This window comes from Actinopolymorpha sp. B11F2 (assembly GCF_040195635.1).
Taxonomy (GTDB): Bacteria; Actinomycetota; Actinomycetes; order Propionibacteriales; family Actinopolymorphaceae; genus Thermasporomyces.
The window spans coordinates 229747-285759 of sequence record NZ_JBEFTX010000006.1; the positions used below are offsets into that span (position 1 = coordinate 229747).

At 68.4% G+C, this 56013-nt stretch carries 58 protein-coding genes, 2 tRNA genes and 1 riboswitch (1 of these 61 only partly in view); of the genes, 23 read left to right on the forward strand and 37 right to left on the reverse strand.

The annotated features are described in order from the left end of the window. Positions 1-293: 293 nt before the first annotated feature. The gene (locus ABN034_RS13840) at positions 294-605 is read right to left on the reverse strand and encodes a hypothetical protein (RefSeq protein WP_349691395.1); all 312 of its coding nucleotides are present in this window, start codon (positions 603-605) and stop codon (positions 294-296) included. Positions 606-831: 226 nt separating this feature from the next. Between ABN034_RS13840 and ABN034_RS13845 the strand changes: the two genes are divergently transcribed. Both ABN034_RS13845 and ABN034_RS13850 read left to right on the forward strand, forming a co-directional pair. Next, entirely contained in the window at positions 832-1266 is a 435-nt protein-coding gene (locus tag ABN034_RS13845; RefSeq protein WP_349691513.1) for a hypothetical protein, read from the forward strand. Positions 1267-1397: 131 nt separating this feature from the next. Further along, positions 1398-1520 (forward strand): hypothetical protein, encoded by a 123-nt coding sequence (locus ABN034_RS13850; protein WP_349691396.1) that lies wholly within the window; start codon positions 1398-1400, stop codon positions 1518-1520. Positions 1521-1814: 294 nt separating this feature from the next. Here the strand turns inward: ABN034_RS13850 and ABN034_RS13855 are convergent. Next, positions 1815-1885, reverse strand: a tRNA-Gln gene (locus ABN034_RS13855). A gap of 215 nt (positions 1886-2100) precedes the next feature. Between ABN034_RS13855 and ABN034_RS13860 the strand changes: the two genes are divergently transcribed. Both ABN034_RS13860 and ABN034_RS13865 read left to right on the forward strand, forming a co-directional pair. After that, positions 2101-2595, forward strand: coding sequence for a GNAT family N-acetyltransferase (locus ABN034_RS13860; RefSeq protein ID WP_349691397.1), 495 nt, complete (start codon positions 2101-2103; stop codon positions 2593-2595). A 102-nt stretch (positions 2596-2697) separates the two neighbouring features. Further along, complete coding sequence (locus ABN034_RS13865) at positions 2698-3138, forward strand: hypothetical protein (protein ID WP_349691398.1); 441 nt, start codon at positions 2698-2700, stop codon at positions 3136-3138. Positions 3139-3166: 28 nt separating this feature from the next. Here ABN034_RS13865 and ABN034_RS13870 read toward each other — a convergent pair whose 3' ends face one another. The 5 genes from ABN034_RS13870 to ABN034_RS13890 all read right to left on the reverse strand — a co-directional run bounded on the left by ABN034_RS13870 (position 3167) and on the right by ABN034_RS13890 (position 6970). Next, positions 3167-3979: a CPBP family intramembrane glutamic endopeptidase gene (locus ABN034_RS13870; protein WP_349691399.1), complete on the reverse strand. Its 813-nt coding sequence runs from the start codon at positions 3977-3979 to the stop codon at positions 3167-3169. Between the two features lie 72 nt (positions 3980-4051). Continuing rightward, on the reverse strand, positions 4052-4882 hold the full coding sequence (locus ABN034_RS13875; protein WP_349691400.1) for an NAD-dependent epimerase/dehydratase family protein: 831 nt from the start codon (positions 4880-4882) through the stop codon (positions 4052-4054). A 5-nt stretch (positions 4883-4887) separates the two neighbouring features. Beyond that, positions 4888-5349 carry a VOC family protein gene (locus ABN034_RS13880; RefSeq protein ID WP_349691401.1) on the reverse strand — a complete coding sequence of 154 codons (462 nt, stop codon included), beginning with the start codon at positions 5347-5349 and terminating at the stop codon, positions 4888-4890. Beyond that, on the reverse strand, positions 5346-5966 hold the full coding sequence (locus tag ABN034_RS13885) for a GNAT family N-acetyltransferase (protein ID WP_349691402.1): 621 nt from the start codon (positions 5964-5966) through the stop codon (positions 5346-5348). The genes ABN034_RS13880 and ABN034_RS13885 overlap by 4 nt, the downstream gene beginning before the upstream one ends. Beyond that, entirely contained in the window at positions 5966-6970 is a 1005-nt protein-coding gene (locus ABN034_RS13890; RefSeq protein ID WP_349691403.1) for a trans-aconitate 2-methyltransferase, read from the reverse strand. Before ABN034_RS13890 ends, ABN034_RS13885 begins: the two co-directional genes overlap by 1 nt. A gap of 163 nt (positions 6971-7133) precedes the next feature. Here ABN034_RS13890 and ABN034_RS13895 point away from each other — a divergent pair, with 163 nt between their 5' ends. Continuing rightward, entirely contained in the window at positions 7134-7655 is a 522-nt protein-coding gene (locus ABN034_RS13895; protein WP_349691404.1) for a MarR family winged helix-turn-helix transcriptional regulator, read from the forward strand. Positions 7656-7760: 105 nt separating this feature from the next. After that, complete coding sequence (locus ABN034_RS13900; protein WP_349331847.1) at positions 7761-8213, forward strand: RrF2 family transcriptional regulator; 453 nt, start codon at positions 7761-7763, stop codon at positions 8211-8213. Positions 8214-8763: 550 nt separating this feature from the next. Here the strand turns inward: ABN034_RS13900 and ABN034_RS13905 are convergent. Then, on the reverse strand, positions 8764-10752 hold the full coding sequence (locus tag ABN034_RS13905; RefSeq protein WP_349691405.1) for an ABC-F family ATP-binding cassette domain-containing protein: 1989 nt from the start codon (positions 10750-10752) through the stop codon (positions 8764-8766). A gap of 180 nt (positions 10753-10932) precedes the next feature. On the opposite strand from ABN034_RS13905, the gene ABN034_RS13910 reads away from it, so the two are divergent. Further along, positions 10933-12198, forward strand: a complete 1266-nt coding sequence (locus ABN034_RS13910; RefSeq protein WP_349691406.1) for a mandelate racemase/muconate lactonizing enzyme family protein — start codon at positions 10933-10935, stop codon at positions 12196-12198. A gap of 229 nt (positions 12199-12427) precedes the next feature. Here ABN034_RS13910 and ABN034_RS13915 read toward each other — a convergent pair whose 3' ends face one another. Then, positions 12428-12631, reverse strand: coding sequence for a DUF397 domain-containing protein (locus ABN034_RS13915; protein WP_349691407.1), 204 nt, complete (start codon positions 12629-12631; stop codon positions 12428-12430). After that, on the reverse strand, positions 12621-13505 hold the full coding sequence (locus ABN034_RS13920; protein ID WP_349691408.1) for a helix-turn-helix domain-containing protein: 885 nt from the start codon (positions 13503-13505) through the stop codon (positions 12621-12623). The genes ABN034_RS13915 and ABN034_RS13920 overlap by 11 nt, the downstream gene beginning before the upstream one ends. Positions 13506-13775: 270 nt before the next feature. On the opposite strand from ABN034_RS13920, the gene ABN034_RS13925 reads away from it, so the two are divergent. Next, on the forward strand, positions 13776-14054 hold the full coding sequence (locus ABN034_RS13925; RefSeq protein WP_349331852.1) for a hypothetical protein: 279 nt from the start codon (positions 13776-13778) through the stop codon (positions 14052-14054). A 16-nt stretch (positions 14055-14070) separates the two neighbouring features. Here the strand turns inward: ABN034_RS13925 and ABN034_RS13930 are convergent, their stop codons facing one another. From ABN034_RS13930 to rsmI, 10 genes are all read right to left on the reverse strand, one after another. Further along, on the reverse strand, positions 14071-14793 hold the full coding sequence (locus tag ABN034_RS13930) for a pentapeptide repeat-containing protein (RefSeq protein ID WP_349691409.1): 723 nt from the start codon (positions 14791-14793) through the stop codon (positions 14071-14073). A 151-nt stretch (positions 14794-14944) separates the two neighbouring features. Further along, positions 14945-16135 carry a serine protein kinase RIO gene (locus tag ABN034_RS13935; protein WP_349691410.1) on the reverse strand — a complete coding sequence of 397 codons (1191 nt, stop codon included), beginning with the start codon at positions 16133-16135 and terminating at the stop codon, positions 14945-14947. Positions 16136-16497: 362 nt separating this feature from the next. Further along, positions 16498-17439 carry a 4-(cytidine 5'-diphospho)-2-C-methyl-D-erythritol kinase gene (locus ABN034_RS13940; RefSeq protein WP_502879041.1) on the reverse strand — a complete coding sequence of 314 codons (942 nt, stop codon included), beginning with the start codon at positions 17437-17439 and terminating at the stop codon, positions 16498-16500. Further along, complete coding sequence (rsmA, locus tag ABN034_RS13945; RefSeq protein WP_349691411.1) at positions 17436-18395, reverse strand: 16S rRNA (adenine(1518)-N(6)/adenine(1519)-N(6))-dimethyltransferase RsmA; 960 nt, start codon at positions 18393-18395, stop codon at positions 17436-17438. The genes ABN034_RS13940 and rsmA overlap by 4 nt, the downstream gene beginning before the upstream one ends. A gap of 75 nt (positions 18396-18470) precedes the next feature. After that, positions 18471-19574, reverse strand: coding sequence for a resuscitation-promoting factor (locus ABN034_RS13950; RefSeq protein ID WP_349691412.1), 1104 nt, complete (start codon positions 19572-19574; stop codon positions 18471-18473). Between the two features lie 615 nt (positions 19575-20189). Then, the gene (locus tag ABN034_RS13955) at positions 20190-20723 is read right to left on the reverse strand and encodes a DUF488 domain-containing protein (RefSeq protein WP_349691413.1); all 534 of its coding nucleotides are present in this window, start codon (positions 20721-20723) and stop codon (positions 20190-20192) included. A gap of 97 nt (positions 20724-20820) precedes the next feature. Beyond that, positions 20821-21828 (reverse strand): aldo/keto reductase, encoded by a 1008-nt coding sequence (locus tag ABN034_RS13960; protein ID WP_349691414.1) that lies wholly within the window; start codon positions 21826-21828, stop codon positions 20821-20823. Between the two features lie 107 nt (positions 21829-21935). Then, positions 21936-22832 (reverse strand): TatD family hydrolase, encoded by an 897-nt coding sequence (locus ABN034_RS13965; protein ID WP_349691415.1) that lies wholly within the window; start codon positions 22830-22832, stop codon positions 21936-21938. Between the two features lie 41 nt (positions 22833-22873). After that, the gene (gene metG, locus ABN034_RS13970; protein WP_349691416.1) at positions 22874-24490 is read right to left on the reverse strand and encodes a methionine--tRNA ligase; all 1617 of its coding nucleotides are present in this window, start codon (positions 24488-24490) and stop codon (positions 22874-22876) included. A 45-nt stretch (positions 24491-24535) separates the two neighbouring features. Continuing rightward, a complete protein-coding gene (gene rsmI, locus ABN034_RS13975; RefSeq protein ID WP_349691417.1) occupies positions 24536-25423 on the reverse strand; it encodes a 16S rRNA (cytidine(1402)-2'-O)-methyltransferase in 888 nt (295 codons plus the stop codon). Positions 25424-25497: 74 nt separating this feature from the next. Here rsmI and ABN034_RS13980 point away from each other — a divergent pair, with 74 nt between their 5' ends. The 4 genes from ABN034_RS13980 (at position 25498) to ABN034_RS13995 (ending at position 29001) form a co-directional block, all read left to right on the forward strand. Further along, positions 25498-27144 (forward strand): dolichyl-phosphate-mannose--protein mannosyltransferase, encoded by a 1647-nt coding sequence (locus ABN034_RS13980; RefSeq protein WP_349691418.1) that lies wholly within the window; start codon positions 25498-25500, stop codon positions 27142-27144. A 137-nt stretch (positions 27145-27281) separates the two neighbouring features. Then, positions 27282-27836, forward strand: coding sequence for a DinB family protein (locus tag ABN034_RS13985; RefSeq protein ID WP_349691419.1), 555 nt, complete (start codon positions 27282-27284; stop codon positions 27834-27836). A 243-nt stretch (positions 27837-28079) separates the two neighbouring features. Next, complete coding sequence (locus tag ABN034_RS13990; protein WP_349331864.1) at positions 28080-28283, forward strand: dodecin family protein; 204 nt, start codon at positions 28080-28082, stop codon at positions 28281-28283. Positions 28284-28380: 97 nt separating this feature from the next. After that, positions 28381-29001: a CBS domain-containing protein gene (locus ABN034_RS13995; protein WP_349691420.1), complete on the forward strand. Its 621-nt coding sequence runs from the start codon at positions 28381-28383 to the stop codon at positions 28999-29001. Between the two features lie 300 nt (positions 29002-29301). Here the strand turns inward: ABN034_RS13995 and ABN034_RS14000 are convergent, their stop codons facing one another. Continuing rightward, a complete protein-coding gene (locus ABN034_RS14000) occupies positions 29302-30738 on the reverse strand; it encodes a GuaB1 family IMP dehydrogenase-related protein (RefSeq protein WP_349691421.1) in 1437 nt (478 codons plus the stop codon). 239 nt (positions 30739-30977) lie between these two features. On the opposite strand from ABN034_RS14000, the gene ABN034_RS14005 reads away from it, so the two are divergent. Continuing rightward, a complete protein-coding gene (locus ABN034_RS14005; RefSeq protein ID WP_349331867.1) occupies positions 30978-31181 on the forward strand; it encodes a tautomerase family protein in 204 nt (67 codons plus the stop codon). Positions 31182-31277: 96 nt separating this feature from the next. Here ABN034_RS14005 and ABN034_RS14010 read toward each other — a convergent pair whose 3' ends face one another. Continuing rightward, a complete protein-coding gene (locus tag ABN034_RS14010; RefSeq protein ID WP_349691422.1) occupies positions 31278-31709 on the reverse strand; it encodes a hypothetical protein in 432 nt (143 codons plus the stop codon). An 820-nt stretch (positions 31710-32529) separates the two neighbouring features. Then, positions 32530-32691: riboswitch (cyclic di-AMP (ydaO/yuaA leader) on the forward strand. Positions 32692-32699: 8 nt separating this feature from the next. On the opposite strand from ABN034_RS14010, the gene ABN034_RS14015 reads away from it, so the two are divergent. Next, positions 32700-33917: a transglycosylase family protein gene (locus ABN034_RS14015; protein WP_349691423.1), complete on the forward strand. Its 1218-nt coding sequence runs from the start codon at positions 32700-32702 to the stop codon at positions 33915-33917. A 659-nt stretch (positions 33918-34576) separates the two neighbouring features. Continuing rightward, positions 34577-35128 carry an HdeD family acid-resistance protein gene (locus ABN034_RS14020; protein ID WP_349691424.1) on the forward strand — a complete coding sequence of 184 codons (552 nt, stop codon included), beginning with the start codon at positions 34577-34579 and terminating at the stop codon, positions 35126-35128. Between the two features lie 51 nt (positions 35129-35179). Here ABN034_RS14020 and ABN034_RS14025 read toward each other — a convergent pair whose 3' ends face one another. Next, the gene (locus ABN034_RS14025) at positions 35180-35752 is read right to left on the reverse strand and encodes a TetR/AcrR family transcriptional regulator (RefSeq protein WP_349691425.1); all 573 of its coding nucleotides are present in this window, start codon (positions 35750-35752) and stop codon (positions 35180-35182) included. A gap of 217 nt (positions 35753-35969) precedes the next feature. Between ABN034_RS14025 and ABN034_RS14030 the strand changes: the two genes are divergently transcribed. Beyond that, positions 35970-38102, forward strand: coding sequence for a beta-galactosidase (locus ABN034_RS14030; protein WP_349691426.1), 2133 nt, complete (start codon positions 35970-35972; stop codon positions 38100-38102). 88 nt (positions 38103-38190) lie between these two features. Here the strand turns inward: ABN034_RS14030 and ABN034_RS14035 are convergent, their stop codons facing one another. Continuing rightward, positions 38191-38355 (reverse strand): hypothetical protein, encoded by a 165-nt coding sequence (locus tag ABN034_RS14035; protein ID WP_349331873.1) that lies wholly within the window; start codon positions 38353-38355, stop codon positions 38191-38193. A gap of 71 nt (positions 38356-38426) precedes the next feature. On the opposite strand from ABN034_RS14035, the gene ABN034_RS14040 reads away from it, so the two are divergent. Further along, complete coding sequence (locus ABN034_RS14040) at positions 38427-39431, forward strand: GlxA family transcriptional regulator (RefSeq protein ID WP_349691427.1); 1005 nt, start codon at positions 38427-38429, stop codon at positions 39429-39431. 346 nt (positions 39432-39777) lie between these two features. Beyond that, positions 39778-40284 carry a cupin domain-containing protein gene (locus ABN034_RS14045; RefSeq protein WP_349691428.1) on the forward strand — a complete coding sequence of 169 codons (507 nt, stop codon included), beginning with the start codon at positions 39778-39780 and terminating at the stop codon, positions 40282-40284. Positions 40285-40371: 87 nt separating this feature from the next. Here the strand turns inward: ABN034_RS14045 and ABN034_RS14050 are convergent, their stop codons facing one another. Both ABN034_RS14050 and ABN034_RS14055 read right to left on the reverse strand, forming a co-directional pair. Then, complete coding sequence (locus ABN034_RS14050) at positions 40372-41226, reverse strand: hypothetical protein (protein WP_349691429.1); 855 nt, start codon at positions 41224-41226, stop codon at positions 40372-40374. 115 nt (positions 41227-41341) lie between these two features. Beyond that, entirely contained in the window at positions 41342-41719 is a 378-nt protein-coding gene (locus tag ABN034_RS14055) for a helix-turn-helix domain-containing protein (RefSeq protein WP_349331877.1), read from the reverse strand. 690 nt (positions 41720-42409) lie between these two features. Between ABN034_RS14055 and ABN034_RS14060 the strand changes: the two genes are divergently transcribed. Both ABN034_RS14060 and ABN034_RS14065 read left to right on the forward strand, forming a co-directional pair. After that, positions 42410-42895 (forward strand): hypothetical protein, encoded by a 486-nt coding sequence (locus tag ABN034_RS14060; protein ID WP_349691430.1) that lies wholly within the window; start codon positions 42410-42412, stop codon positions 42893-42895. A gap of 189 nt (positions 42896-43084) precedes the next feature. After that, positions 43085-43747, forward strand: coding sequence for a class I SAM-dependent methyltransferase (locus ABN034_RS14065; protein ID WP_349691431.1), 663 nt, complete (start codon positions 43085-43087; stop codon positions 43745-43747). Between the two features lie 135 nt (positions 43748-43882). On the opposite strand, the gene ABN034_RS14070 is transcribed toward ABN034_RS14065, so the two are convergent. After that, positions 43883-44029, reverse strand: a complete 147-nt coding sequence (locus tag ABN034_RS14070; RefSeq protein ID WP_349691432.1) for a hypothetical protein — start codon at positions 44027-44029, stop codon at positions 43883-43885. Positions 44030-44241: 212 nt separating this feature from the next. On the opposite strand from ABN034_RS14070, the gene ABN034_RS14075 reads away from it, so the two are divergent. After that, positions 44242-45039 (forward strand): GAF and ANTAR domain-containing protein, encoded by a 798-nt coding sequence (locus ABN034_RS14075; protein WP_349691433.1) that lies wholly within the window; start codon positions 44242-44244, stop codon positions 45037-45039. 95 nt (positions 45040-45134) lie between these two features. Here the strand turns inward: ABN034_RS14075 and ABN034_RS14080 are convergent, their stop codons facing one another. Further along, positions 45135-46175, reverse strand: a complete 1041-nt coding sequence (locus tag ABN034_RS14080; RefSeq protein WP_349691434.1) for an MASE1 domain-containing protein — start codon at positions 46173-46175, stop codon at positions 45135-45137. 218 nt (positions 46176-46393) lie between these two features. Here ABN034_RS14080 and ABN034_RS14085 point away from each other — a divergent pair, with 218 nt between their 5' ends. Further along, positions 46394-46609 (forward strand): hypothetical protein, encoded by a 216-nt coding sequence (locus tag ABN034_RS14085; protein ID WP_349691435.1) that lies wholly within the window; start codon positions 46394-46396, stop codon positions 46607-46609. Positions 46610-46845: 236 nt separating this feature from the next. On the opposite strand, the gene ABN034_RS14090 is transcribed toward ABN034_RS14085, so the two are convergent. The 8 genes from ABN034_RS14090 to galU all read right to left on the reverse strand — a co-directional run bounded on the left by ABN034_RS14090 (position 46846) and on the right by galU (position 53086). Then, a complete protein-coding gene (locus ABN034_RS14090) occupies positions 46846-47349 on the reverse strand; it encodes a GNAT family N-acetyltransferase (RefSeq protein WP_349691436.1) in 504 nt (167 codons plus the stop codon). A 299-nt stretch (positions 47350-47648) separates the two neighbouring features. Continuing rightward, positions 47649-47722: transfer RNA gene (locus ABN034_RS14095), tRNA-Ala, on the reverse strand. Positions 47723-47879: 157 nt separating this feature from the next. Further along, complete coding sequence (sepX, locus tag ABN034_RS14100) at positions 47880-48827, reverse strand: divisome protein SepX/GlpR (protein ID WP_349691437.1); 948 nt, start codon at positions 48825-48827, stop codon at positions 47880-47882. Positions 48828-48911: 84 nt separating this feature from the next. After that, entirely contained in the window at positions 48912-49622 is a 711-nt protein-coding gene (locus ABN034_RS14105; protein WP_349691438.1) for a GNAT family N-acetyltransferase, read from the reverse strand. Beyond that, positions 49619-50191, reverse strand: coding sequence for a MogA/MoaB family molybdenum cofactor biosynthesis protein (locus ABN034_RS14110; RefSeq protein ID WP_349691439.1), 573 nt, complete (start codon positions 50189-50191; stop codon positions 49619-49621). The genes ABN034_RS14105 and ABN034_RS14110 overlap by 4 nt, the downstream gene beginning before the upstream one ends. Positions 50192-50202: 11 nt before the next feature. After that, positions 50203-50682 (reverse strand): cyclic pyranopterin monophosphate synthase MoaC, encoded by a 480-nt coding sequence (gene moaC, locus ABN034_RS14115; protein ID WP_349691440.1) that lies wholly within the window; start codon positions 50680-50682, stop codon positions 50203-50205. Positions 50683-50871: 189 nt separating this feature from the next. Continuing rightward, on the reverse strand, positions 50872-52095 hold the full coding sequence (gene glp / locus ABN034_RS14120) for a molybdotransferase-like divisome protein Glp (protein WP_349691441.1): 1224 nt from the start codon (positions 52093-52095) through the stop codon (positions 50872-50874). 55 nt (positions 52096-52150) lie between these two features. Beyond that, positions 52151-53086, reverse strand: coding sequence for a UTP--glucose-1-phosphate uridylyltransferase GalU (gene galU, locus ABN034_RS14125; protein WP_349691442.1), 936 nt, complete (start codon positions 53084-53086; stop codon positions 52151-52153). Between the two features lie 368 nt (positions 53087-53454). On the opposite strand from galU, the gene ABN034_RS14130 reads away from it, so the two are divergent. Then, positions 53455-54066 carry a 5-formyltetrahydrofolate cyclo-ligase gene (locus tag ABN034_RS14130; RefSeq protein WP_349691443.1) on the forward strand — a complete coding sequence of 204 codons (612 nt, stop codon included), beginning with the start codon at positions 53455-53457 and terminating at the stop codon, positions 54064-54066. Between the two features lie 158 nt (positions 54067-54224). Here ABN034_RS14130 and ABN034_RS14135 read toward each other — a convergent pair whose 3' ends face one another. After that, positions 54225-56013: the 3' portion of a penicillin acylase family protein gene (locus tag ABN034_RS14135; protein ID WP_349691444.1), read on the reverse strand. 812 nt of this gene lie beyond the right edge of the window; the window shows 1789 of its 2601 coding nt (coding positions 813-2601); the start codon falls outside the window, past its right edge — the gene reads right to left on this strand; the stop codon is at positions 54225-54227.

Consider the following 56013-nt stretch of genomic DNA (forward strand, 5'->3'; position numbering starts at 1 on the left):
TTCGGCCTTCGGAGGGCAAGGTGAGCCCCGCGGGCATGCTCCCCGAGTATTTCGCAATCGTCGGCGCGGCCATCTCATCCTTCGGCGGTCTCTACTATCTCTACGAAACCACCGTCGGCAAGTCACAGCCCAACCGAGTCACCTGGCTGCTCTGGTGGCTGTTCCCGACGGTCATCTTCGTCGCCCAACGCGCCCAGGGTGTCGACGAAGCGTCTTGGCTGACATTCGCCGCCGGCTTCACTCCGCTTCTCGTCGTCATCGCCTCCTTCCTCAACAAGAAGGCCTACTGGAAGTCACGGCCGACGGATTACGGCCTGATGGCTGCGGCGATCGTCGGCATCATCGCGTGGGCGGTGACGAACGACCCGAACCTCGCGATCGTCTTCGCGTTGACAGCGGACGTTCTCGCGGGCGTGCCGACGTTCGTCAAAGCGTTCAGGCACCCCGAAACCGAAAGCTGGATCGCCTACACCATCAGCACTGTCGGGTTCGGCCTGGGAATCCTGGCGATACGCAGCTTCAGCTTCGAGAGCAGTGCTTTTGCTATCTACGTCTTCCTCATGAACGGCGTTCTCGCGATAGTCGCCCGAAAGCGGGCAGGTCAACGATGTCCGTCCTCCACGATTCCTTTGGGAGCAAACCGTGAACCGAACCCAGATAGCCCGAACCATCGCCGTCGTGCTGTCTCTGTGCTCCGTCCTGCTCGGTACCGGCAACGCCGCGGCCGATCTGCCACGTCACAAAGGTGGTCCCGGCGCACGCGTCGGGATACAGGACGAACCCAGGGACCTGCTGAGCCAGCTGGATGGGACCTGGAACGTGCAGCAACGCATGTGGACCGGCCCAGACAGCGATCCGGTGACATTGCCGGCCGCGACGGCGCATCGCCGGTTCGTCCACAGCTCCTACGTCGAGGAGAAGATGGAGTTGGCGAAAGGTGTGGAGGGCGACCCGTTCACGAGGAGCGCCACGGTCAGCTGGAACGTCGTCACCAAGACCTATGAGTACTTCTCGATCGACTCGCGGCTTCCGCAGATGATGACGTACCCCACTGCCACCGAACACGCCGGCTCTCTCTGGTTCACGCTTCGCGAGCCGTTTGTCGCCCCGACGTGGGGTAACGACTCCGATGTGCCGTTCACCGCGCGACTCCGGCTCCAGCCAGGCGCGCACCGCCAGGTCGTCCGGCTGTACCTGAAGCGACTGTCCGCCGAGCCGACCGAGGAGTTCGTCGCCTTCGAGTACAGCTACACCCACGCGCGCTGACCCTTGGCCAGTTCCCATGCCTGAACACCACAACCCAGCGACACCAGCGGCGGGCGGTTGCTGGGCATCCACTCCCAGCATCGGTCGCGGCAGCGCCGCAGCTGCGCGTAGGACTCCTCAAGGACGGTGCGATGAGCTTCCGGATCGGTATGTCGCCCAAGTCCGGTCTGATGACTCGCTCGACGTACCAGCGGTGGTTGTCGCGGGTGGTCTCCTCGATGTCGTGGATCTGGATCCAGGAGTCGAGGACGTAACCGAGCGTCGGCTTGGTGGCCGCCTGGCGCTGCTTGTCGACCTGCGCAAGGAGCCGGGTGCGGATCTTCTCCGCCTCGCCTTGGCCCTTCGTCGACTCGGTGAGGTAGCTGTCCTTGCCGGTCAACGGGTCGAGGCCGGCGTACACCCCACGAGTCGCCTCGCTGCCGTACCGAGCCGCGTGGGCGACGTACCGCCCCGCTTCCCGGCCATGCGGGACATTGTGCTCATGGGCAACGCTGTGGGCACAGAACCGACGGAATGGTGTCCGGCGCACGTATCCGCTGGCCAGAGTGCTGGGGTGGGAGGACTCGAACCCCCATCATCAGATCCAAAATCTGAGGTCTTGCCCTTAGACGACACCCCACAGGGCGCTCCACAGCCTACGCGGGGGAGGGTCGGCGCCTTCCACCGGTTTATGACCGTACGACGGGACCTCCGGACCCAAGCCCCGGACACACGCGGCGATGAGTTTCGTCACGCATTGGCGACTCGCCGCAACTGCGCGTCACCTAGCGGACGGCGGTCAGGTCGACGGGTCGACAGCGCGGAGGGCGCGGCGCCGGATGGCAGGATGACCGGGTGCCTCCCGCCTTGACCCTCGCTCCGATACTCGCCGACGATCGACCGGTGGTCGAACGACTCTGGCAGCTGTACAGCCACGACCTGTCGGAGTTCCGTGGTGCGATGCCGACCGACGAAGGGGTCTACAGCAGCGGGCGGCTGCCGCTCTACTACAACGATCCCGACCGGTGCGGCTACCTGATCCACACCGACTCCGGGCTGGCAGGTTTCGCCCTCGTCCGCGGGCTGTCGGGGGAGGCTCGGGTGATGGGCGAGTTCTTCGTCGTACGCGCGGCGCGCAGACAGCACGTCGGGCATGCCGCCGCGACGGAGCTGCTCAGCCGGCACCCGGGGCGCTGGGAGATCCCGTTCCAGGAGGCGAATCCCGCGGCCGCCCGGTTCTGGCGGCGGGTCGCGACGGCGGTGGCCGGGTCGGCCTGGAAGGACGAGCTTCGCCCGATCCCGGGCAAGCCCGACCTGCCGCCTGACACCTGGCTGCTCCTTGCCGCCTGACCACGCCGTACGCATCGCACCCGGCCGCATGAGGGTCGTCGGGGCCTACGTCGGCAGGGGTCCCCGTAGTCACGGCCACCGTCAACGCGCGACAATCGGGCAATGACCACCCAGGATCACGGCAGTGATCAGCAGGATGAACGCTCGCCCGGCTCCACCGGCGCCGATCAACCCGCCGATGACCTCGCAGCAAGCCCAGGCGCGGACGGCATTCAGCCCCCTCCGGCTCGCAAGCCGCTGAACCTTTCGGGCTGGATCGCGCTCGTCCTCGCGAGCGTCGCCTTCGCCGGGAGCCTGCTCGTCGCCTGGCCGCAGGCCGTCCTCCTCGCCGCGCTGGCGCTGGCCCTGTCGCTGACGGGGGTCGTCCGGGTCTACCGCGGCCGGGCGACCAACAAGGCGGCGACGTACACCGCACTGACCCTTGCGCTGGCGACGATCATTCTGGGCTTCGTCTGGGCGGACCGGGCCCAGCCGTGCATCCCGCTGACCAACGACGCCGACAGGTTCAGCGCCTGTTACGCGGACCGCACCGGACTGCTGTGATCCCCTGAAGACATGCGGCGTACGAATCTCACGGCAGCCAACCGACCCGCCCCTTGAGCAGGGCGTACCCCACGAACGCCACCACGTCCAGCAGGGTGTGCGCGAGCACGAGCGGCCACAGCCGGTTGGTCCGTTGCCAGAGCCGACCGAAGATCACGCCCATGATCACGTTGCCGACGAAGCCGCCGAACCCCTGGTAGAGGTGGTACGAACCACGCAGCAGCGCCGACACGGCCAGCCCCGCGTTCTCGCCCCATCCGAGCTGACGCAGCCGGGTCAGCAGGTACCCGACGACGAGGACCTCCTCCGCCCAGGCATTTCCGGCCGCGGACAACACCAGCGACGGCACCCGCCACCAGTGGTCGCCCAGCGTCGACGGTTGCACGGTGAGATTGAGGTCGAACGCCTGCGCCACGAGGTAGAGCCCCAACCCCGGGATCCCGATCAGCGCGGCGAGGCCCACCCCGAGGCCGACGTCACGCCAGATCCGGGTGCGATCCAGGCCGATCATCCGCGCCAGGACACCGGTCCGCCACAGCAGATAGATCGCCAGCCCGCCCCAGGCCAGCAGTTGCAGGACACCCGCCAGCTGGAACGCCAAGTCGATCAGCTGTTGCGCCGCCCGCGAGGCGTTCAGGGCGACCGCCTGCTTGCTCAGTGGCTCAGGACGCAGCAGGGCATCAAGGAGGGACAGCAGGCTGCGCAGGCCGGCCAGCCCCAGCGTCATGCTGAAGACCAGTACCAACTCGAGCACCAACGCCCGCCGTTCGCGGGGGTCGCTGACGATCTCCGGGTGGTCGGGCCGCCGAGGGACCAGCCAGGCACGTACGCCGTTTCGCACGAGCCGCACGCTATCGGGCCCGCACGGCGAGGACGGCAGGTTTGCCGGCGGACCGGGTGGCGCGGTCCGGTCTCACCTGCCGTGCAGGAGCTTGGCGATGTCGGCGGCGTATCGCTCCTCAGAATTGTCCTGTGGTGCGTACCCGATCACCTTGCGTGCGTTGGTGATGCTCCAGAATGTGCGCGCGTTGTCGGAGACGCCGTAGAAGATGTGGAACGGTACGCCGTGCTCGTCGGCGATGTCCCCGGCCTCGATCGACCTGCAGAACAGCTGCTGCAGGTCACGCTCGGAGATGTAGCCGGCGAGGTCGCGGACGTAGCGTTGGGCCGGCAGGTCGCGGAACTTCTCCGCCTCGATCTCGCGGGGTGCGACGATCCTGATCTGGACGACCTCCAGCGCCCGACCCGCGCCGCCGCAGGCGTAGAGGAAGCCGAGGGACTCGTAGGCCGCCTTCGCCCAGCCGTAGAAGTTGTCCGGCCGAGGGTAGTCCTCGGGGCTCACCCGGTCCCGGAGACCTTTGTAGTAGGGCTGTTCGTACCATTTCGCGGCCTGGTTGGTGCTCGCCGCGACCACCCGGCGGACACCGTGGTCGAGCGACAGCTGATAGACGCGTTGCATCAGGTCGATGTTGAGGCGTTCGCCGTCGTACTTCGACTGCGGGTCGTCACCACTCGGCCGGTGGTACGCGGTGTGGACCACGGTGTCGACGCCCTCGAAGAGCGGCGCGAGCTCGCCAACCGGAGCGTTCAGCAGGTCGGCGACCTCGACATCGTCGCCGGGGCGGACGTCGACGAGGCGCAGGTCGTAACGCGTCCGGAACTCCGGCAGCAGCTGGCCGGCGATATAGCCGGTCGCTCCGGTGAGCAGGACGCGCGGGCGCGAGGTGGATCCCGAGTCTGACATGAGCCTTAGCCTGGACCATCCGGGCTGAGGATCTCTACCCGGTTGCCATGACCATCAGCGGTATAGAACCGGCGGTGGCCGGGATAGTGCGGGTCCCACTCCACCGGGAAGCCTGCGGCCTCGATCCCATCCGCCGCCGCGTCGATGTCGGCGACGAGGAGAGCCGGATGCGCCTTCCTGGCCGGGCGGAAATCCTGCTCGACGCCGACGTGCAATTCGAGCGCACCACCCGCACCGTCGGGCGCGGCAGGCGCGGCAGGCGCGGCAGGCACGGCAGACGCGGCAGACGCGGCAGACGCGGCGGGGGCGGCGGGCGCGGCAGGGGCGGCGCGGAACCACGCCCCGCCTCGGGCAGCGAGGGCGGGCGGTTTGTCCACCTCGACCAGGCCGAGCGCTCCCGCATAGAACGCACGCGCGGCCTCCTCACCGCCGGGTGGGCAGGACACCTGGACATGGTGCAGCTTCATCCGGCCGCTCCGGCCGCGTCCGTGCCAAGGTAGAGCTTCATGCCGACATGGCTGGCCTTGAAGCCCAGTCGTTCGTAGAAGCGGTGCGCGTCGCCCCTGGCGCGGTTGCTGGTGAGCTGCAGGCGTACCGCACCCCGTCGCCGCGACTCGGCGACCACCCAGTCCATGAGCGCGGTGCCGATCCCGTGCCCGCGCAGATGTGCGGCGGTACGGACTGCCTCGACCTGAGCGACAACCCCGCCGTGGTACATGAGATGCCGCAGGAACGTGAGCTGGCAGGTCGCGACCACCTCGGCACCGCGTCCGGCCGGCAGCTCGCCAACCAGGAGCAGCGTGTTCGGATCAGCGGCGATCTCATCGAACGCCGCCACGTAACCCGGCTCCAGACCGTCGTCGGCGACGTCGTGGCGGAGCCCGGCGGGTTCGCTGGGCTCGCCGGATGCGCCAGCGGGGACGGTCTCCCTGACCTCGCGAATCGCATCGGCGGCGATGAGCGCCACGATCGTCGCCAGGTCGGCCCGCCGCGCCTCACGCACGACCAGGCCGGTCCTCGGCGTACCGCCCGACGAAGGCACGTCGTCCCGCGGGGGCACGCGGTCCGGCGTACGCGCACTCATCAGCCAACCCTCCGCGCGACGGCGAACACCCGTCGGTACGGGAGGACTGTGCCGACGTCGCGCGGTGGGTACGCCTCACGGAGCCGGGCCTTGTAGGCGGCCTCGAAGTCCGGTCGTACGTCATCGGGCAGCGCCTGCAGAACGGGCCGCGCGCCGGTGCCCTTGACCCATTCGAAGACGGCGTCCTCGCCCTGAAGGACGTGCAGGTAGGTCGTCTCCCAGGCATCGACCTGGCATCCCGCGGCGGCCAGTACGTCCAGGTAGACGTCCGGTCCAGGTGCGCTGGGACGCTGGCGAACGGGAGCGGTGAGGTGGCGCGCCCAGGGTTCCTCGGCGGCGAGCGCGAACAGCGTCCGGTGGCTCGGACTGTCGAAGTTGCCCGGCACCTGGAGCGCGAGCCATCCGTCCCGAGCGAGGTAGCTGACCCAGGTGGGCAACAGGTCGACATGGCCGGGCACCCACTGCAGGGTGGCGTTGGTGATGAGGACGTCGACGGGACGCTCCGGCCGCCAGTCGCGGAGGTCGCCGAGGCGGAACGACAGCCGCCCGGTCTCGCCCGCGGCAGGCGTGCTTCCGGCGGTCTCGCCCTGGTCCCGGAGGGCCTGGGCGCGCTCGATCATCGGTACGGACGAGTCGACACCCTCGATGTCGGCGTCGGGCCAGCGGGCGCACAGTCCCGCGGTGAGTTGCCCCGGCCCGCAGCCAATGTCGACGACGTACCGGGGATCGCGGGCGCCGACGCGGGCGAGCAGGTCGGCGAACGGCCGGCCGCGCTCGTCGGCGTACTTGAGGTACTGGCCGGGGTCCCACGCCAGGCCACTGTCGTCGCTGTCGCCTGTGCCATCGTCGGCGCTTTCGGCGGTGGTGTCGGCGGCGGTGGTGTCGGCTGTGCCATCGGCAGGGCTGTCGGCTGTGCCATCGGCAGGGCTGTCGGCTGTGCCATCGGCAGGGCTGTCGGCCGTGCGATCAGGAGGACTGTCGGCGGCGGTACTGCCGGTGGTCATGCGTACTCCCTGGTCTGGTTCATGGGGCCCGCGCTCCAACTCGTTGTCCGAAGAACTCGGGTCGCACCGCGAGGTAGATATCTTGACGTCGAGATAGTCTTCCGGGCCAAGTCTCTTGATGTCAAGAGTCTTGATCCAGTCGACGTCGGGCTAGGCTGTGACGATGGAGACGAACCAGCCGGCAGACGACCACCAGGACGAGGTCGACCGCCTGGTGACTGCCTGGCGTCGGGAGCTGCCCGACCTCGACGTCTCCCCCTTCGAAGTACTCTCCCGGATCTCCCGACTTGCCCGCCACCTCGACCGCGCCCGCCGGCTGGTCTTCGCCGCACACGATCTCGAAACGTGGGAGTTCGATGTCCTGACCGCGCTGCGCCGGGCGGGTCAGCCCTACGAACTCTCACCCGGTCGCCTGCTCACCCAGACCCTCGTCACCAGCGGGACGATGACGAACCGGATCGACCGGCTGGCCGCGAAAGGCCTGGTCGAGCGACGGCCCGAGCCCGCGGACCGTCGCGGGGTAAGGGTCCGGCTCACCGACGTCGGCCAGAAGCGGGTCGACGCGGCGCTCGCGGGACTGCTCGACCACGAGCGCGCCCTCCTGGCCGGACTGCCAGACGACGACCGCACCCAGCTGGCCGCACTGCTGCGCCGGCTCGTGATGCCGTTCGACGAACAGACGTGAGTACGACGTGCGCATGCCGTCGGGCTATACGTGAGGACGGCGAGTACAGCGTCACCAGGCACGCCGCTCCCCCCGAACCACCCGGTCGTACGCCATGATGTCGGCGTGCAGATTTCGGCTCGCGCAGACTACGCGGTTCGCGCCATGCTGGTGCTAGCCCAGGCCGGTGACATGGTGACCGCGCAGGCACTGGCGGACGGCCAAGGGCTGCCGCACAAGTTCCTGGAGGCGATCCTGGGTGACCTGCGCCGGGCGGGGCTGGTACGCAGCCATCGCGGCGCGGTCGGTGGTTACCGGCTGGCGGCAGAGGCGGACCGGATCACGGTCGGGGACATCATCCGGGCGGTCGACGGGCCGCTCGCCGGCGTACGCGGGATGCGGCCGGAGGAGGCGACCTACGAAGGCGCGGCCGAACACCTGCAGGTCGTGTGGGTCGCGACCCGGGCAGCAGTGCGCGGCGTCCTCGACGAAACCACACTCGCCACCGTCGTGAGCGGCCACTTCCCCGCCCAGATCCGCAAGCTCGCCAACTCGCCCGGCGCCTGGGAACCCCGCTGACCCGACTGCCAGCGGCGCACGCCCCCCGGCCGCATCCCGTCGCGCAGTACCCCCTCCGACGCGTGCGCCCCCGTCCGGCGCGCACGCCGCCTCCGCGTGATCATGATCGTGATCATGAAGAGTCCAGGGCGGTATGGCCCCGTTTCCCTTCATGGTCCGGTCTCGCTTCACAATCATGAGACCGGTCGTGCCGGCGCGGTGCGCTGTAGCCGACCGGTGATTGCAGGTAGCTGGGCAGGAAGGCCAGCGCGCCGCCGCAGGAGTGGGAGTCCGAGGCCGGCGACGGCACCCATGGCGGCGACGGCGGCGACGGCGGCGGCGACGACGACGACGGCGACGACGGCGGCGCGCCCGCGAAGGTTGCGGCCAGGATCGCCCCGCCGGAGGCCACAACCCCGAGCCCTCTCAGCCGTTCAACGAACTCAGGTGTCGGGCGGGGTTCCCGTGGTGTCGTTCAAGAGGGCGAGTGTGAAGGCAAACCGGACCATGAAGCTAAGAGGGGCCATACCGCCCAAGAGTCTTCATGATCACGATCATGATCACGGGGAGGTCAGTCGACGGCTTCAGCGAGCTCCAGCCAGCGGGTCTCGACGCTGTCCTTCTCTGTACGCACAGTGCGGAGCTCCTCGTCGAGCTTCATCAGTCGTTCGTAGTCACTTGCGTGAGCGGCAAGCTCGGCGTGCAGCTCCACTTCGCGCGCACTCAGGCGGGTGAGCTGGCGCTCGAGCCGGGCGAGTTCCTTCTTGGCCGCCCGAAGCTCGGAGGCGTCGATCGTTCGTACGCCCGAACCACCGCCGGACTCCCCTGCCCGAACAGGCTCCCCGGCCCGAGAGTCCCCAACCCGACCAGACTCCCCAACCCGACCAGACTCCCCAACCCGACCAGACTCCCCAACCCGACCAGACTCACCAGCACGACCAGACTCACCAGCACGACCAGACTCACCAGCACGTACTGAAGCTGGCGTACGACTCGGCCGCCCATCGTCCGCGTCCCGTCGCCGCGCGAGGTACTCCTCCACCCCACCCGGCAGCATGCCGAGGCTCCCGTCGCCGAGCAGCGCCCAGACCGTGTCGCAGACACGTTCGAGGAAGTATCGGTCGTGCGTCACCACCACGACCGACCCAGCAAACCCGTCGAGGAAGTCCTCCACCACCCGCAGCGTGTCGATGTCGAGGTCGTTCGTCGGTTCGTCGAGCAGCAGGACGTTCGGTTCGTCGAGCAGCAGGCACAGCAGCTCCAACCGCCGCCGCTCACCCCCGGACAGGTCACCCACCCGGGCGCGCAGCAGGTCACCCCGGAACCCGAACCTTTCCAGCAGCGACATCGCTGTGACCTCCGGCCCGGACGTGGGCACCAGCCGACGCCCGATCGCGCCCGGTCGCACGTTGCCCGGGCGGAGTTTCACGACCCGCCGTACGCCTTCGGCCGCGTCGACCACGGTCGAGTCGTCGTCGAGCCCGCCCAGCTCCTGCGCGAGGTGGCCGAGCTGGACCGTACGCCCCCACGCCAGCTTTCCCGCCGCCGGCTCGTCCTCGCCGGCCAGCAGTCGCAGCAGCGTCGTCTTGCCGGCACCGTTGACACCGACGATCCCGATCCGGTCGCCGGGGCCGAGCTGCCAGGTCACCCGCCGCAACAACTCCCGTGACCCGCGCACGACGTCGACGTCTGTCAGGTCGATGACCTGCTTGCCGAGCCGCGCCGACGCGAACTTCGCCAGCGCGAGCGAATCGCGCGGATCCGGCTCGTCGGCGATCAGCGCGGACGCCGCGTCGAGGCGGAACTTCGGCTTCGACGTCCGGGCTGGCGCGCCCCGGCGGAGCCAGGCGAGCTCCTTGCGCAGCAGGTTCTGCCGCTTCGTCTCGGTCGCGTCGGCCATCCGTTCCCGTTCGGCCCGGGCCAGGACGTACGCCGCATAACCTCCGTCGTACGCAGCAACCGAGCCGCCGTCCAGCTCCCACGTCGTCGTACACACCGCATCGAGGAACCACCGGTCGTGCGTCACCGCGACCACAGCTTCGCCCCGCGCCACGAGGTGCCGCGCCAGCCAGTCCGTGACCTCGAGGTCAAGGTGGTTGGTCGGCTCGTCGAGCAGCAGCAGGTCGTGCTCGTCGACGAGCAGGGCCGCCAACGCGACCCGCCTGCGCTCCCCGCCCGACAGCCCGCCGACCACCCGGTCGGACGGAACGTCGGCGAGCAGACCCGCCAGCACCTCGCGGGCCTTCCGGTCGCCCATCCACTCGTGCTCGGCCCGCCCGCCCAGAACGACCGACGCCACCGTCGCGCCAGGGTCCAGGTCGTCGCGCTGGCCGAGCCTGCCCACCCGCAGGCCGCGGTTCAGCGTGACCCGACCGGCGTCCGGTTCCTCCTCCTGGGCGAGCAGTGCCAGCAACGTGGTCTTGCCGGCACCGTTCCGCCCGACGATGCCGATCCGCTCGCCCGCTGCCACGCCGAGGCTGACGCCATCGAGGAGCCGCTCGACGCCGTACGCCTTCTCGACGCGTTCGAGGTTGACGAGATTGACCGGGTTGATTGCCATGCGACCTTCCTGTCGTACTCCTGTCGTACGGGCGACGTTCGAGGCTATCCCGGGGTCCAGGTACCGCCACGATCGACCACGACCGCGCTCTCCGGCCGCTCGGAGTCGTCGAGTCCAGCCCCGGACGTGCCCGGGCCACACCCTCGGCAAGGACCCTCGATCCACGTCAGGATGGAACGCATGGTCGCTCGCCTGAAGATCACCGAGGTCGAACGCATCGTCGTCGACGTACCGTTCACCGACCGCTGCCAGGAGTGGAACGCCCTGCTTCCCAACGTCTGGAACTGGTCCGTCGTCGAGGTCATCAAGCTCAGCACCGACGCGGGAATCACCGGCTTCGGCGAGACCCTGCTCCACTACAGCTGGGGCAAGGTGTCCGACAAGGCGATCGCCCGCGTCCGAGGGGGCAACCCGGCCGACTTCCTCGCTGACGACTCGCTGGGACCCGGCCTGCAGATGGCGATGTACGACGTGGTCGGCAAGGCGCTCGGAGTTCCTGTCTCGGCGCTGCTCGGTCCGCGGGTCCGCGACTGGTGCCCGATCGCCTGGTGGAACACGAAGATGGCGCCAGCCGCACTCGCGGCGGAAGCGGCCGACGCGGTGGCCGCCGGTTACGCCTACCACAAGTTCAAGGCCCGCCCATGGTTCGACGTGTACGAACAGGTCGCGGCGATCGGCGCGGCGACGCCATCGCACTACCGGCTCGACATCGACTGGAACGGCATGCTGCTGCACGCCGGCGAGGCCGTCCCGGTGCTGCGCGAACTCGACCGCGACGAGCGGGTCGCGATCTACGAGACGCCGATCCCGCACGCCGACCTGGAGGGTTACCGGCAGATCCGCGCCAAGGTCGCACGCCCGGTCGCGGTCCACCTGCACGCCCAGCCGTACCAAGCGATGCTCCGGCAGGAGACGTGTGATGGCTTCGTCGTGGAGCGGGGCATCGCCGCGATGCTCCGGCAGAACACGCTGAACGCCGAGTTCGGCAAGCCGTTCTGGCTGCAGATGGTCGGGACCGGCCTCACCACGGCGTTGTGCGCCCACCTCGGCGCCGTCCTTTCCCACGCCCGTTGGCCGGCGGTCACGGCGATGAACAACTACGCCGACGACCTCATCGTCGACCCGCTCCTCATCAGGAACGGCTTCGTCCAGGCACCGACCGGGCCGGGTCTCGGCGTGACCGTCGACGAGGCCGCGCTGGAGCGGTACCGGATGGACCCGCCATACTCGCGGCCCGAGCGGCGGCACATCCTGTCCGTCGGCTGGCCAAGCGGCCGGCTCGTCCACTACGCCCACATGCCGGATCTGTGGAACGACTGCCTCGCCGGCAACTACCCCGTGCAGGACCGTGGCGTGACCTTCGACGTACGTACCGACGACGGCTCACCGGAGTTCGCCGAACTGTACGCCCGCGCTGACCGCGCACCGGTCCACGACGCCCGATGAGGTCCGGGCGCGATTGCGCCGTGAGGTCCTCGTGCGCCTCGCCGCCTCAACCAGCATGCGAAATTCCGGGCCTCGACATTCGGGCGAATTCCGAATTCCGGCTTTCTGCACACCTTTCGCCATGTATGCCGCCATGCGGAAACCCCCGGACAAGCCGGGGGTTTCCGTTCTTTCATCATATGTAACGATATTTTGCCGGCACCGAATCACGCACCGAGCAGGACGGCGCTCAGCGCAGGTTGAACTCGCCCTTCTTGGCGCTGCCGACGAAGCTGGACCACGCGCCAGCGCTGAAAACCAGCGCCGGGCCACGCCGGTCCTTCGAGTCGCGAACGGCGATTCGGGCGCCCAGGTCGGCCACTTCGACACAGTTGGACATGCCGATGGACGCGGACGCCTTCCGCCATCTCGCCTGAATCAGGTCATCCTTCATTTTCGCCTCCTTGTAATTTGGCCATCTCCGAGAGGATGGCCAAGATCTTCTTCCCGGACTGCGCCGGGCTGAGGGCCATCGCCGCCATGTGGTTGAACGCCCGCCCCGCGCGCTCGACGTCCTCCGGCTTCTCCAGGTAGGCGATGCCGGCCTGCCCATGGGTGTAGACCACGGGAGAGTGAACGTTCTCGTCGAACTCGCAGATCGTGAACGGGCCGATCGTGCCCGGGTAGCTCCCCACCTCGAACGGCACGATCTGGAAGATGCACTGGTCGCTCAGCTCGAGCAGCCGCATGAGTTGGCCGCGCATGATGCCGGGTTTCTTCCCGACGGGTCGCCGCAGCGCGGCCTCGTCGACGATCACCCAGAGTCGGCTCGGGTCGTTGCGGCCCCTCCAGAACGCCTCCTGGCGGGCCATCCGGATCTGAACCGACCGCTCGAGCTCCTCCGGTGACTCGAACGTGCACATCGCGTCGAGTGCGTAGGCATACTCCTCGGTCTGCAGTTGGCCGGGAACGACCATCGGTTCGAACGTACGCACCCGGCGCGCGTCCGACTCCAGCGACAGGAAGAACGCGTACTGCTTGGGCATCGAACCCAACGGGGCCCACCAACCGCGCTGCTTGCCCAACCTCTGCAGCTCGTGCAGGAGGTATCTGAGGTCGTCGTCCTCGAGCTTGTACAGCTCGAGGAGAGAGTCGAGCTCAGCCCGGACGACCCCGACCTCGGACGCTTCGATCTTGCGGATCTTGGACTCGGAGCAGTCCAGCCGGTGTGCGGCGTCCAGGTAGGAACACCCGGCGGACTCCCGGAGCTGCTTGAGCTCCTTGCCAAGCCGCCAGCGAGCGATCGTGGGTCCGGTCACTCTGGGCATGCAAACCTCCCCGGTGAGTAACTGCGCCCAAGTGTGACCCCTTGCCCATAGATGTCGCAAGTCCTTTCGCATCGATCAGTTTGGAAATTGTCATTCGGAACGCCCAGGACAGATCAGGAAAATTTACATTGGAAGAGTTACTTGACCATCCGTGGTGATCCTGTCACTCTGGGAGTCCCTACGGGCCGTCGTAGACCCCGGCCCATTCCCTGCGCGGCGGCCCGTAGGACCCAACATCGTTGGGCCGCCTTCACGTCAGATGGAGGGTCAATGCCCGTCGTCACGACAGTTATGCCGTGCCGCTTCCAGCTCTACCGGCATCGCGACGCGAGCGGCGTCTCCGGAACCGGTGTCGTCGCCTGGGGGACCATCTACCCCAACGGGAAGGTCAGCCTCGCGTGGTGCGGCGCCCGTCCGTCCGTCAACGTGTACGAGTCACTCGCCGACGTCACGGCGATCCACGGCCACGACGGTTGTACGCAGGTGATCATGTGTGACGAGCCGCCGCGGACAGCCACCGATCACGCACCCGGCTTCGACTGGTCGTAACACCCGGCCGAGGGGGTCAGGGTGTGGTGTCGACCCGCGCACCGTGTGATTCGGCCAGGGCGACCGCGCCCGCCAGGTCGACGTGCGTGCCGTCGAGCTTCGCCGAACTCAGGTCGACCGCCCGCAGGGTGGCACCGCGCAGATCGGCTTCCTTCAGCACTGCCCCGCGAAACGTCGTGTAGCTGAGGTCGCAGTCGCGCAACTTGGCGCCGGTGAGATCGGCCTCGGACAAGTCCGAGTCGCCGAGCCGTACGCCGGTGAGGTCGACGCCGGTCAGGTCCGCGCCCCGCAGCAGCACACTCGACCAGAGGCCTCCCGTCACCGTGATGGGCCGCAGGACGCAGTCGACGAAGCTGCTCCCCGTGAGCTTGCAGCCATCGAGCGTGGCCGAGAAGAAGGTCGTACGACGAAACTCGCAGCCGACGAACGCCGAATCCGTGTGCGCGGAGGCGTTGAACTTGCAGTTGCCGAACTCGCACCGGTCGAAGATCGCGCCCCTGCTCCGGGTCTCGGTGAGGTCGACGTCGTAGAACACGCACCGGACGTAGCGATGACCGTCGAGCTCACGGCCGTACCAGTCAACTCCGGTGAACGACTCCTCGATGTGCTGCTCAGCCTGGCCCGCCTCCTCGGCTCGCCCGGCCTGCCCGGACTGCCCAGCCTGCCCAGGCTGCTCGGACTGGCCAGACTGCTCAGGCTGCCCGGCCTGCTTGTCGCTCACGTGCTCATCCTGACTCATCGGCTTCATCTTGACTCGTACCACCGACAAGCCGGCACCACTCCGGTGCCCCGCGCACCTCGGTTCATGATCATGTGGGGATCATGCGCGCGCTCCCGTAGGGAGAACCCCAAGGTCCGCGCACATGATCAGGAAACCGAGGCGTCCACCGTCACGTCACGCCGGCCTCGGCGAGCACCATCGCGACCACGTGGCCCGGGTCGGCGACGTCTGGCGCGAGCCCACGCGACACGAACCAGGCGCAGATCGTCTGCGCGTCGCGTTCGAGGAACCGGACACCCTGCGGGTTGGTCACGACATCCACCAGCTGCGGCAGGTCGATGAGGACCAGGGTGTCCTCGTGGACGAGCAGGTTGTACGCCGACAGGTCACCATGCGTGTAACCCAGCCGCGCCAGGACCATCAGCGCGTCGAGCAGTTGGTCCCAGAGGGAGGCGAGCTCCGCCGGTTCGGGTCGCAGCTGCGCCAGCCGGGGCGCGGCGGCACCGTCGTTCGTACCCACGAACTCCATCAACAGCTCGGTCCCGATGTGCTGGACCGGGTAGGGCACCGGAGCGCCCGCGGACCACAGCTCACCCAGCGCGGCGAACTCGGTGACCGCCCACTGCTGTGCGATCAGGTTGCGGCCGAAGTTCGTCCGGTTGGAGAGCGCCCGCGCCTCGCGTGACTTGCGGGCGCGGCGTCCCTCGAGATAGCCGGAGTCCCGGTGGAACAACCGGTGGTCGGCGCTGCGGTAGCGCTTGGACGCGAGCAGACAGGCGCGATCGGTGTCGGGCCCATCTCCCCCGTGTTGCTGGCGCAGCGTGGCCCGTTCGATCAGGAAGACGTCCGCCTCCTTGCCGGTCTTGAGAACGCCGAACTCGGTGTCGACAGCCGCGAGATCGGTGACGAGCCAGTCCGGGTACGGCTCGGGGCCGCGGGGGGCTCCGAGGTCGTCCCAGGTGGTCCACCGGTATCCGGTGGGCGGCCCGTCGGCGATCGTGGCCGCCTCACGTTCCGTGGCGAGTCGGGCGCGGGCCTCCTCGGTCATCCGCCCCCGCGCCCTTGGAGCGGGACCACTCTCGTCCCGTCGACGGCGCATCCGCGTCGCCCTGGGCGCATCGTCGTCGTACAGGTCGAACTCGTCGAAGTCGTCGGCGTCATCCCAGAGGGCACTCGCCAGGCCCGCACTGTCCTCAGTGGTGCTGTCCTCGGTGACGCCGTCCTCGGAGTCGCCGTAGGTGAGGTCGTACACGACGGCGTCGTGCGGACCGCCGCGTGCCAAGGTCAGGTCGTTCTGGGGGTCGTTCAGGTGATCGTCGGGACGCTCGGAAGAATCAAGATCGAGATTGCGCTTGCGCACAGAAAGCTCCTTCGAGGGAACGCATCCCTCCAGGCGCGCCGCGACGCGAGGGGAGTGCCCGGCGTCAGCGCGGGAGGAGATGCACGTGAGGGCGGGTGCGATACCCAGCCCAGGCGACGGACTTGGCCATGACGCACCTCCTCGGTCCCTCGAACCCGATCACCACGGGATCGATCCTGCCGGCGTGACGCCGACGCTGCTGCGAGCATCGCGGACCGCGATGCCGTCCGGGCAACCTTGCCCGAACGCGGCGACGAGGCGCAACCGATTTCACCGGCTCAGGCTCACCGCCACCACCCGGACGGCCCTCGGATGGCCTGGGTCAGCGGGGTGGCTCAGGCACCGGGCCTGGGCGGGTGCCCTCAGGCGTCGACGATCCGCGCGCCCGGGACAGGGCCGGAAGCCCTGCGTACGGTCGTGCACACGCCCGACCCCGCGAGCCGGGCCGCGAGGTCCGTGGCGTGCTCGTCGCTGCGGGCGAGGAACGCACACGTCGGACCCGATCCCGACACGATGGCGCCGAGCGTGCCGAGTTCCTCACCGGCCGCGAGCACCTGTCCCAGCCGACTCCGCAGGCGCAACGCCGCCGGTTGCAGATCGTTGGCCAACGCCTGGCCGACGCCCCGCGTGTCGCCGGTACGCAGTGCCGACATCAACGGCCCGGGGACGCGCGGCGGAAGGACGGCGAGGTCCCCCCGCAGCCGGTCAAGCTCGGCGTAGACGGCGGGAGTCGACAGTCCGTTCCCGTCGAGCGCGAAGACCCAGTGGTAGCTGCCGCGTGCGAGGGCCGGCGTCACGATCTCGCCGTGGCCGGCACCCACCGCCGTACCTCCGACCAGGCAGAACGGCACGTCGCTGCCCAACTCCGCCGCGAGCTCGAGGAGGTGCGACCGGTCGAGTTTCGTCCCCCACAACGCATCGCAGGCCACGAGTGTCGCGGCCGCGTCGCTGCTCCCGCCGGCCATGCCGCCGGCGACCGGGATCCCCTTCCGGATCTCGAGCGCCACGCCCGCGTCGACCCTGGTCCGGGTGGCCAGCAGGGCAGCCGCCCTGACAGCCAGGTTGTCGGCGTCGAGCGGGATACCGGCCACGGTCTCCGGCGACTCGTCGGCGCCGCGAACCGTGACCGTGATCCCGCCGCCCGGGAGAGGGGCAGCCGCCACCTCGTCGTACAGGCTCACCGCCTGGTAGACCGATGCCAGCTCGTGGAACCCGTCGGAGCGGGGCGGCCCGACCATGAGCGCCAGATTCACCTTTGCCGGCGTACGCACGACCACGGCACGTTCCGCACTCACCGCACTCACCGGCCGGGCTTCCTCTCACTCGTCCGTGCATCGTCAGACTGGTTGTGCTCGCTCACCGTCGCCCGAAGTCCCTCGGCGATCCGGGCGAACGCCGCCACGTCGAGTCGTTCGCCTCGGGCGGCCGGGTCTACTCCGGCGCTCCGCAGCGCCTCCTCGGCCAGCCGTGGCGAACCGGCCAGCCCGGCCAGCGCCGAGCGGACGGTCTTGCGCCGCTGCCCGAACGCGGCGTCGACCACTGTGAAGACCTCGTCCCGCGACGCGCTGGTCGAAGGCGGTGGGCGCCGGGTGAACGCCACCAGACCGGAGTCGACGTTGGGCTGCGGCCAGAAGACGGTACGCCCGACCAGGCCGACCTTGCGGACCTCTGCGTACCACGCGGTCTTCACGCTCGGGATGCCGTAGATCTTCGACCCGGGCGTGGCGGCGAGCCGGTCGGCGACCTCCAACTGGACCATGACGAGGCCGTGCTGGATCGACGGGAGGTGAGCGAGAACCTCGAGGAGCACGGGTACGGCGACGTTGTACGGCAGGTTGGCGACCAGCGCCGTCGGCGCCCCCGGACCGGTCAGAGCACCTGCCCGCTCGGGCAGCCGGGCCAGCTGGAGCGCGTCAGCGTGGACGACGGAGAGCCGGTCGGCCTGCCCCGGCGCGAACCGAGCGACCGTCCGCGGCAACGCCGCCGCCAGCGCGTCGTCGATCTCCACCGCCACGACCTGCGTGACCGCGTCGAGCAACGCCAGCGTCAGCGAACCCAGCCCGGGGCCGATCTCGAGGACGACATCACGGGAACCCACGCCGGCGGCTCGTACGACGCGCCGGACCGTGTTGGGGTCGGTGACGAAGTTCTGGCCGCGCTGCTTGGTGGGGCGAATCCCCAGCTCACTGGCCAGCGCACGCACCTCCGCCGGTCCGAGGAGCCTCGGACCGGCGGAGGTCGCGCCAGACGCCTCGCTCACGGTGGGAACGCTATCGGTCTCCCACCCGGGCGCCTGCGCGTACTCGCCCTCAGCTGAGGGTTTCGGTCCCGCCTCTCAGCTGAAGAGCCGGCTCCCGCAGACGGGCCACTGGCCGGCGCCCGACCGCTGGTAGAGGAGCTTCGCGCGGTAGGTCTGCTCCGCCGAGGAGTTGTCGACCGGGTTCCCGGACCCGCCGACCGACTCCCAGGTCGACAGCGAGAACTGGTACAGCCCGTAGTAACCCGCCGGGTTGACCGCGTCCGGGTTGCCACTGGACTCGCAGTCGGCGAGGGCCGCCCAGTTGAGACTGTCGACCGAGCCGCCGACCGAGCCGCCGCCCGAGGGACGCTCCTTGGTGCCGACGACGACCACCTTGTCGACCGGCTTGGACACCACCCGCTGGGAGAGGACCTTGGTGCTGGCCTTCTTGCCGTCGACGTAGACGATCCGAATGACCTGCGCCTTCGTACCCTGCTGTCCCGCGCGTTCGACCTTGCTCTGGTCGTCGTACATCGACGAGTCCTCCTTGCGGACCGTCTTGTACGGAATCGCGACCGTCACCTGCCGCGTCCGGGTATCGATCCGGTTGATCGAGATCGTGACGCCGTTGTCGACCGTGGTGGACAGGGCGGGTCTGATCCTGTCATCGGCGTCGATCTTGACATTGGCGGCGGCCAGCGCCTCCTCGACAGTGAGGACGGGCGCGGAGATCCCGGTCTGGGTGCCGTCGTGCTTGACGATGATGCGTTTGACCGTACGCACCTCGACGCCGAGCCCCTTCCGGCCGATCCCGACCGAACGGCTGGCCGACATCTTCGCTCCGGCGTAGCGGACGCCGAGATCGTTGAACGCCTCCCCGACGCTCAACGCCGTCACCCAGTGGGTCTGCTTCCTGCCGTCGACCATGAGTGTCAACGGGCGGGAATAACGGACCGCGATCCGGCTACCGTCCGTGATCTTGGTGGACGGACCCGGCGCGACGAGATCGCGGCCGCTGACCGGAATATCTGCTGCTTGAAGGACGTCGGCCACTGAGGAGCCGAACGTGTGGACGGTGCGATCCTTGCCGTCGACCGAGACAGTGACGGCCTTGTCAAGTGTGGCGTAGGCGGCGCCGCTGAGACCGAGTGCCCCTACGACTGCGATGCCAACGGCACCGATCAAACCCTTCTTATGCACGGTGCTCCGATGCTTGCGCTTTCCGGGCACGGGCACGAGTGGCGCCAGCAAGCGGCAGTGTCGGCGCCCTCTCCCCTCCCCTTGAGAGGACACGACAGCTGACGTGCTCTTCAGCGTCGTCGGAGCGCCTTGCGAAACCCCCCTGGTACGCCGCCCGAGGCTTCCCGACCCCGGCCAACGCTTGGCGACGATACGGGAGGATCCCGCACTCATCAACCCAGTGTGTAAATTCTCTCCCCAATGCACTACGCACCGTAGCCAATACTGCCCGAAGGGGCAGGAGACCCGCATCCGGCCATTGGTACGGACCCGGCGCGCGTGACAGCCCCGGGGCTTGCGCAGATGACCACGCTGACCATGCCAGCGACCCTGGTCGGGCAGGGCACACACCTGGCTGGGCGGGCGCGGCACACACCTGGCTGGGCGGGCGGGGCACACACCAGGCTGGGCGGGCGGGGCACACACCTGGCTGGGCGGGCGGGGCACACACCTGGCTGGGCGGGCGGGGCACACACCTGGCTGGGCGGGACATTCACCTGGCCAGCTAGGAGCGTGGCGCCCGGGCAAGGGGTCGACGCATGTTCCGGGTACCGCGAGCCTCGCTGGCCAGGACAGTCAGAGGGTCTGCTGGCCGGCGTCGTAGACGAGCAGCCCGTCCGGCCCCACCCGTACGACGTCGGTGGGGCGGTGCACCTCCAAACGACCGTCGTGGAACAGGTGACGCACTGTCACATCCCGGACGAGCACGAGATAGTCCGCGAGCATCCGCCGGTGGCAGCGCCACCACACGCTCTCCGCACACATCACGGTCGTACGCCGGTCGGCGGCGTCGACCAGCAGCGTGTCGACCGCGTCGGCGAACTCGGTCGAGCGCATGTGCGCCGCATACCCCGCGAAGGCAGGCTGCCGGAGCGCCACGTCGGGCGAGTCGGCGGGAGCCTTGCGCCAGCCACCGAGCCGGCGTTCCCACCGGTAGTCGATCCCGTGCCCGGGCAGCCACTCCTCCAGGGCAGACCGGGCGACCTGCGGGTTCCGGCGGCTACCGGGGGCCGTCCGGACGTCGACGAGAAGCCGTACGCCGGCGGCCCGCAGGAGCGCCGCCAACTCCTCGGCCGACGCGGTGCCGTGGCCGACCGTCAGGACCTCCATGCCCCATCTCTACCCGACCGCCGGCCCGTGTCGTTCGCTGCCGGCGAGCGAACGGCACACACGCCGGGGCGACCAGAAGACCCGGATCCGACGGGCGTCAGCGCCGCCTGAAGCGGGTCAGCAGTCCGAACGGGTACGGCATCGGGCGGTCGCTGATCGTGGTGAGTTGTTCCATGTGGTCGTCGGAGAGTGGGCTGTCGGCCGTGGCGAGGTTGTCCTCGAGTTGTTCCGGTGTCCGCGCTCCGATGATCGGCGCGGTCACGCCGGGGCGCTGCATGACCCAGCGCAGTGCCACCTGGGCCGGGGTCCGGCCGATCTTCTCGCCGATCTCGACAAGCGCGTCGATCACGTCCCACGTACGCGCGTTGGCGTAGGTCTGCCAGGCTTCGGGCCAGCCGCCCGCGTCAGGATCCGCATCCACCCGGCTGCCTGCCGGCGGGGCTTCCATCTCACGCCGGTAGCGGCCGGTCAGCCAACCACCTCGTAGCGGGCTCCACGGGATGATCCCGACGCCCTCGTTGCGGCTGACCGGGACCAGATCCCACTCCGCCTCGCGGTCCAGCAGGTTGTAGAGCGGCTGGAGGCAGGAGAACGGCTCCCAGCCGTGCTGGCGGGCCAGGTCGATGGCCTTCTGCAGCTGCCAGCCGGCGTAGTTGCTGGCACCGAGGAAGCGGACCTTGCCGCTGCGGACGAGACCGTCGAGCGTGGACAGCGTTTCCTCGAGCGGCGTGGCGTCGTCGAAGACGTGGGTCTGGTAGAGGTCGATGTAGTCCGTGCGAAGCCGACGCAGGCTCGCCTCGACAGCGCTGAGCAGATGCTTACGCCCACCGCCGCCCTCATTGGGGCCGGGACCCATGTCGCCGTACGCCTTCGTCGCGATCACCAGGTCGTCGCGCGACTGCCGTTCCAGCCAACGTCCCAGGATCTCCTCAGAGACACCGGCGCTGTAGACGTCGGCGGTGTCGATGAACGTCCCACCCGCCTCGACGAACCGGTCCAGCATCCGATGGGCGGTCTCCTCGTCGGTCCGCGCGCCGAAGGACATCGTCCCGAGGCACAACTCACTGACTTTCAACCCAGTACGGCCGAGATATCTGTAGTCCATGGGCTGGACGGTAGGAGCTGGAGTGCGCTCAAGGTCAAGAAGGACGACGACGGCACCGATCAACCCGCGGGCCGGCCGGTCCGTCCCGCGCAGGGACCCCAAGGTGGCTACCAGGTGCCGAAGGCCGCCTCGGTTGCCGCGTTGATCGCCGCGCAGAGGGACTCCTCCTCCACACCGCGGACCTCCGCCATGCACCGGACCGTGAGCGGGATGAGGTAGCTCGCGTTGGTACGCCCGCGGTACGGATGGGGCGTGAGGTACGGCGCGTCGGTCTCGGCGAGGAGCCGCTCCTCCGGGACGACGGCCAACGCCTCCCGCAACGACGAGGCGTTCCGGAACGTCACCGTGCCGGCGAACGACAGGAAGTAGTCCCTGCGCACGCACTCGCGCGCCATCGCGACGTCACCAGAGAAGCAGTGCATCACCACCCGGTCCGGCGAGCCCTCCTCGGCGAGCACCCGCAGCACGTCGTCGTGGGCGTCCCGGTCGTGGATGACGAGCGCCTTGTCGTGCGCCTTCGCCAACCCGATGTGCGTGCGGAACGCGTCCTCCTGGACCTTCCACCCCGACTCGGGCGTACGAAAGTGGTCGAGGCCGGTCTCGCCGACCGCCCGCACCCGCGCACTCGCCCCGGCCAGCCGGTCGATCTCGGCGAGCGCGGCGTCGAGCTCACCCGCCTCCGCCAGCGCCGGGACCTCGTTGGGGTGCAGCGCCACTCCCGCAACCAGGGCGGTGAACCGGTCGGCCACCTCCACGGCCCACTGCGCGCCGGGCAGGTCGCAGCCGATCTGGACGATCCGGGGTACTCCGGCCGAGGCCGCGCGCGCGAGCGCAGCCTCGACCTCCGGTTCGTCGATGGGTGCGTCCGGCCGGCCGTCCGCCGTCCGGCGTACGACGTCGAGGTGGCAGTGCGAGTCGACGACCGGCGACACCAGAGGCGCCGGAATGGGCGGTGGATCGGACCGGCCACCGGTTCCGCCGCCAGTGCTGGCGGCGGGGCTCACAGGGACTCCGGCTGCACTCTCGTGGCCACCGGAAGGGCTGGTCACAGGGACTCCGGTTCCTCCTCGATCCGCGGGAACAACGGGCGCCCCTTGGTCACCACGGACCCCGCCGGAAGGATCCCCCACCGGCCCGCGTTGGTGAGCGGCTGGACGTCGAGTTCACCGAGGGAACTGGCCGCCCCCAGCTGCGCCCACAGGGCCGCCGCGGCCTTCGGCATCACCGGGTTGAGCAGCACGGCGATCGCCCGCAGCGACTCGGCCGCGGTGTAGAGGATCGTGCCCAGCCGGGAGTGTGCGCCGGGCGAGTCGTCCTTCGCGACCTTCCACGGCTGTTGTTCGGTGAGGTAACCGTTGACCGCCGACACGAACCCGTCGATCGCGGCGAGTGCGTCCTGGAACCGCAGGGCGCTCACCGCGTCGTCGGCGGTGCGTACCGTCTCGGCGAGCTTGTCGGCGAGCACCTGCTCGGCGGGCCCGTGGTCAGAGGCGCGCGGCAGCGTGCCGCCGAAGTACTGCCCGACCATGGCCGCCACCCGGGACGCGAGGTTGCCCAACCCGTTGGCCAGCTCGGAGGTGTAGACCGCGCGCAGGTGCTCCCACGAGAAGGAACCGTCCGCGCCGAACTGGATCGCCCGCAGCAGGTAGTAGCGGAACGCGTCCGACCCGAAGGTGTCGACGATCTGGCTCGGCGCGATGCCGGTCAGCTTCGTCTTGCTCATCTTCTCGCCGCCGACCAGCAGCCAACCGTGGGCGAAGACCGTCTGCGGCAGGGGCAGGCCCGCCGCCATCAGCATCGCCGGCCAGATCACCGCGTGGAAACGCAGGATGTCCTTGCCCACAAGGTGAACGTCGGCGGGCCACACCCGCTTGAACAGCAGCGGGTCGGTGCGGTAGCCGGCGGCGGTGACGTAGTTGAGCAGTGCGTCGATCCAGACGTACAACACGTGGTCGTCGTCCCACGGCACCGGAATGCCCCAGTCGAACGTCGACCGGGTGATCGACAGGTCCTGCAGGCCCTGTTTGACGAACGCCACGACCTCGTTGCGCGCGCTCGACGGCTGCACGAACTCCGGGTGCTCGTTGTAGTAAGCCAACAGCTTGTCGGTGTAGGCCGAGAGCCGGAAGAAGTAGTTGGTCTCCGAGAGCATCTCGACCGGACGGCCGTGCACCGGGCAGAGCTTCTCGCCGCCCACACCGTCGACCAGCTCCGCGGGGATCTTGAACTCCTCGCAGCTCACGCAGTAGGGACCCTCGTAGGTGCCCGGGTAGACCTGGCCGGCGTCGTACAGATGCTGCCAAAACTCCCGAACCCGTTCGGTGTGCCGGGTTTCGGTCGTACGGATGAAGTCGTCGTTGCTCGCGTCGATGGTCTCGAGCACCGGCTTCCAGGCCGTCTCGACCAGGCGGTCCGCCCACTTGCGGGGGCCGACGCCGTGCGCCTCCGCGCTCCGCATGACCTTCTGGCCGTGTTCGTCCGTGCCGGTCAGGAACCACACGGCCTCGCCGCGCTGGCGGTGCCAGCGGGCCAGGACATCGGCGGCAATGGTCGTGTAGGCGTGCCCGATGTGGGGTGCGTCGTTGACGTAGTAAATCGGCGTCGTGACGTAGAACGCCTTGTTGCCCCCGGTGTCCGGGCGGTGCTGTGCGGCATCGTCCATGTCCGTGATCCTAGTAAGGCCGGTCAGACGATCAGCCGATGACCTTCACCGCGTGGGTGGCGAGGCGACGGCGGCGGCATAGACGGTCCGGCGTGGTGTGCCGGTGACCTGCGCGACCTCGGTGATCGCGTCCTTGCGGGAGGCGCCGGCGTCGACCAGGGAGTCGACCTGGCGCCGGAGTTCGGCCACGTCGACGGCGGCTCGCGCGGTTTCCGGAGCTCCCTCCACCACGACCGTGATCTCGCCGCGTACGCCCTTGTCCTCGACCCACTCCGCCAGCGCGGCCAGCGGTTCCCGGCGTACCTCCTCGTGGATCTTGGTGAGCTCACGGCACACCGCGGCCCGGCGGTCGGGGCCGAAGGCGGTCGCCATCGCCTCGAGGGTGACGGCCAGCCGGTGGGGCGCCTCGAAGAAGACCATGGTCCGGCGTTCGGTGGCGAGGTCGGCCAGCCGCCTCCCACGCTCGGATGCCTTCCGCGGCAGGAAACCCTCGAAGCAGAACCGGTCGACCGGCAGTCCGGAGACGGCGAGGGCGGCCAGCACCGCGGACGGACCGGGGACGACGGTGACGTGCACGCCGGCATCGACCGCGGCGGCGACCAGCCGGAACCCGGGGTCGGACACCGACGGCATGCCCGCGTCGGTCACCAGGACGACCCGCTGGCCGGCGGCGAGCGCGTCCAGGAGTTCGGTCGTACGCCTGGCTTCGTTGCCTTCGAAGTACGACACGATCCGCCCGGCCACCTCGACACCGAGCCCGGTCAGCAACCGGCTCAGGCGGCGGGTGTCCTCCGCGGCCACCACATCGGCGCCTGCGAGCTCGGTACCGAGCCGGGGTGGAGCGTCGGCGAGAGACCCGATCGGCGTCGCGGCCAGGACGAGCACCCCGCCGTGGCGATCATCGCGGGCGGGGGGCTGCGTACGCGGTGTCACTGATCCATCCTCGCACCCAGGGTCTGCCTGGTGTTGCCGGCGACAGGCCGGACGCTATCCGTACGATGACCGGGATGACGACGACGTCCGACCGTGCCGGCGGCCCAGAGCCGGCATCCGGCCAGGCCAGCTTCGCGCAGTCGACCGCCGTGGTGGTCGGTCGCGACAGTGAGGGCCGGCCCCTCCCGTCCCTGCGCGAACGCCTCTGCCCGCCGATGCCCGACGACGGTATCTGGGGGTGGGTCGCCCCGCTGCTGATCACGGTGTTCGCGGCGGTCCTGCGGCTGATCGACCTCGGCCGGCCGGCGAAGTTCGTCTTCGACGAGACCTACTACCCCAAGGATGCGTTCAGCCTGCTGCGCTACGGCGTGGAGCACCAGTTCGTCGACAAGGCGAACGAACGCATCCTCGCCGGCGACCTCGACGTCCTCGACGGTCCGGCGTTCGTCGTCCATCCACCGGCGGGCAAGTGGCTGATCGCCCTGGGCGAGTGGGCGGTCGGGATGGACCCGTTCGGCTGGCGGGTCGCGATCGCGCTGTTCGCCACCCTGTCGATTCTGGTGATGGCCCGCGTCGTACGCCGACTCACCCGTTCGACGCTGCTCGGCTGCCTGGCCGGCTTCCTGTTCGCCCTCGACGGTCTGCACCTGGTCGAGAGCCGGATCGCTCTGCTGGACATGCCGGCGATGGTGTGGCTGCTGCTGGCGTTCGGTGCCCTGCTGATCGACCGCGACTGGGCCCGGCGCCGGTTCGTCGACGCCGTGGAACCCATCGGCCGCGTCGCCGTCGGTGCCTGGGGCCCCGACCTCTGGTGGCGACCGTGGCGGCTCGTCGCCGGCGTGTGCTTCGGCCTCGCGGCCGCGACGAAGTGGAACGCAGCGTTCGCGCTGGCGGCGTTCGGCCTGCTCACCTGGGCGTGGGACATCGGCGCCCGGCGGGCGATCGGAGTCAGCATCGGCCTCGCCCACGCGGGGCGGATCGCACGCGACGCGGTCCTGGCCTTCACCACGGTCGTCGGCACGGCCATCGCCGTGTACCTCCTCTCATGGGCCGGCTGGTTCGCCTCGCCCGACGGCTACGACCGGACGTGGGCGCAGGACCGGCCGGCGAGCGGCCTGGCGGTGCTGGTGCCCGACGCGCTGCGGTCGTTGTGGCACTACCACGCCGAGATCATGTACTTCCACACCCACCTCACCGAGAAGCACCAGTACGCCTCTGATCCGTTCGGCTGGCTGGTCATCGCCCGACCGGTGTCCTTCGACTGGGTAGACAAGATCGGACCCGACCAGGGGTGCCCCACCAGCCGCTGCGTCCAGGAGATCCTCGGCATCGGCACTCCCGTGCTGTGGTGGGGAGCCGTCCTCGCACTGGCCGCCTGCGGCATGTGGTGGGTCGCGGCCCGCGACTGGCGCTTCGGCGTCCCGCTGGTGGGGGTCGCAGCGACCTGGCTGCCGTGGTTCGCCTACACCGACCGGCCGATCTTCTACTTCTACGCGATCGTGATCCTGCCCTGGCTCGTCATCGGGGTGGTGCTCGTCCTGGGCAAGATCCTCGGTCCCGCCGACGCTTCGCCGACACGCCGGATGTGGGGCGCGGCCGCCGTCGGCGGATTCACCCTTCTCGTACTGCTGAACTTCGCCTATCTCTACCCGATCCTCACCGATCAGGTCATTCCGTACGACGAATGGCTGAACCGGATGTGGTTCCGCTCCTGGGTTTAGCCGGATGCCCGTCGCCGCCGCATTTGGTGGCGCCCGATAATTCGATGGGTACGGCCGCGAATTGATGACATGATCCTCCCGCCCGTGCTGGCCAAGAAATGGGCCGCACATCAGGTTGCGACGAGGGAGGCGGGCACATGTCGGGTGGCAGTCGGATCACCTTGTTGCGTTGGCAGCTCGACGTCGCGTGGTCGCTGCTCGAGTTACATCTGGGCGATCTCAACGACGAGGAATGCCTGTGGGAACCCACTGTCCACTGTTGGACCGTACGTCGTCAGGGTGGTGGTCAATGGTGCGCGGACTGGGAGGTTCCCACACCACAACCGGCACCGGCGCCCTCGATCGCCTGGCTGCTGTGGCACATCGGTTTCTGGTGGACACAAACCTATGACAGCTGTTTCGGTACGCACGGCCGCCTCTTGCGTACGGACTTCGAATGGCCCGGAAGCGCCGACGCGGCAGTGCACTGGATCCTGGACTGCAAGGAACGCTGGAGCGCGGCGGTGGACGCACTCGACGAAGCGGAGCTGGACTCCCACGCGCGCAGTGGCTGGTTCCTCCGCGGCACAAAGCCGTTCGGCCATGTCGTGGCCTGGGTCAACACCGAGCTGATGAAGAACGCGGCGGAGCTTGGGCTCCTGCGCAAGCTGCACGCGGCCGCGTCGTACGAAGAAGAGTCCGCCGCCAGCTGACGCGTCCTTGGCAGGTCGTCCAACGGGACCTTCGACCCTGGGGTGCGGAGAATGCGGCGACGAAAGTGAGAGATGACCACTTTCGCATCCGCGAGAAAAATGGTCACACCTGGGAAAGACTCGGCACACCGGGGGGAATACCTCGTACATCAGAAAGCGACTGGAGCCAGAACGCATTCTGATACCCAGAAGCTGTCGTCATCGCCGGAGCGGTCGTCGAGTGGGAAAACGGGAGGCTCACTCATGGGTGACGTCGCGCGGATCACCGAGATCTCGGCCCGGTCCGCACAGAGCTTCGACGACGCGATTCGGGTAGGGATCTCGCGGGCGACGCTGACCCTCCGCAACGTGACCGGCGCCTGGGTAAAGGAACAACAGGTGAAGGTCCAAGACGGGCAGATCACCGAATACCAGGTCAATCTGCTCGTCACGTTCGTCCTGGACTGACAGCCGTCCGCAGGCCGGACCAGTTCCGCATCCGCGCGGGCGACCGTCATCGTGGGGCAGGATGCCTCGCGACGATTCGTGCGGAAGAAGGCCTGACATGCACGCGTCTGTCGGTGATCGCATCGTGGTTCGGACCGAGAGCCTCGGCCTGCCGCCACGGGAGGGAACTGTCCAGGAGGTCCTCGGCGGACCGGACGCCGAGCACTACCGCGTGGCCTGGGATGACGGACACGAGTCCGTGCTGTCTCCGGGTCCGGACACCCGCGTGCTACCCGCCAGGGGTGGGGTCCCACGGCAGCAGGCGGCACCCGCGGCGCGCATCCGGCCCGCCGGCCCGCATGACCCGGTCGAACGCATCATGAGCAGCCCGGTCGCCACGATCGGCGGCCACGACTCGCTGCGGGTCGCCGCCGAGACCCTGACCGCCGCCAACATCGGGGCGCTGATCGTGACAAGCGACGAGGACGACAGACCGCTCGGCCTCATTTCCGAACGCGACGTCGTACGCGCTCTCGCCGCCGGTGGCGACCCCGACGAGGTCTGGGCGGCGGACGTGGTGGGCCTCGACACGGTGTGGGCGAACCCCACCGACTCCACGTTCGATGTGGCGAGGCTGATGCGCGACGCCGAGGTCCGGCACATGCCGATCCGATCCGGCGAGAACTGCGTCGGGATGGTCTCGATCCGCGACGTCCTCAGGATCCTGATCGGCTCGTAACCCGTCGACCGCCAAAGGCAATTACCGAGGTGCATGCGGCAAAGAAGGAGGGGAGCCCTTCGGCGCCCGCGGTTCGAGTCACCTTGCGCCCCCCGTTTCCCCGAACCGCTTCCACCAAAGGGCTTCCCTGTCCGAATACCTCACCATCACCACGGGGTGTGCCGGACGGGCCGTTGGTCCCGAGGCGGTCGGGACATTGGCCATCGCGGGAGAACGCGTCGCCGCTCGCCTCGTCGCCGCTCGGGCACACACGGGGCGCGTCGTCACTCGGCGCAGTCCCGCCGACGTCGCCAGTCGCTGTCACCAGCTGGAGTCGAGCGGCATCCCCTCGGTGTAGCCGGCCGCACTCTGGACACCCACAACCGCGCGTTCGTGGAACTCCTCGAGGTTCGTCGCCCCGACGTAGGTGCATGAGCTGCGGACCCCGGCCACGATGGCGTCGAGGAGGTCCTCCACGCTCGGATGCTCCGGGTCGAGATACATCCGCGCACTGGAGATGCCCTCGCCGAACAACCCCTTGCGGGCGCGCTCGAACGGCGTGTCCTCGGCGGTACGGAACCGCACCGCGCGGGCCGACGCCATCCCGAAGCTCTCCTTGTAGAGCCGGCCCTCGTGGTCGCGTTGCGCGTCGCCCGGCGACTCGTACGTACCGGCGAACCACGAACCGATCATCACGTTGGCGGCCCCTGCGGCGAGTGCGAGCGCCACGTCGCGTGGATGGCGTACGCCGCCGTCGGCCCAAACATGCTTGCCGAGCGCGCGGGCCCGCGTCGCGCATTCGTACACCGCGGAGAACTGCGGCCGGCCCACCGCCGTCTTCATCCGGGTGGTGCACATGGCGCCGGGGCCGACGCCGACCTTCACGATGTCGGCGCCCGCAGCCACCAGGTCGCTGACTCCTTCGGCGGTGGCGACGTTGCCCGCCACGATCGGCACGGACGGCTGGAGGGCGCGAAGGAGCCGGAGCACGTCGAGGGTGCGTTCCTGATGTCCGTGCGCGGTGTCGACGACCAGGACGTCCACGCCGGCGTCGAGGAGCGCCTTGGCCTTGGTCTCGACGTCGCCGTTGATGCCGAGCGCGGCACCGATCCGGAGCTTGCCGGCCGCATCCGTGGCGGGTTCGTACAGGCTCGCGCGAAGCGCCCGGAGGCGGGTGAGGATGCCGACGATCCGTCCGTCCGCGTCGACAACCGGCGCGAGCCGGTGCCGGCCATCGTGCAGCTGGTTGAACGCGTCCTCGGCGTCGATGCCGGCCGGCAGGGTGAGCAGTTCGGTCGACATGATGCCGCCGAGCTGGGTGAACCGGTCGACTCCTTCGCAGTCGGCCTCGGTCACGACACCGATCGCCCGGCCGTCCTCGACGACGATGACCGCGCCGTGTCCGCGCTTGGGGAGCAGGTTGATCGCCTCGCCCACCGTTCCTGTGCGGACCATCGTGATTGGCGTGTCGTAGACCGTGTGCCGTCGCTTGGTCCAGGACACGACGTCGGCGACCACGTCGACCGGGATGTCCTGCGGGATGATGGCCAACCCGCCGCACCGGGCCACGGTCTCGGCCATCCGGCGGCCGGAAACGGCGGTCATGTTCGCGGCGATGATGGGGAGGGTCGTGCCGCTGCCGTCGGCGGTCGCCAGGTCGACGTCGAGCCGGGACGCGACCGCCGAGCGGTTGGGTACGAGGAACACATCCGAGTACGTGAGATCCTGCTCAGGAACCCGGTCATGGAGGAAGCGCATGTCCACCCCCTTGCGTCGTCGGCGGCTGGGGTGGCCCCCAGGTGATCGAGTGTGACCGTCGCCCTCAGCACGGTCCTCGACCACTTGCAGGCTACGACTGCTCCGCAACCCGCCGCGTGGGTGTCCCGTCCACCATGCTGCCAGTCCTACGCCGGTCCCGCGACCAGGAATGTCCCGGCTGCCCGGTTGGTTGGGTCATCGGCGAGAACCGACCGAAGGTCCCGATTCGAGGAGGCCCCATGCCGTACGTCAATGTCCGGATCACCCGCGACGGCGCCACCGCCGAGCAGAAGGCCGAGTTGATCAAGGGTGTGACCGACCTGCTGGTGCGGGTCCTCGACAAGGATCCGGCGCGGACGTTCGTCGTGATCGACGAGGTGGACACGGACAACTGGGGCGTCGGCGGGATCTCCGTCAGCGAGTTCCGCCGGAACAGCACCTGACGGTACGCACGACGCGATCCACCACCCGGTTCGACCACGGCAGTGGCGCCGCTGCGACAGGTGCCGCTGCGATCAGGACCTCGGCGACGCCGGACGTCAGGCGCCCTTCGCCGTGTCGACGGCTTCGGCCACGTCGGCGGCGTCTTCGGCGTCTTCGGCCGTGAGCTGGAACACCCGGGACTTGGAGATCCCCAGGATGCGAGCGGCGTCGCGTCCCGGCATACCGACGTCACGCAGGAGCCTGGCGGCCCGACGCAGCGACAGCATGCGCGCGTGATGCGCTTCCTGCTCCTCGCGGGCGTGCGTGTCCGCGGCGTCCAGGGCGTCGGCCACGTCATCCGGGAGTAACCAGTCGACCCGCATGTCGACCGCTGAAGCATCCCCCCCGGATGCTTCAGCGATCAGGCGGGCGGCGACGGAGGTCACCTCGTCCCATGACTTCGCGGCCGCCGCTCCCACACCGTCGACACGGATCACCCAGGCGCTGGCCTCCGTCATGTACTCGGCCGACACGTCGAACGTGGCCACGGCCAAACCCCCCTTTTGCTCTCCCGTACAGGGGCCCGCCCCCCGTAAGCGGGCCCCGCTGGCGACGCACGCTGGTCCCGCACCGTTCCCGCCGGCAGATCCCCCTGGATGTGAACCGGTTGCACGACCAACTGGACGAGAGGAAATTATCTTCCTCGCCGACGTTCGTCCAGCGGCCTGGACGTCAGGCGAGCAATCCCATTGCCCTCCCGTTGACCAGAGATTTGGCCGAAACCGCAAATCCTTCGAGCGCCGCGACCGGAAGGCCCTGCAGAGGGGTCTTCAAACGGGTGACATGTCCGGTAAGAGAGAAAATCTTCCGAAGAACACGAAATGGCAACGATTGGCGATGCAGGTGCCACCTCGAAGAGACCCCGGCGGGCTGCGGTCGCCAGGACGAGCGGCAAAGTTGGCGAGCGCGCCCACTCCCACCTAGGGCTCACATGTGATTTGCATCACACGGCAGGGTTCCACCGCTATCGATCATAGTAGGCGGCGGAATCGGCGAACTCGGCCGTCGGTACAAGCGACAAATCGCGCTATTTCTTGCTATGAGGGATTCGTTCAATCCCCAACCGGCCTGAGGTCAAGAAGGTCTTTCTCGCAGAACGTACGCGGCAATGCGCCTCACGTGCATCGCCATCATCGCCACGGGATGCCGGACACGTGCGGGCCGGAATTCTGGCGTACTACGACGCGCGATCGTAGCCGATGGCGACGAGGTCACTGGATAGGAACAAAGATCCTCTGTTAGGACTATCTCACCATCGATCGTGCCTATCCGGGCGCGTGACGACCCGCTTCGCCGAGCTCCGCCCAGTGGTGTCGTGTCCCCATCTCGGTTGGGCGGAGACGGAGGACCCAACGTGAGTGGAACCCCATCGGTGGTGGGGTTCTGGGGTTAAGCCGCCGTCGTAGGCAGGCCGGGCATTCCTCTCGCCCGAACCCGACAGCTAACTCCGCGGGCGACGAGAGGGAACGGATCTTTACATGCCCTATAAGGCAAAACACCGCGGCACCACCCGGCGCCGAAAAGTGGCGAAGAAAGTCACCAGGACAGCCGCACTCACCGGCGTCGCCGCGGCCGTACCCATGGTCGGTTTCGCAGCACCTGCGCACGCCGCCACGGCCGACACCTGGAATCGCCTCGCGCAGTGCGAGAGTAGCGGCGACTGGAGCATCAACACCGGCAACGGCTATTACGGCGGCCTGCAGTTCGCCGGTCCCACCTGGCGTGAGTTCGGCGGCACGAAATATGCGTCCCGCGCAGACCTCGCGACCAGGGCCGAACAGATTGCCATCGCCGAGAAGGTTCTCGACGTCCAGGGCTGGAACGCCTGGCCCGCCTGCTCCCGCAAGCTCGGCCTCGACGAGGGCGACAAGGCAGGGACCGCGGGGAGTCCGTCCAGCACCAAGACCACCAAACAGCAGCGAGCCCGAGACAGCGCGAGCGCGCGCGCCGCCAGGTCCGCCCGCGCCGCTCGGTCGGCGCCGAAGTCGGTACCGGCGCGCAAGCCGGCAGCGGGCACCTATGTGGTCCGGCCGGGTGACACCCTCTCCGGCATCGCCCGGGCGAACCGGGTGCCGGGCGGCTGGAGTGCGCTGTGGAAGATCAACCGTGGTGTGATCGGATCGAACCCGGACCTGATCCTCCCCGACGCCCGGCTGCGTCTCGTGGGCAAGGCCAGCCCGGCGAACGATCGCGCTCCCAGCAAGAAGGGCTCGGCGCGCGACGCGGGCGCCCAACGGTCGTCGCGGTCCTCTGACCGGTCGTCGGACCAGCAGGCCGCAAAGCCAGCAGCCAAGGATTGGGTCCTGCCACTCACGTCGTACCGCCTGACCGCGCGGTTCGGGCAGAGCGGGAGCAACTGGTCGTCATCGCACCACGGGCTCGACTTCGGCGCCAGCAGTGGTTCGCCGATCCGCGCCGTCGGAGCAGGTCGGATCGTCAGCGCGGGATGGGACGGCGCCTACGGCAACCGGATCAAGGTCCGGCACGCCGACGGCACCGTCACCCTGTACGCGCACATGTCCCGCCTGGCACAGACCTCGGGCGAGGTCAGCGCCGGGACCGTGATCGGTTACGTCGGCGCCACCGGCAACGCGACTGGTCCGCACCTGCACCTCGAGGTCCGGCCCAACGGGGGCGGTCTGAACACCGCGATCGACCCGTACGCCTGGCTCGAGAGCAAGGGCCTGCGCCCCTGAGTCGAGGAGTTCCTCCCCCGTGGCAATTCGCCTCACGGGGGAGGAATTCCGCATGAGGCCTTATGTCGGTGTCGCTCGGGTCATCAGACCACGAATTTCTGCCAGACGGCACTCGAAACTTGCCGAACTGCTGCGTAACGTGGCGCTTGGAATGACGGAGGCGCAGGTGCCGGCGAAGACTTCACGTGAGCTTCTCCGTTGACGTCGGCGCCAGCCCGTTCGTCGTGACCGACAACACCAGAAGTCCAACGCAGCAAGGACAATTGCGTCGCAGACGCTCGACTTCCACAAGGGCGTGGCGACCCGAGAGATCCCCTTTGTGGATGGTGCTGGCGGGAGATCTCGCTGACCACCGGACAGGAAACTCAGCCAGACCCTCACCGCCGATTTCGACTCCGCACAAAGGGGGCGAAGGGGCGAGAGCAATGACAACGGATCCGCATGATCCCAGAAGGGATCAAGCACCTGGGACACGGGAGACCGAAACTGCCCAGGCTCCGGGAGTACCAGCCCAGGCAAAGCCTTCGGAGGAGACGTCGGAGCGTTCGTATGGCCGGACGACCGAACGGCCGGCCGAGCGCGCCGAGCGGAGGACCGAACGGCCGGCGGGCGAGCGCGGAGAAGGCAAGGCCGGCGCTCTCGCGAAGATGCGTTCGTGGATGCCGCTCTTCGCACTCGGGTGCGTCAGTCTGATCGTGGGCATCATCGCGCTGGCATGGCCGGGCATCTCCCTCACCGCCGCGGCTGTCCTCTTCGCGATCCAGGTCCTGGTGTACGGCGTCTTCTGCTTCGCACGGGCGGCAGCCGGGGAATCGGACCGTACCGGACCGGTCGTGATGGGATTCCTCGGGACCTTCGCGCTCATCGTCGGCGTTCTCGCGTTGCGCGATGGCGGGGCTTCGGTCGCCACCCTGGCCACGTTGTTCGGGGTGTTCTGGTTCGCCGCTGGAGCACTCGCCGTGCTGGCGACGCTCTTCGGGCCGGACCGTGGGCCTCGGTCCATGGGCCTTCCAATGCTCGCAGGGTGCCTGGCCGTCGTCGTGGGCATCATCACCCTTGCGATCGGCGGAACCTCGCTGGGCGTTCTCACGGCGATTCTGGGGATCTGGCTGCTGGTGTTCGGGGCGCTCACACTCGCCATGGCCGTCATGACGAGATCGGCCGGGCGCGGCGCGAAAGGACGGCGGCGCGAGGCTGCTGCCGCGCACTGACCAGCGTCAGGCCTGCGGCTGGGCGCGCCTAAGTATGGCTTGGGCGCGCCCTTAGGCGCGGTCCGCGCCGAGCATCTGGTGGGCAAGACGTTCGAGACCAGTACGGATCCGCCTCGCCGAAATCCGGCGTTCATGACGTTGGTAGGAGTAGACGTCGGGAGCGAGCGGGGCAAGGAGACTGTCGACGAGCGGGGCGGGATCGGGTACCTGTGCGTCCTTGAGCAGGGCCCGCACATGAACCCGCCAGAAGCCGTAGGCACCAGTCGCGAACCGCGCTTCCCCGACCTCTGCACCGAGCGCGAGATGGATGTGGCTCTCGAGCAGCTCGACCATCGCGGCATAGAACGCGGCGAGCCGCTCGGCCGGCGGCGCCCCCGGGCCGAGTGGTGGATCACCGCGGAGCAGCTGTTCCTGCAGACTGCGTTCGTGTTCGTCGAGGAGGGCGCGTGCGATCGAGGCGATGTCGGGATAGCGGCGGTAGAGGGTGCCGCGACCCACACCCGCCGCGGACGCGACATCTCCCATGGTGACGTTGCGGGCTCCCCGAGCGGCGAAGAGTTCGGCCGCCGCGTCGAGTACCCGCTGGCGGTTGCGCGCGGCGTCGGCACGCTCGGGCCGAGACATGGCGAGCAGCCTATCCAACCGGGCACGGTGTCCAGGTTCGCTCGGCCTGTTCCGCCCAACGCCTTGCGGCGCTGGAAGACCGCTCGTTATCTTCTCGTACAGCAGAGTAGCAATTCCGAATAGCGAAACTTTCGAGTTGGTTGAGACGTTCGGTCCATCGTCCGTCCAGCGCTCCTCGGCCCGGACGATCCGACGTCACGATGGAGGGGCGGTCGTAGTGCCAGCCGGCAACCTGCCTGCATTTCCTTATGGTGCGGTGTATTTCCGCAAGTCGAACCCACCTCGCGAGGACTGGACACGGGACTACCAGACAGCGGCCGAGGACGGCCACAACGCCTTCCGGCACTGGTTCCTGTGGTCGGCGGTCGAGATCGCGCCCGGAGAGTTCGACTGGGCCGACTACGACCGCCAACTCGACCTCGCGGCCGACAACGGCATCAGGACCATCGTCGCGGAGATGATGACGTCGGCACCGGAGTGGGCGTTCCGTTCGCTGGCGCACGCGCGATTCGAACGCCGCGACGGCACACCGGTGCGTTCGGGCATCAGCCCGAGCTGTGCGATCGGCGGCTTCCCCGGCCTCTGCCTCGACAACGAGGATGCGCGGGACCATGCCGGAGCCTTCCTGACTGCGCTGGTGACCCGGTACCGCGGCCACCCCGGCCTTGGCGGCTACGACATCTGGAACGAATGCGGTTACGGCGAGGACGTCTGCTACTGCCCGGCCACAGCCGAGAAGTTCCGCTCCTGGCTGCGCGAACGCTACGGGGATCTGCGTAGCCTCGGCGAAGCCTGGGGCCGGCACAGCTACGCCACCTGGGACGACATCGACCCGCCGCGCACCATCGAGCCCTACGCCGACGTGCTCGACTGGCTCACCTTCCGCCAGGACAACGCCTACCGCCTGATGCGCTGGCGGGCGGAACTGGTTCGCTCGATCGATGGTGACTGCGCGCTCACCGCGCACGGAGTCGCGGGGAGCTTGACCCATGCCGCGCCGCGCGGCACCGACGACTGGCGTGCGGCGGCCGAGGTCGAGTCGTACGGCCTCACCTGGGGGTCGAGCCGACACGGTGACGAACCGTGGAAGCAGCTGCACGCGATGGATCTTGTCCGGTCGGCGTGCCGCGGCAAACCGTTCTGGCACGCCGAAGCCTACGCGGGACCGCTGTGGATGCAGCGCCAGGTGATCGGAAAGCCACGCGACGAAGGCCGGATCGCCTCGGTCGAGGACATCCGCTACTGGAACCTCGCGAGCTTCGCCGGCGGGGCATCGGGGCTCTTCTATCTGCGGTGGCGGCCGTTGCTGGACGGGCCACTGTTCGGTGCGTTCGGTGCGTACGGCATGGACGGCTCACGCACGGACCGGTCGGCGATGGTGTCCTCCCTCGCTGAGTGGGCGACTGCGCCTGCGCAGCGACAGCTGTGGCAGTCCGGGCCGGCGCCGGCCGATGTCGGGATTCTCTACGTGCCGGAGACGCAGCTCTTCACCTATGCCCAGCAGGGAAGTACCGATCACTATGCGCGGGCGATGCAGGGCGCCTATCAGGGATTCTTCGCGAACAACATTCACGCGACCTTCGTTCACGTCGACGATCTCGAGGCCGGGGACGGCGTTGCCGCTCCGGGCACTGTCAACCCGACCTTGCTCTACCTTCCGTTCCCGGTGATGTTGACGAAAGCGACTGCGGACAAGCTGCGCGCCTGGGTCGAGGCCGGCGGGATGCTTGTCGCCGAGGGGTGTCCGGCGTACTTCTCCGACCACGGCAAAGTCGGGACGACTCAACCGCACCGAGGGCTCGACGCTCTGTTCGGAGCGCGCGAGTCCTATGTCGAGTTCACGCCCGACCTGCTCGACGACCTCTCGCTCCGCGTGGACGGCTCGACGGTGCACGGCGGTGTCTTCCTGCAGGCGTACGAGCCGACGACGGGCACGCCGGTCGGGTGGTACGCCGATGGCAAGGTCGCGGCCGTCGACCACGCTGTCGGCGAAGGGCGGACGCGGCTGGTGGGAACGTTCCCGAGCGTGGGTTACCACCGCCATCATGCGCAGGGGACGCGAAGCTATTTCGCTCGGCTGCTGGACTGGGCGGGGCAGCGGCAGCGGGTCAGGGTCAGTGATTCGCGGGTGACCGCACGGGTCCACGACGGTGACGGCGGCAGGTATCTCTGGTTGCTCAACCCGACCCGGGAACCGGTGCGGGTCACCGCCAGTCTCGCCGCCACCGCGAAGGCCGTCGGCGAACTGGAGGTCCTGTGGGGTGGCGGCGAGAGCGCCGTCCTGGTTGACCAACATTCGATCGACGTCCAGTTGCCCGCCCGCGATGCCGTGGTGGTGGAACTCGGCTGAACCCGAGAAGCACCAGCCGCGTCCGGACGTTCGAGTGGTTCTGCGTGTCCTAGGGGTGTCTGATGGATCACGATCGATCAGACACCCCCTAGCGCTCCGCTCGTTGCTGGAGTTGCCGTGCCCAGTGTTGGGCGTACCCACCGAGAAGTCTGTCGGTGAACCACCCGGCAAGGACGAAGACGGCAAGTGATACCGCAGCGACGAGAACGAACACCAGCATCGAGAGTGGGCCAGCGCCGAAAGTGATGAGCATGTCCGCCATGCTCATAGCGGCGGACCCGGCAGACCATGGGCGAGACTGCCGGCTATCGATAGGTTCTGGACATGCACACCGTGGCGATCCTGGCGCTGGAGCGATCCGGTGGCATCGACATCTCCATCCCCTGCATGATCTTCGCGCAGGCGTACCCGATGGGTCACCACGGTCCGCCCGCTCAGCCGCTGTACAACGTGCGGGTGTGTGGGCCCATGGTCACCACGACCGTGCCGTATGGGGACGTCGCGTTCCGGATCCTCCCTCCGTACTCCTGGGCCGACGCTGCCGCCGCTGACACGATCTGGATTCCCGGACTGTCTCGGTATACCGAGCCTCCTCCGGAGGAGGTGATCCGGCTGCTTCGCGACGCGCACGGGCGAGGCGTGCGGCTGGTCGCGATCTGCAACGGTGTCTTCGTGCTGGCCGCGACCGGACTCCTCGACGGCCGGAGAGCCGCGACCCACTGGACACATGCCGCCCAGCTGTCTTCGCTCCATCCGGACGTACGCATCGACGACGCGGTGCTGTTCGTCGACGACGGGGACATCCTCACCACCGCGGGCGGGGCTGCCGGACTCGATCTCTGCCTGCATCTCGTCCGGCGCGACCACGGCTCGGCTGTGGCGGCCGAGACAGCTCGCCACACGGTGATGCCACTCCAGCGAGATGGCGGTCAGGCGCAGGTCGTCCACTACGTACGCCCGGACACTGGCCGCAGTCTGGAGCCGGTGATGCGATGGCTGGAGGACAACCTCGCCGCAGACCTGACCCTGGAGGCGGTCGCCTGCCGGGCGGGGACCAGCGTACGGACGCTCAACCGCCGGTTCCGCGCACAAACCGGCACGACGCCCCTGCAATGGCTGATCGGTCGACGGCTGCAACGAGCCAGGGAACTGCTCGAGACCACCGACCTGTCAGTGGAGGAGGTCGCCTCGTGGTGCGGATTCAGCAGCGCCATCACGCTGCGTCAACACTTCCGCAGGACTGTCGGTACGACGCCACTCGCGTACCGGCAGACCTTCACGCCGCGTCCGGCCCGAGCCACGGCTGACTCGCGTCAGCTCAGCCGATGAGTGAGGTCCAGGCACGATTAAGGACCTGCAGAACAAGTTTTCCATCTCCGGTACTACCCGGATTTGGTGGTCGGGTTCACCGTCTGGATCTCTCGATCCTCCGGTTACTCAGCCCTTATCAGGCTTTCCCGCTTGCTCCACAGGCCTACCCCTCATGTTTCTCGACGACCAAACACCCTGCATAGGGACCAAGGTCCTGACCGCAAGGGACTGGCGCGTCACGGCGGGCGGCAGGCGCGTCACGGCGGGCGCTTCGCATCGCTGCCGCGGGACCCGCGAAGATGGACGCCCTGGCATTCGGGATACGGGCCCACGGCCCAAAACTGCGGAACGAGCGAGGAGGGCCATGTCCAGCCACTCACAAGGCAGACCGAACCAGGACTCCGCCGTGCAGGATGATCCGTTCCACCGGCTGCACCACCTCACGCCGGCGGTGCTCTCACCGGAGACCGCGCAGTCCGCCGGCATGCACCGGCTGGCCGCGATCAGCGGAGCGTCGGTGGGCTCGCAGAAGCTCTGGATGGGCCAGACCCACGTCGCGCCGCGCCTGGCCTCTGCCAACCACCATCACGGCGACTCCGAGACCGCGATCTACGTGGTCAGTGGAGCCCCCGAGTTCGTCTTCCTCGAAGGGGACGGCGACGATGCGCATGAAGTCCGCATCCGTACCCAGGCGGGGGACTACGTCTTCGTTCCACCCTTCGTACCCCATCGCGAGGAGAACCCCGATCCGGAGGTGGAAGCGGTAGTGGTCATCGCTCGGAGTACGCAGGAAGCGATCGTGGTCAACCTCCCCGATCTTCGTCCGGTGGGGCCAGCACGGACGACATCGAAGCGATCGACGGACGACTGAACCGGGGACTGAACCGAGGGCAGCGACGGGTCGTGATCCGCAACAACTAGCCGGCGCCGGTGTCTGAGGTGGAAGAGGCCGCTCCACTCACAGGGGAAGCGTCACGCACAGGAGCCGGCCGACCTGGATGGTGCACGACTGCGTCGGGTCCGTGGGTGGTTCCGGGTCCGTGGGTGGTTCCGGGTCTGTGGGCGGCTCGGGGTCGGTCGGTGGTTCCGGATCGGTCGGTGGTTCCGGGTCTGTGGGCGGCTCGGGGTCGGTCGGCGGCTCGGGGCCCAGATCTGTGGGCGGCTCCGGATCTGCCGGGGGATTACGCGGGACCGAACTTGGCGGCACGTCACCACCGGTCGGGGCCGGATCAGGCGTCGCGGGCGCCTGCCGGTCATCGCCGGTCGACGCCTCGGGCCCAGGCGGGGCCGGCTCGCCAGCTGACTCAGGATCCTCGGCTTCCGCGGTGGGAGCCCTCGGCGTCGGCTGCGCGGTGGGTGCCCTGGTCGGGAGCGAGGCCTGTCGTCCCGGCGCCTGCTCCCGCGCCTCGGGATCACCGGTGGGTGGCCCCATCGCGGCGAAACTCACCGCACCAGCCGCGGCCGCGAACGCCACCCCCGCCAGCACGGGGTGTTCGCGTACGCGGCGGGCGAGCGCGGTCGCCGCCGTTCCGGCCGCGGCGCCAACCATGAGTCCGCCCTTGATGAGCAGCAGCCTCGCCCGGCGTTTGGGTTCCGGTTCGTCAGCCATGGCCGCATCGACGCGGGCCATGATGGTGGCGGCTTCTTCTCTGGAGGAGATCCGCGCCAGCGCTCCACTCAGCTCGGTCCGCAGCGCCGTCACCTCAGCGCGCATCTGCCGGTGAGCACGGCGGCTCACCGTGCGCGCGACAATCCAGGCACCAACGATCCCCAGCGCCGCGATCGCCACGCCGATATAGACCCCCAAGGACACAACGGACGTTTTATCACCTCGTCATCGCGCTGCACAGTCCGGTGCGCGGTGCGTCACAAGCCGAGCGGTGCGTCACAACCTCCGCGCGGGTACGGCCAACCTCCGGGCGACGCGCTCAACCCGCCTGGGCCGCATCATCGCGACCCGCCCGCTCCAGCAGCTCCAGGATGAGCAGTCGCCTGGTCTCCTCGGGCAGCGCCTCGAGCGCCCATATCTTTTCCGCGGCCTCCTTGACCGACAGCGGGCCGGTCTGGCCCGCGGCCGCCTCGACGTTCTCCAGACCTTCCACGTCACCCGGTTCCATGTACCCCGCCGCGACGAACGCCTCGGGCACCGGTCGTCCGTACTCCACCGCCAACGCGCGGACGCTCTCGGGCTTCGGGTCGGACGTCTTCCACCGGTTGACGCTCGACGGCGATATCCCGAGCCGCCGGGCGATCTCATGCTGACTCGACCGCCGGGTGATCCGCTGTACGTAGTTCCACCAGCTCATACTTCGTAGCGTATGCGCAATACCCCCGGTCCGCGCAACCTCGCGGCCACGGCTGGAGTATCTCCCCGCACAGGTACTTCTCTCCTGGACGTACTTCCCCCTGGGCGTACCTCCTTCCGGTCCTGGGCGCGTCCTCTCGTCCGACGAGCTTCTCTTTATCGGCACTCTTCACGCTCACGCGTGCTCCACCACTCCGTGCGAGCCCTCGTGGAAGCCAGGCGAGTCGCTCGACGGCTGGGCTTGCACATTCATTGCGCTTGCGCAATACTGATGCCGCATACGCAACACCGCTCGGCGCGGAGCGGCGGTGGGGGGATTGCGTGGGCACGTAGGGGGTCCGCGGCAGGGGGATGCGCCACTGGGGCCGTTTCAGTGGTGCATGTGCGGAGGGGGTGGCAGGACCGGGTTGCCGGTCCTGCCGCCGCACAGGTCGTCGCTCAGGGGGGAACAGCTGCGCCTCGTTGGTGTGCGGCCGTCGCGGGTGGATCGGTGACTCCACGCGACTGGGTGGCCGGCGCGGATCAGCTATGCACCGAGAACGGTGAAGATTGCCGCCTGCACCCGCTTGTTCTGGCGACGAGTGACTCAGCAGGTCGGGGCGAATGGCGAAATCTGGCAGGTTCGAACCCTGCCCGTCCCACGCTGCCCACGTAGGGCAGGTCCAGAGAGGAAAGGGTACGGGGAATCCGTATGCAGATTCGACGCAACATCATCAAGGGTGCCGCGATTAGCGGTATGGCAGCCGCCCTGCTCGCGGGTTCAGTCGCTTCGGCAGCGTGGATTGCGAACGGCAATTTCAGCTTCGACGTTCCGGGCGGCGAGATGGCCGACCTGGAGGTGACCAACGTCTCGGTGACCACGGACGGCCTGCTGCCGACCCAGAAGGCGGACCTGAAGTTCCGTATCAAGAACCTCAACCCGGTGGCCGTTCGTGGAGTTGCGAAGGCCAACACTCCGGCCATCGTGACGTCCTCCGTGCCTGGCTGTGAGACCCACCTCGTGGTCGCGCCTGGTACCACGTCGAGCCATGCGTACGTCGACGAGCGGTTCGAGGCTGGTGAGGCCAAGAACTTCGTCATCGAGGACGCGGTGTCTATCTCCAACACCTCTCCGGATTCCTGCGAAGGCGCGGACTACACGGTGAAGATCCAGACGAGCGCGACCAGCGCTGGCTAGTCGAGGCAGGTGTCGACGCAGAGGGCCGGGCAACGATGCCCCGGCCCTCTCGCATTCGCTGAGGTTGCGCGACGGCAGTGCCGCTGCTCAGCGGGTAGGCGGTGACGACCGGGCACCGCAGGAGAACGCATGCCAGACTGGTCTCCAGCCTGTGCGTGATGCTGCGATGGGAGCGATCCCATGGCACCGGTGGCCCGATACGATGCCGTAGCCGAGTGGTTCGACACTGTCATGTCGGGCGGTGGACCGACACCCGACCAGACCATGTTCTGGGACCTGCTTGGCCCGGGAACCGGCCGGTGCCTGGACCTCGGGTGTGGAACAGGTGCGCGGGCCCCCGGAATCCGGAATCTCGGTTGGCACACCGTCGGCATCGACCTGTCCCGCGAAGAGCTTCGGATCGCCCGTGCCTCACGTCGGCTCGGCGCTGTCGCGTGCGCGGACGCGGCCCACCTACCCGTGGCATCGGAGAGCATGGACGCTGTCGTGAGTCTGGCCACGCATACGGACTTCGACGACTGGGCCTCCGCTGTGCGGGAAGCCCAGCGCGTCCTCCGGCCCGGAGGCGCTTTCGTCTACGCAGGCGTCCATCCATGCTTCATCGGCCCATTCTCCGAACTACGCGATGACGGCACACGCATCCTGCACGAGGGCTATCGCGACACGCAGCTTCACTTCACCGGACCGGGAATAGGCGACGGTATCCGCAGCCGGGTCGGCGTCCGGCACCTCCCACTTCCCGACCTGCTCAACCCGGTTCTCACAGCCGGGCTGCGTATCAACAAGGTTGTCGAGTCACCAGAACGCACACTGCCGCTGCTGCTCGCGTTTCGAGCAGAACGTCCGACATAGCTTCCTCGCTCCACTCCGGGCGGCGGCGCGGCGCCGTCTGGGCACGGCGTGGGCAAGCGGGCGGCGCGGCCGGGTAGCTCACGCGACGCAGCGCAACGGGGTCAACCGGAGCGAGATGGCACGTCGAGTGGCGCGTCACGCGGGGTCGAGTACGCGGTTCACGATCCACGCGTGCTTGCCGACCTGGCGTACGCGCTGGAATCCGTACTGCTCGAACAGCTCGACCGTCGCGGACGCCAGCCAGTGCCCGCTTACGCCCGAGGACCTACCGCGTGACCCCATTGGCCGCTTCTGGTCGGCAGATCATCTATGACTCGTGCCACTGTGCGGTCATGGACTGGAGAGATCTGCCTCTGGAGGACATGATGCACACGGGTCACGCCGACATGGTGCGCGAAGCGGTCGGGCGTAACGTTTAGAGCGGTGAGGCTCATCCGTTAGCGGCGTTCCAGCCGAACTGCCCATATGGGGAAACAGGTCAACGGGTGGATCAGATGGCAATCGAGTGGCAGCATCACACAGACCAACGCGACGAGATTTCGTCGACGTTGCTCGGCTCTGTGCAAACACTCTTGGTGACAGGACCCCACGTCGAGGCTTATCTCAATAAGGTGGCATGGCTCGCCGCAAATGTCGTCCAACCGCCAGCCTCGTGCGGTATCACCGCACATTACGATGGGCGGCCCGGCACCGTCGCCGCAAGCGATCAACGCGCACCCTTGCTGGACGAGAAGCAGTTCGCGGTAGACGAAGGACCGTGCCTGCAGACATTGCGGACCGGAGAGATCGTCGATGTGTCCGATCTGCAGGTCGACGATCGCTGGAAGCGGTACCGCGAGCAGGCTCTCCGACTAGGCGTCAGATGCTCATTGAGCTTCCCGTTGAACAACGTGGACGGGCAGACGGTCGGCGCCCTGAACATGTACGGGTACGACCGTCCACACGCCTTCAACGGCATCGAACGCCGACTTGCGGAAATGTATGTAGTCCAAGCCTCCACAGCGCTCGGACTAGCGATGCGTCGCACCGGGAAGGCTGATGTGACGGCACAACTAGCGCAGACACTGACGTCACGGACCTTTATCGATCAGGCTCTGGGAATTTTGATGGCAAAGCGAGGCTGCAATGCCGACGAGGCGTTCAATGTGCTGCGAAAGCGTTCCCAAAGCTCTAAACGCCCTCTTCGCGAAGTTGCAGCAGAGCTCATTGCCCAGGTGAGCGGCACCGCTCCGATACCACCCCAACCTTTCGAGCCACGATCCGCCGAACACGATCCAGGAACTAGTCGTTAAGAGAGCACTGCCCCATCAATGGGCCCACCGTCCTCGACGCCGGCCTACGGACGTGCCGACAACAGTGACCACCGCCAGGCGGCGCAAGGCGGAGGCTAGGTGTCGTCCGGATTCTGTTTTCTCACCCCAGGTTCGTGGGGAATGTCCCGCATCATCGAGAGGTACTTCTGTCCGGGGAGCATGCTGTCCTGCAGACGGGCAAGGGCGTCGGTCAGCGTGGCCACCGCCTGTTCGATCTCCGCGCGCGACCTCCGCCACGCGGTGATGACAACAGCGAGGAAGAGGCCGGACAGGACGACAGTCCCCTCGAACACCTGCAGGATCGTGATGTTGGCCAGCAGCGGACGTCCAGCGAAGAGGCCGTATCCATGTGCGGCAGCGTCGATCGCTATGGCGGACACGATGAGGTTGCATGGCGCGACGCCCGGCAACTGGAAGCGCCATGCTGCCCAGATCACGAGGGGAAACGCCAGGAAGAGCAGGCCGAGGTTTCTCGTCGCAGCCATGCTGACGGTGAACGTCACGAGAAGGAGAAGCGCCATCTCCAGCCACCTCACCCAGCCAGCACCGAACGCCCGCCGGATACGAAGCAGGACGAGCAGGAAGGGAGTCACGACCAACACGCCCAATACGTCGCTGGACCACCAGACAGCCCAGACGGCCAGGAACCCGGCAGGTTCCCCCACGGTCAGGAACGTGATCGCAACCGCGCCGAGGGTCGCGCTGATCGTCATCGCGCCGAAGGCTGCGATAAGAACCAGGGCGAAGGTGTCTCGGAGTCGATCGAGTTCCTTCCTGAAATCAACCGACCGGAGCAGAACGTAAGCGCAGACCGGCGCGAGTGTGTTCCCCAGAGTGACCAGCAGGGCAGCAGATGGCGGCAGAAGAGGCACAGTGGCCGCCAGGGAACCAATAGCGATTCCGGGCCATGTCCAGGTGCGGAGACCAAGGGTCAAAAAGCACGCCAACGCGACACCCGCCGGAATCCACAGCGAGCGGACAGGACCACCGAATGGTGCGCTCAGGAGCAGTCCGACCACGGCCGCGAGGTAGTACGCGAGTGCGACCCCGAGAATCCGCAGCCCGATCACCCCACCAGCGCTTAGCTGATCACGATGAGTCCAGGCTGAACCCATCTTGCAAAACTACGGCCAAGCCCCAACCTGAGCCACCGTCACCCCACAACCTGCCCACGGGAAGGACGCGGGCCGCGACCCGGAAAGGCGTGGGCCAGCCAGATTGAACTGCTTACATGACGCCAGTTGCACGCCCGTCGGACCTCCTGCTATTGCCCTTGTGGATGGTGTCGGACAGGATGATCCGGCCGCAGCTCCTCCTAGCCAGGATCGAGATCATGAGTACCGCTGCCAACAACGAAACGGAGCTCCGTCTCATGCCCCAGTCACTCTCCAACAAGAGGACTGCGGTCATCCTGCTCGGAATCGCCCTGCTGCTGATGCCCGTCGCCGCTATTGTCGGCGGCGCCACGCGGTGGGTCGTGATTGCCGGGTCCGTCGTCATGCTGTTCCTCTGCGCGTACAACATCAACGTCAAACAACCGGCGCACTGACCGCTCATGACGACGGCGGTTGTGAGCTTCCGTGCCGCCGCCAAGACCTTGGGCGCGAACTCACCGCAGTCGAGGATGTCTCCTTCGACGTGCCCGCAGGGCGGCCACCCGCTCTGCCAGTGCACGTCCGGCCAATGACCGGCTTTCCCGGCGGGATTTTGGCAATCCCCAGTAAGGGTTTGGTCAGGGCTCGACCATGAGGTCGACCGCGCCCGATCAGGGGGTCAGGTCAGCGTTCAGTCCCGGAGAGCGGCTCGAGAGATGTCGAGGTCTTCGGCGAGCAAGTCCATGAGGAGCGCATCGTTCCACTCGCCCGTTTCGAGGTTGCGTTCATAGCGACGCATCACGCCGACCGGCTTGAAGCCGACCTTGCAGTAGCACCGGATGGCTGCTGCATTGTCCGCTCGTGGGTCGATGACAACTCGATGATGTCCCAGGTCACGGGCGAGATGGACGGCAAGCGTGCGAACGGCATCGGTACCGATGCCCTGACCGTGGTAGGGCGTACCGACGAAGATGTCGATGCTGGCGTGCCGGTACTCCGGATCTGGGTTCTCATTGGACTGGATGAAGCCGACGATGGATCTGTCGAGCAAGATCGTGTAGCGAGTCGCCGCTGACCCTTCGAGGGGCCAGTCGTCACCGGGCGACCAGCCGCGTGGGCGAAGTTCGCGGAGCCGCGGGACATCGGCCACCTCAAGGGTGCGCAGTGAGACCAGCTCGCCTGGCAGCTCGGGCATCGGCTGAGCCTACCGAGAAGATTCGGCTCCTTCACGTGCCCGCCCGGAGACCCCGAGGACGGCCGCCCACGGCCGCCCGCAAGGGCGGTAGCCGGGCGGTGCTCAGCGGCGCCTTGACCCTTGTAGAGCCGGAAATAGCAGAGCCGCGACATCGGGCTCGCCGTCGGAACGCTTGGGGAACAGGTAGGCGTTCAAGTCCGGTCGCTGCCGTATCCGCCCGGACATCCGCCGAGCAGCAAATAAGCCGCTCACCTGCAGCTTTCGCAGGCGAGCGGCTTACCGCTTCCAGAGTACAAAAGTGGAGCTGAGGGGATTTGAACCCCTGACCCCCTCGATGCGAACGAGGTGCGCTACCGGACTGCGCTACAGCCCCCGGGCGGTCGAGCCGCACTTCTGACAAACGTTCAAAGGCGGCGATCGACCGACGAAGACGATAGCACGGCGCACCGGACGAATCGGCGGCAAGCCCTTGGCGCCGGCACAGTCCCCGGACAGTGACGGCCTGGAGACCTCGAGTTCGTCCGCCTGGCTCAGTCCCCGACAGCACGGCGACGCTCAGACTCCCCGGCGTCAGACTGTGCTTCGTCGAGGGCCGGGCCCGGCTGCTCTGTCTCATCGAGCAGCATCACGGACTCTTCTGGCCGGGAGAGGAGTTCCGCCTCGGGCAGCCGCCCCGATGACCTCGTGCCGGGCTCGCCGAGTTCGACCGTACGCACCGTGCGGGTCGCCTTGGCCTTCGTGACGTATGTCGGCAGGGGCACCTGGACCGGATCCCACAGCCCAGGGTCGGTCGGCTCCCGCGCGGCCGGTACGCCACCGCCGCCGGCACCGGCACCGGCACCGGCACCAAACGACGGGTCAACCCTCACCGACACGGTCCTCGCGTCGGGCGCCGGGCAGTCCGCCGTCTCGGCCAACCGCGCGGCCGTCGTACGGACCACACCATGAGCGGCCGGAGCGCGCCCGGATCGGGCAGATCCGGAAGCCCTCGCGGCACCCTTCCCCTCCTTCGCGCTGGACGGCGAGGCCGACGCCACCGCCCGCACGCCCTGGCTGCGATGCCCCCGGGCGAGAACCGCGCAGATCAGGAGGTACGCCGCGACGCTTCCCACGGGCACCGCAAGCGCCCACCACGGGGCGAGCCGGAACGCACCGAGCACCGCGACGACAGTGGTGAGCCCGATCAGTCCCACCAGGACGCGTCGCCGACGGCGTACGACAGACGACGGGCGCGCAGCACCCGAACGCGGCGGCCCGTACACCGGGGGTCGTCGTTCGTCGTCGCCCGTCGCGTCGCGGGAGTGGTCAGCAGTCGCACCGCGTCCGGAGTGGCGCCGCTCCAGGACGCGTACCGGCGGCGGCGCCCGGTCGACCACCGGTGCCGCGTCGGCCACCTCCTCGTGCCGCCGAATCCACCCGGGAACAAGGTAGGCGGCCCAGGCAGCGACGATCGCCGCGTAGATCAGCCCAGTACCCACGGGTAGAAAAGTACGCAAGCGACCGCGCTTTACCGTGCAGGTCAGACGGTGTGTCGTGAGAGTGCCTTCCACCGACGGCGGAAGTCAGGCCGACGGGCCCTGCTGCGGCGCGGAGGTGCCGCGGTGCCGCTCCTCCATCGCCCGCCTCCGCCGCCACCGGGTGAGCACGCCCTCAGGCACTTCCTCCGCATGCAGGGCGTACGCGACATGGTCGCGCCAGTCACCATCGATGTGGAGGTACCGCGGCCGGATCCCCTCACGGCGGAACCCGAGCTTGTCCACCACCCTGAGGCTGGCGGCGTTCTCCGGCCGGATATTGATCTCGATCCGGTGCAGACCCAGGACGAAGAAGCAGTGGTCACACGCGAGCGCGACAGCCGTCGGCATGATGCCGCGGCCGGCGTACGCCTGGTCGATCCAATACCCGATCTGCGCCCAACGGGCCGAACCGAGCGTGATGCCGCTGACGGTGAGCTGCCCGACCAGTCGCTCCGCGCGGGCGGTGGTGGCATCCGGATCGGACCCGGAGTCGGCGTACGTCACGACGAACGGGAGGCACAGCCCCACCCGCGCCTGCGCGCGGAGCGAGCGGGTCATGGCGCGGAAGCTGCGGGGACGCGGGTCGACACCTGGAGGTGGGGTCGCCTCCCACGGTTGGAGCCAGGCCAGGTTGCGCGACCGCACCTGCCGCCAGGCACCAGCGTCTCGGGTCCGGAGGGGCCGCAGCCCGACTGGTCCCTCGGAAAGCCGTACCGGCCACGGCCGGCGGAGGCTCTGCCTCCCCGCGTGTTTCACTGGCTCCCGCTCACCGCGTCGCGCTTGTCCTGACCACCGTGCTCGTCCTTCGTGCCTTCCCCGCCCTGCGTATCGTGCCCGCCCCGCGTACCTTCCCCGCCCTGCGCAGCAGGGTGATCCCCGCCCCGGATCTGTTCGACCGCGTGCCGCAAGACCGGTGCCAGGACCGCCATCCCGTCCCGGGCGCCGCCGGACGAGCCCGGCAAATTGACGATGAGCGTCGATCCTGCCAGGCCGGCCAGCCCGCGTGACAGCGCCGCGGTGGGTACCCCGTGATCAACACCGTACGCCCGCACGGCCTCAGCGAGTCCGGGTACCTCGACCTCGAGCACCCGACGGGTCATCTCCGGGGTCTGGTCGTTCGGGTTCAGGCCGGTACCTCCCGTGGTGAGAACCACGTCGTACGCCTCGGCGACCGCCTCCCGCAACGCCGTCACGACAGGCTCGCCATCGGGGACCACCAGGGGTTCGTCGGCGGCGAACCCGAGCTCACGCAGCCCGGCCACGAGAATCGGCCCGGCCCGGTCGGCGTAGACACCCGCCGCCGCGCGGTTGGACACCGTCACCACGCACGCTCTCATCATGACCGCCGCCAGTCCCCCGACGTACCGCCCGTCTTCTCCTCGACCCGTACGTCGGTGATCACCGCCGCCGGATCCACCGCCTTCACCATGTCGACGACGGCGAGCCCCGCAGTCACGACGGCGGCGAGAGCCTCCATCTCGACGCCCGTACGGTCGGTGGTGCGGACGCGGGCGGCGATTGCCACGCCCTCGTCGAGCACCGTGAGGTCAACATCGACTCCGGTGATGCCGATCGGATGGCAGAGGGGTACGAGTTCGGGCGTCCGCTTCGCGCCCATGATCCCGGCGATCCGAGCAACGGCGAGCGCATCGCCCTTGGGTACGCCGGGCCCGCGCAGGAGGGCGATCACCTCGGCGGAGACGAGGACCAGGCCGGTGGCCCGCGCGGTGCGGGCGCTGGCCGGCTTCGCCGAGACGTCGACCATCCTGGCCGCGCCACGGTCGTCCAGATGCGTCAACGCCGGCTCTTCGGACATCAGCTCGCTTCCTCTCCTGTCCCAGACCCCGCCTGGCGTGAACGCCGCGTGAGGGACGCCCTCACCCCACAGGTTGGCGTGAGGGGCGCCCTCATCCAATCAGCCCTCGCATGAGAGGCGCCCTCATCCAACTGAGCCTCCTGCGTGAAGGGCCCCTCGTCCAACAGCGCACTGTCGTCTCGGCGTACGTCATCGCGGCGCACCGAGAACCATCACCTCGATCGCCCCGCCCTCAGGCACCTCACGTACACCCTCGGGCACGATGGCGAGCGCATTGGCCCGCGCCAGCCCACCGACAAGGTGCGAGCCGGGACCGCTCACCGGCCGCACCAGCCCCCGTCCGTCCGGACCGACGGTGTACTCCACCCGCGTGAACTGCCGGCGGCCCTCAGACGCCTGCCAACCCGTCGTCGCCGTCGCGGTCACCGTCGGCGTGACAGCCGGGGTGATGCCCAGCATCGCGCGGAGGGCGGGCCGGACGAAGACCTGGAACGAGACGTACGCACTCACCGGGTTGCCCGGCAACGTGAAGATCGGCGTACGGTCCTCACCGATCACGCCGAAACCCTGCGGCATCCCCGGCTGCATCGCCACCCGCGTGAACTCCACCGTGCCGAGACGGCGAAGGGCCTGTTTCACGATGTCGTACGCACCGACGCTCACTCCCCCGCTGGTCACGACCAGGTCGGCGCGGACGAGCTGCTCCTCCAGCACGGTCATGAAGGTCCGCTCGTCGTCGGCGACGACGCCGACGCGGTAGGCGATGCCATCCGCCTCGCGGACCGCGGCGGCCAACGTGTAACTGTTGGAGTCGTAGATCAGACCCTCGCCGAGAGGCTGACCCGGCTCGCGCAACTCCGATCCGGTGGACAGTACGACCACGCGCGGCCGGGGACGGACCTTGACGACATCCCGGCCGGCGGCGGCGAGGACGGCGATCTGTTTCGCGTCCAGGTGTGTGCCCGACGCGACCAGCAGCTGTCCGGTCTCGATGTCCTCGCCGCGACGTCTTATATAGGAGTTGTCACCGGGTGGTCGCCGGATCGCGACCTTCGCGACCCCACCGTCGGTCCACTCGACCGGGATCACCGTGTCGGATCCGCGCGGGACCTGGGCTCCGGTCATGATCCGCAACGCCTGCCCAGGTGCGAGCGCGTGCGCCTGCGTACCTCCGGCCGGCAGGTCGCCCACCACCGGCAGGACGACGGGCGCGTCCTCGGACGCGTGCGCGACGTCCTCGGCACGTACCGCGTAGCCGTCCATCGCGGAGTTGTCGAACGACGGCAGGTCGAAGCCGGCCGTGACGTCCTCGCAGAGGGCGCAGCCGTGCGCGTCCATCAGCTGCTGCTCGAACGGCGGCAGCTCACGGACGCCCGCGAGGACCGCGTCCAGATGTTCCTCGACGCTCTTCACCCGGACATCATCCCCACCCGCGCTACGCCCGCCACACCGGCGGCTTCGGCCGCGCTCACCGGAGCGTCGCCGCTTCCGGCGCGGTCGCCTCGGCGACGAAGCCCTTGAGCCAGGCGAGAAACTCCGGGCCGAGGTCCTCCCGGTCGCAGGCCAGGCGCACGATGGCGCGGAGGTAGTCGGCCTTGTCACCCGTGTCATAACGCCGGCCCCGGAACAGCACCCCGTGCACCGGCCCGCCCCGGTCGGGGCGGTCGGCGAGGGTACGCAGGGCATCGGTCAGCTGGATCTCGCCCCCACGTCCCGGCGGCGTCTCGGCGAGGACGTCGAAGACCTCGGGCGCCAGGACGTACCGTCCGATGATCGCGAGGTTGCTCGGCGCATCGGCGGCGTCGGGTTTCTCGACCAGATCCGTCACCCGGACCACGTCGGGCTGGTCGGTCGGCTCCACCGCGGCACATCCGTACAGGTGGACGTGCGCCGGGTCGACCTCGATCAGCGCGACGACGCTGCCACCCTTGGCCTTCTGCACATCGATCATCGTCGACAGGAGCGGGTCGCGCTCGTCGATCAGGTCGTCACCGAGGAGTACGGCGAACGGCGCGTTGCCGACGTGTTGGGCGGCGCAGAGCACCGCGTGCCCGAGTCCTTTCGGCGCACCCTGGCGTACGTAGTGGACGTCGGCGAGCTCGCTCGACACCGTGACTTCGGCGAGCTTCTCCTTGTCACCCTTCTCGCGCAGGGCCTCCTCCAGTTCGTACGCCCGGTCGAAGTGGTCCTCGAGCGGGCGCTTGCCCCGGCCGGTGACCATGAGGACGTCACGAAGCCCCGCCGCAACCGCCTCCTCCACGACGTACTGGATCGCGGGCTTGTCGACGACCGGAAGCATCTCCTTCGGCGTCGCCTTCGTCGCGGGCAGGAAACGCGTGCCGAGGCCGGCGGCGGGGATGACGGCCTTACGGACCGTGAAGTCGGATGCACCGGAGTAGACCATGGCCCGACCCTAGACGACGGATTCCGGGTAGAGCCGGCTGACTCGCGGCTGACTCGATGGGCGGACACCGACGGCCCGGCAAAGGCGTCGGCACGCCGTCGGCCGTCCGGGCTTCGGCGGGCGTCGGCAGGTAGCGAACCGGCGCCGTCGAGCGGCGAGCGGGCGCGGGCGGGCCGGGCCCCGGCAGTTGGACGGCTGAGCGGCAGCGGTGGCCGTTCGGGCGACGCCGAGGCGGACGCACGCCTGGCATGGTTGCCACAGATCCCGGGATGCTTACCCGGTCAGCAAATTTGCAAGTCTGGCGGTCTGTCCACAGCATTTTCTGAACGCGCCCACCGATGGCAAATGTTGAGGAAAGATAACGAACCATGCGTGGCCGGCGCTTCATGCCTTACGACGTGCACGAGGAGAAGGAACGCCTCCGCCGGCGGATCCTCCTCCAGCGCAGCAAACTGCGGCCTGCGGACCTGCAGGCGGCCGCGGTCGAACTGTGCGAGGTGCTGCTCGGCGTGCCCGAAGTCAGCCGGGCCGCGGTCGTGGCGGCCTACGTCGGCGTAGGCACCGAGCCGGGTACCGGTCCCCTGCTCGACGCCCTTGATCGGCGGGGGATCCGGGTACTGCTTCCCGTCCTCGGGCGTGATCTCGACCTGGACTGGGCGGCCTACACCGGGCCCGGAACGCTGACGCGCGCGCGGCTCGGCCTGCTTGAACCGTCCGGGCGCCGCCTTGGCCGGGAGGCGGTCGCGACAGCTGACGCCGTGCTCGTCCCCGGGCTGGCCGCGGACCGCACCGGCATGCGCCTCGGCCGCGGGGGTGGCAGCTACGACCTCGCGCTGCCGCGGATCGCCCGCGAGGCGTTCAGCTGCGTACTGCTTCACGACGGCGAAGTTCTGGAGGGTGCCGTGCCCAGCGACCGCAGCGACTGGCGCGTACGCGCGGCAGCCACGCCGTCGGGTCTGATCCGCTTCCCGCCCCCGTAGCCGCCGAATGCCGGGGGTCGTCCGTAACGGCGATCGCCTTTGTCGGCAGGGCGCCTGTGATCATGAAGGAAAAGTCGCGTACATGACGCGAAACGTTCATGATCACGTTCATGATCACGGATACCGGCGCCAACCAAGGGACCGAAGGGATCGAGAGGTCATGGCACAAGGACCAGATGGTACCCGGCTGCCTTCGTCACGGCCCGCCTGGTGAACGCCCATGGCACAGTCTTCCCGCCGACCCAGTCCTCGATCTGGTCGTTGTAGTGCGGCGAAGATGGATGCCCTGACACACCGGTGAGGTTGATCCACCGCGACCGGTCGAGGTCTGCGAGGTCGACGACCATCCGCATCGACGGAACGGACGTGACCGAGTAGTCCTCCCCCGCCGCGTCCCACCCGGTCGCGAGCACCGCATCGGAGCCGCCGGCCACTTCGTACGGGCCCCGGTTGAACAGGCGCTCCAGCGGGCCGATCCCACTCGATCCCAACGAGGAGTTGACCAGTTCGAGCTCGTGCAGTTTTCCCCAACGCCACCGCGTCGGATCCTTGGCGAGGTCCTTGGTCAACTCCGCCCTGGCCCGCACCATCGCCTTGGCCAACATCGTGTCCCGGTCCTCACGCACCTTCTTCGTACGTACGTCGTCCCACCATGGGCTGTCGGGTTGGGTGGCGAGCCGGCGCACGACCTCATACCACCGGTCGCCTCCACCCGGCCACGCACCTTGCGGAATCTCATCGCGGAAGGTCAACGCCAGCAGGTGGCGCCAGACCGCGTTGAAGTACGCCGCCGGCGCCGAGTCCACGCCCTGGCGGAAATCCCAACCAGCGAAGAGCTCCTGCGCTTGCGCGGTGAACCCGTCGAGCTTCACCTTCTGCAGGTACGGCACGAGGAACGCGGCATTGGCGTTGTACGTATCGGCCTGGATGCGCAGCATCGTGGCAGTGTCAACCTTGCCTTGCTTCTTGATCGCCGTACGAATGAGATCGCCGATCCGGTCGCTGCGATAGCCGTAGGCCGGCCGGTCGGTGAGATGGTACGGATAGCTTGCCGGTGCGACGGACTGGTTGGCGGTCACGAGGTAGCCCTGCTCCGGGTCGAGCACCGACGGCAGCTTGTCGAAGGGAACCCAGCCGTCCCATTCGTACCTGCTCGTCCAGCCGGGCACCGCCCACTCGCCGGTGCCTTCCCGCCGGACCGGGATCCGGCCGGGTGCCTGGTAGCCGATATGCCCGTCGACGTCGGCGTAGATCAGGTTCTGTGCCGGCACCTCCAAAAGCTCGGCGGCCGACCGGAACTGCGTCCAGTCGCGGGCGGCGTTCAACCGGAAGATGGCCTCGGCGGTGCGGCCGGGCTCGAGGGCGGTCCAGCGCAGCGACACACCCGTCTGCCAACCCCCTTTGCGCGCCTCCTGACCAGTGGCCGACCGGGACATGGCACGGCGTACCCGGTCGTGAACGTCGGAGAGCAGGGGTCCGTGCCTGGTCGCGCGTACCTCGATTCCGACCGGTTCCTCACCTTTGACCCCGATGAGCTCCCGGCGCGTGGACAGCGGCTCACGTTCACCGTCGTACATGTAGGTGTTGCCGTCCACGCGTTCGACGTAGAGATCCATGACGTCGGCGCCGAGGTTGGTGAAGCCCCAGGCGATCTGACGGTTGTGGCCGATGACAACGCCTGGTACGCCGGCGAAGCCGAACCCGGCGACGTCGAACCTGCAGGTGGGGGACAGCCGCCGGCAGTGCAGTCCGGTCTGGTGCCAGACCGAGGGCATCGTGGGCGCGAGATGTGGATCATTGGCGAGAAGGGGCTTGCCGGTGGTGGTGTGTTTCCCTGCGATCACCCAGGAATTCGAGCCGAGGCCGGAACGCCCGTCCGCCCCCGCACCGCCACCTCCGACGCCTTCTCCGTCACGGCCGCGGCCAACACCTTCGATACCGCCTCCG

Excerpts from the sequence above, each read along its gene's own strand:
- ABN034_RS14090 (WP_349691436.1), bottom strand. The coding sequence starts at position 47,349 with ATGCCCGAGCTGCCAGGCGAGCTGGTCTCACTGCGCACCCTTGAGGTG.
- ABN034_RS14020 (WP_349691424.1), top strand. The coding sequence starts at position 34,577 with ATGCCGCTCTTCGCACTCGGGTGCGTCAGTCTGATCGTGGGCATCATC.
- ABN034_RS13920 (WP_349691408.1), bottom strand. The coding sequence starts at position 13,505 with ATGCCCAGAGTGACCGGACCCACGATCGCTCGCTGGCGGCTTGGCAAG.
- ABN034_RS13875 (WP_349691400.1), bottom strand. The coding sequence starts at position 4,882 with ATGTCAGACTCGGGATCCACCTCGCGCCCGCGCGTCCTGCTCACCGGA.
- ABN034_RS13960 (WP_349691414.1), bottom strand. The coding sequence starts at position 21,828 with ATGGACTACAGATATCTCGGCCGTACTGGGTTGAAAGTCAGTGAGTTG.
- ABN034_RS13910 (WP_349691406.1), top strand. The coding sequence starts at position 10,933 with ATGGTCGCTCGCCTGAAGATCACCGAGGTCGAACGCATCGTCGTCGAC.
- ABN034_RS14015 (WP_349691423.1), top strand. The coding sequence starts at position 32,700 with ATGCCCTATAAGGCAAAACACCGCGGCACCACCCGGCGCCGAAAAGTG.
- ABN034_RS13890 (WP_349691403.1), bottom strand. The coding sequence starts at position 6,970 with ATGACCACCGGCAGTACCGCCGCCGACAGTCCTCCTGATCGCACGGCC.
- ABN034_RS14025 (WP_349691425.1), bottom strand. The coding sequence starts at position 35,752 with ATGTCTCGGCCCGAGCGTGCCGACGCCGCGCGCAACCGCCAGCGGGTA.
- ABN034_RS13905 (WP_349691405.1), bottom strand. The coding sequence starts at position 10,752 with ATGGCAATCAACCCGGTCAATCTCGTCAACCTCGAACGCGTCGAGAAG.
- ABN034_RS13880 (WP_349691401.1), bottom strand. The coding sequence starts at position 5,349 with ATGAAGCTGCACCATGTCCAGGTGTCCTGCCCACCCGGCGGTGAGGAG.
- ABN034_RS14040 (WP_349691427.1), top strand. The coding sequence starts at position 38,427 with ATGCACACCGTGGCGATCCTGGCGCTGGAGCGATCCGGTGGCATCGAC.
- ABN034_RS13915 (WP_349691407.1), bottom strand. The coding sequence starts at position 12,631 with ATGAAGGATGACCTGATTCAGGCGAGATGGCGGAAGGCGTCCGCGTCC.
- ABN034_RS13985 (WP_349691419.1), top strand. The coding sequence starts at position 27,282 with ATGTCGGGTGGCAGTCGGATCACCTTGTTGCGTTGGCAGCTCGACGTC.
- ABN034_RS14060 (WP_349691430.1), top strand. The coding sequence starts at position 42,410 with ATGCAGATTCGACGCAACATCATCAAGGGTGCCGCGATTAGCGGTATG.
- ABN034_RS14085 (WP_349691435.1), top strand. The coding sequence starts at position 46,394 with ATGAGTACCGCTGCCAACAACGAAACGGAGCTCCGTCTCATGCCCCAG.
- ABN034_RS13930 (WP_349691409.1), bottom strand. The coding sequence starts at position 14,793 with ATGAGTCAGGATGAGCACGTGAGCGACAAGCAGGCCGGGCAGCCTGAG.
- ABN034_RS14075 (WP_349691433.1), top strand. The coding sequence starts at position 44,242 with ATGGCAATCGAGTGGCAGCATCACACAGACCAACGCGACGAGATTTCG.
- ABN034_RS13925 (WP_349331852.1), top strand. The coding sequence starts at position 13,776 with ATGCCCGTCGTCACGACAGTTATGCCGTGCCGCTTCCAGCTCTACCGG.
- galU (WP_349691442.1), bottom strand. The coding sequence starts at position 53,086 with ATGGTCTACTCCGGTGCATCCGACTTCACGGTCCGTAAGGCCGTCATC.
- ABN034_RS13850 (WP_349691396.1), top strand. The coding sequence starts at position 1,398 with ATGAGCTTCCGGATCGGTATGTCGCCCAAGTCCGGTCTGATGACTCGC.
- ABN034_RS14055 (WP_349331877.1), bottom strand. The coding sequence starts at position 41,719 with ATGAGCTGGTGGAACTACGTACAGCGGATCACCCGGCGGTCGAGTCAG.
- ABN034_RS13895 (WP_349691404.1), top strand. The coding sequence starts at position 7,134 with ATGGAGACGAACCAGCCGGCAGACGACCACCAGGACGAGGTCGACCGC.
- ABN034_RS14000 (WP_349691421.1), bottom strand. The coding sequence starts at position 30,738 with ATGCGCTTCCTCCATGACCGGGTTCCTGAGCAGGATCTCACGTACTCG.
- ABN034_RS14005 (WP_349331867.1), top strand. The coding sequence starts at position 30,978 with ATGCCGTACGTCAATGTCCGGATCACCCGCGACGGCGCCACCGCCGAG.
- ABN034_RS14130 (WP_349691443.1), top strand. The coding sequence starts at position 53,455 with ATGCGTGGCCGGCGCTTCATGCCTTACGACGTGCACGAGGAGAAGGAA.
- ABN034_RS13845 (WP_349691513.1), top strand. The coding sequence starts at position 832 with ATGTGGACCGGCCCAGACAGCGATCCGGTGACATTGCCGGCCGCGACG.
- ABN034_RS13955 (WP_349691413.1), bottom strand. The coding sequence starts at position 20,723 with ATGGAGGTCCTGACGGTCGGCCACGGCACCGCGTCGGCCGAGGAGTTG.
- ABN034_RS13980 (WP_349691418.1), top strand. The coding sequence starts at position 25,498 with ATGACGACGACGTCCGACCGTGCCGGCGGCCCAGAGCCGGCATCCGGC.
- ABN034_RS14080 (WP_349691434.1), bottom strand. The coding sequence starts at position 46,175 with ATGGGTTCAGCCTGGACTCATCGTGATCAGCTAAGCGCTGGTGGGGTG.
- ABN034_RS13865 (WP_349691398.1), top strand. The coding sequence starts at position 2,698 with ATGACCACCCAGGATCACGGCAGTGATCAGCAGGATGAACGCTCGCCC.
- ABN034_RS13990 (WP_349331864.1), top strand. The coding sequence starts at position 28,080 with ATGGGTGACGTCGCGCGGATCACCGAGATCTCGGCCCGGTCCGCACAG.
- ABN034_RS14035 (WP_349331873.1), bottom strand. The coding sequence starts at position 38,355 with ATGCTCATCACTTTCGGCGCTGGCCCACTCTCGATGCTGGTGTTCGTT.
- metG (WP_349691416.1), bottom strand. The coding sequence starts at position 24,490 with ATGGACGATGCCGCACAGCACCGCCCGGACACCGGGGGCAACAAGGCG.
- ABN034_RS13995 (WP_349691420.1), top strand. The coding sequence starts at position 28,381 with ATGCACGCGTCTGTCGGTGATCGCATCGTGGTTCGGACCGAGAGCCTC.
- ABN034_RS14045 (WP_349691428.1), top strand. The coding sequence starts at position 39,778 with ATGTCCAGCCACTCACAAGGCAGACCGAACCAGGACTCCGCCGTGCAG.
- ABN034_RS13885 (WP_349691402.1), bottom strand. The coding sequence starts at position 5,966 with ATGAGTGCGCGTACGCCGGACCGCGTGCCCCCGCGGGACGACGTGCCT.
- moaC (WP_349691440.1), bottom strand. The coding sequence starts at position 50,682 with ATGTCCGAAGAGCCGGCGTTGACGCATCTGGACGACCGTGGCGCGGCC.
- ABN034_RS14070 (WP_349691432.1), bottom strand. The coding sequence starts at position 44,029 with ATGGGGTCACGCGGTAGGTCCTCGGGCGTAAGCGGGCACTGGCTGGCG.